The sequence below is a fragment of the Sphingopyxis sp. genome, assembly GCF_034380315.1.
In the GTDB taxonomy this organism is placed as follows: Bacteria; Pseudomonadota; Alphaproteobacteria; order Sphingomonadales; family Sphingomonadaceae; genus Sphingopyxis.
Genome location: NZ_JAXMPB010000001.1, coordinates 558,255 through 612,896 on the forward strand (window position 1 = coordinate 558,255; position 54,642 = coordinate 612,896).

The following is a 54,642-nucleotide window of genomic DNA, read 5'->3' on the forward strand; positions in this document are numbered from 1 at the left end:
ATTGACGTCGACGAACACCACCGCGGCGGTTTCGGCGTGGCGTTCGAACCGCGCCAGCCGCTGGTGGATTGCCGTCAGGAAGTAACGGCGGTTGAACAGCGGGGTCAGCGTATCGCGCTCCGACACGCGCTCCAGCTCGGCGACCGCGATCTTCAGCACGCGATTTTCGCGGCGCAAAGCGTCGCGCTCGCGCCGCATCTCGCGCAGTTGGTCTTCGATGGAGTCGACGGGCATGATACCGATCTGATCGACCGCGATCCTTGCCCCCCCTACACTATCCATTCCCAGTCCCCGTGCATTCTGAACTGGCCGCCGACTGAAAGCCAACGTCCGAATTAACCGAAGACATTAGCCAGCACTTGATACCAATCGGTAAACGCCCGCCCAATCATTCGCGCGGCGTTGCCCACGCCTTCCCGACTCGCTAGGGGGAGTGCCGTGGCGATGAATCGCCGGAACAGGAGAATAGGGACGATGGAGGGCAGCGCACCGCGCGTCGGGGTTATCATGGGAAGCCAGTCGGACTGGACCACCATGTCGCACGCCGTCCATATCCTGGAAGAGCTGGGCATCGCGCACGAGGTGCGTATCGTGTCCGCCCACCGCACCCCCGACCGGCTGGTATCCTATGCCAAGGAAGCCGCTGGGCGCGGGCTTCAGGCGATCATCGCCGGGGCCGGCGGCGCCGCGCATCTGCCCGGCATGGTCGCATCGATGACGCGCGTTCCGGTCCTCGGCGTGCCCGTCCAGTCCGCGGCCCTTTCGGGTGTCGACAGCCTCTATTCGATTGTCCAGATGCCCGGCGGCATTCCCGTCGCCACCTTTGCCATCGGCAAGGCGGGGGCGACCAATGCCGCGCTCTTCGCCGCCGCGCTGCTCGCCAACAATGATCCCGATCTGGCAGCAAAGCTCGATGCATGGCGCGCCGCGCAGACCGAGGGCGTTGCCCCCATCCCGGTTCGCGAGGGCTGACCGCTTGTTGCCGCCGGGTTCGACGATCGGCATTTTGGGCGGCGGCCAGCTTGGCCGCATGCTTGGCCTCGCCGCCGCCAATCTGGGGTACAAGGTGCATATCTATGCCCCCGATGCCGAAAGCGTCGCGGCAGAGGTGACGGCGCACCACACCCAGGCGGCGTGGGACGACGAACCCCGGCTCGCGGGCTTCGCCTCGGCGTGCGACGTCGTGACCTTCGAATTCGAAAATGTCCCCGTCGACACGGTGCGCTTCCTGTCGGGCCATGTCGCGGTCCGTCCGGGCGCCAAGGCGCTGGAAATCGCGCAGGACCGGCTGACCGAAAAGGATTTCGTCGCGGATCTCGGCGGCCGCCCGGCGCCCTATGCGGCGGCGCCCGACCGCACCGCGCTCGACACCGCGCTGGACCGGATCGGCACCCCCGCGATCCTCAAGACCGTGCGCATGGGTTATGACGGCAAGGGCCAGGCGCGGCTGAGCACGCCCGACGATGCCGACGACGCCTGGGACGGCATCGGGCGCCACGCCGCGGTGCTCGAAGGCTTTGTCGCGTTCGAGCATGAATTTTCGGTGATCCTGGTACGCGGCATCGATGGCGAAACCCGTTTCTGGGACAGCGCGGTCAACGTCCACGAAGGCGGAATCCTGGCCTCTTCCAGCCTGCCGCCGCCGCCGCTCGTCGCCGCGCAGCAGGACGAGGCACGCGCGATGATGGCGGCGATTGCCGATGCGCTCGACTATGTCGGCGTCCTGACCGGCGAATTTTTCGCCACCGAAGACGGGCCCGTGTTCAACGAAATGGCACCGCGCGTCCACAACAGCGGCCATTGGACGATCGAGGGCGCGGTCGCCAGCCAGTTCGAAAATCATATTCGCGCCGTTGCCGGGCTGCCGCTCGGCAGCACGCGCACCCTGGCGCTACCCGTCACCATGCGCAACCTGATCGGCGGCGCGATCGCCGACGTCCCGGCCCTGCTCGCGGACGAAAACGCCCATGTCCATCATTATGGCAAGACCGAGGTGCGCGACGGGCGCAAGCTCGGCCATGCCACCTGGGTCGGAGCTCCCCCTGCATGAATCGTCCGGACATCACGCTGATCCTCGCCCGCGCCGCCAATGGCATCATCGGCGCCGACGGCAAGATGCCCTGGCACATTCCCGCCGACCTCCGCCGCTTCAAACAGCTCACCATGGGGCGCCCGATGATCATGGGGCGCAAGACCTATGACAGCCTGCCGGCGGTGCTCGAGGGGCGCCGCCATATCGTCCTGACCCGCGATCCCGAATGGGAGGGCGAGGACGCCGAACCCGTCGCCAGCGTCGAAGAGGCGCTGCGCCTCGCCAATGCACCGCAGGCGATGGTGATCGGCGGCGGCGAAATCTATCGCCTGTTCCTGCCGCTCGCGACGCGCATCGAACTGACCGAAGTGGCGCTGGAACCCGCGGGCGATGCCAGCATCGCCTATCCCGACGCCTCCCAATGGCGCGAAACCGCGCGCGAGGATCATGCCGCGGCCGAGGGGCGCCCCGCCTACAGCTTCGTCACCTTCACAAGGAAAAGCTGATGCGCCGCTGGCTTCTGATCGTCCTGGCCCTGCTGATTATCCTGGCCGGCGCCTTTTTCATTTTTGCGCCCGGCTATATCGAACGCGGCACCAATCGCATCGACGGCAAGCCGCTGGCGACCGTCAGCGAACGCGCCCGCGCGCTGCACCAGACGCTGACGATCGTCGATCTGCACAGCGACACGCTGCTTTGGAAACGCGACATCCGCGATCGTGCGACACGCGGCCATATGGACCTGCCCCGGCTGGAGGAAGGCCATGTCGCGCTGCAAATCCTGTCCAGCGTCACCAAATCGCCCAAGGGACAGAATTACGACGCGAACAGCGACGACACCGACAATATCACCAGCCTCGTCATCGCCCAGCTCCAGCCGATGCGGACGTGGAACTCGCTGCTCGAACGCTCGCTGTGGCATGCCGAAAAGCTGCACCGCGCGGTCGCGGCCTCGCAAGGCGACCTGCGCGCCGTGACGGCCCCCGCCGACATCGCCGCGCTGCTCGCCGCGCGCCAGGACAAGGCTGCGCCCGTCGGCGCGATGCTCAGCATCGAAGGGCTGCAAAATCTCGAAGGCGACATCGCCAATCTCGACAAGCTCTACGCCGCGGGCTTTCTCATGGCGGGGCTCACCCATTTCTTCGACAATGATCTCGCGGGGTCGATGCACGGGCTCAAAAAGGGCGGGCTGACCCCCCTCGGACGCGACGTGGTGACGCGGATGGAGGCCAAGGGGATGATCGTCGATATCGCCCATTGCAGCCAGGCCTGCGTCGCCGACATATTGAAAATGGCGCGCCGTCCGGTCGTGTCGAGCCACGGCGGGGTCCAGGCGACGTGCAAGGTCAATCGCAATCTTTCGGACGAACAGATTCGCGGCGTCGCCGCGACCGGCGGTCTGGTCGGCATCGGATATTGGGACGCCGCCGTCTGCGACACCTCGCCCGCCAGCATCGCGAAGGCGATGAAGCATGTCCGCGACCTCGTCGGCATCCAGCACGTCGCGCTCGGCAGCGATTATGACGGCGCCACCACCGTCCGCTTCGATACGTCGAAGCTCGTTCAGATCACCCAGGCGCTGATCGACGCGGGCTTTTCCGACGACGAAATTCGCGCCGCGATGGGAGGCAATGCGATCCGCATCCTCAGCGCCGGGCTGGTGCCGCTGGCGCCGCCGCCGTCCGTTTCGGCCCCATGACGCGGCTCGACGGCCATCATCCTGTCGCCGAACCGCTGCGCGGCGGGGTGATCGCACTCGGCAATTTCGATGGCTTTCACGCCGGGCATCAGGCGGTCGTCGGGCGCGCGGTGCGCCATGCAAAGGATGAAGGCCGCCCGGCGATCGTCGCGACCTTCGACCCGCATCCGGTGCGTTTCTTCAAACCCGACGTTCCGCCCTTTCGCCTCACCACGCTCGACCAAAGGCAGGAACTGTTCGCCGCCGCAGGCGCCGACGCGATGCTCGTCCTGCCCTTCGATGCCGCGCTCGCCGGGACGAGCGCGGCGGATTTCATCACCGACCTGCTCCTCGGCCGTTTTGGCGCGGCGGGGGTCGTAACCGGCGCCGATTTCGTCTTTGGCAAGGGGCGCAGCGGCGATGTCGTCACCCTCGCCGATCATGCCCGCCGCCTCGGCTTCTTCACCGAAATGGTCGCGCCGGTCGATGACGCCGCAGAGGTGATTTCATCGAGCCGCATCCGCGAAGCGCTCCAGGCCGGCGACTGCGCGACCGCCGCGCGTCTGCTGACCCGTCCCTTCACGGTGCGCGGCATCGTCCAGCATGGCGACAAAAACGGCCGCCTGCTCGGCTTTCCCACCGCGAATATCGACATGGGCAGCTATTTGCGCCCGCGCTACGGCATTTATGCCGTTACCGGCCGCCTCGCCGATGGCCGCGTCCTCAAGGGCGCGGCGAACCTCGGCATCCGGCCCAGCTTCACGCCGCCCAAGGAATTGCTCGAACCGCATTTTTTCGATTTCGACGGCGATCTTTACGGTCAACAGATCGATGTTGAATTTCGTGCCTTTATTCGTGGCGAAGAAAAATTCGACGATATGGATGCCTTAATGACGCAGATCGCATTGGATTGCGACGCGGCGAAGGCGTTACTTTCCGCTCGCTAAGTCCCCGCGCGCCCCGCTGGCCCGCGACTGTCCCATTTCTACGCCGCAACGCTCCACCATGCCCGGAAAGGATTGGCTCGCGCCGAAAAAGGGGATAATCGCCAAGCAAGTTCAAGGTGATGGCCGCGGGGGAACGCATGACCGACAATAGCGACGACTGGGCCGCCGGGCTCGAAGGCCCGGCGAAAAAGCCGATGCGGCCGGCGACCCGCATCTTCCTCTGGGCGTTCGCCGCCTTCGTCGCCTGGGCCGTGCTCAGCAACGCAAGCTGGCTCGCGCCCTCACCCGAAGGCAAGCCCAGGCTGATCGCGCATCGCGGCGTCTATCATCTCTATGACAAGCGCGCCGCCTTCGGGCGCGACACCTGCACCGCACAGCACGCCCTGCCGCCAAGCCATGAGGTGTTTGAAAACACCCCCGAATCGATGCGCTGGGCGGTCGGGCTCGGCGCGAACATGGTCGAGGTAGATGTCGCACCGACGAAGGACGGCCGCATGGTCCTCTTCCACGACTGGACGGTCGATTGCCGCACCGACGGCACGGGCGAGACGCGCGACCTGACGCTGGCCGAGCTCAAGGCGCTCGACATCGGCCATGGCTATACCGCCGACGGCGGCCAGAGCTTTCCCTTGCGCGGCAAGGGGGTCGGCAAGATACCGACGGTCGAGGAAGGGCTGGCGGCGCTGCCCGTCCACCCGATCCTCTTCAACTTCAAATCGAAAAATCCGGCCGAGGCCGATCAGCTGTTCGCGATCCTGAAAGCCTCGGGCCGCGACAGCGCAAAGATCGGCGACGCCTTTTACGGGGGCGAACGGCCGGTAAAGCGGATGCGCGAATTGATGCCCAACAACTGGTCCTTCGACCTCCAGCGCGGCGCACGCGCGTGCAGCAAGGATTATATTACCTATGGCTGGACCGGCATCATTCCCGAAAGCTGCCGGAACGGCGTCCTTGCCATCCCGATCAACTATCAATGGGCCTTCTGGGGCTGGCCCGACCGGCTGATCCAACGAATGGACAGCGTCGGCGCGCGTATCATCGTCTTTGGCCCCCATGAAAGCGGCAAGTCGAACGAGGGGCTGACGACGCCGCAACAACTCGCGAAGGTGCCCGCGAGCTTCAACGGCTTTATCTGGGTCGAGGATATCCGCGAAGTCGGCCCCGCGCTCAGGCCGCGGCAGAGATAGATACTGGCCTATCCTTCATCGTCACCCCGGGACTTGATCCGGGGTCCAGCTTCTCGACGTTGCTGAGCTGGACCCCGGATCAAGTCCCGGGGTGACGAGGTGGGTATCATCCTGCTCCCAATTTCTTTGCTCCCACGCGAATCTGCGCTAAGCGCGCGGGCCATGACCGACAGCACCTCCGCGCCCGAAGCACGCGACTATCGCGACACCGTATTCCTGCCCAAGACCGACTTTCCGATGAAGGCCGGCCTGCCGCAGAAGGAACCGGCGATTCTGGCCAAATGGGTCGAGGGCAATCTGGAAGGGCAGATTCGCGAAGCGCGCCGCGGCCGCGACCAGTTCATCCTCCACGACGGCCCGCCCTATGCCAATGGCGACATGCACATCGGCCATGCGCTCAACCACATATTGAAGGACATGGTCGTCCGCACCCAGACGCTGAAGGGCAAGGACGCGCCCTATGTTCCCGGCTGGGACTGCCACGGCCTCCCCATCGAGTGGAAGGTCGAGGAGCAGTACCGCAAGAAAAAGCGCAACAAGGACGAGGTTCCGGTCGAGGAATTCCGCGCCGAATGCCGCGCCTATGCGCAGCATTGGGTCGACACCCAGCGCGAGCAGTTGAAGCGCCTCGGCATCGGCGGCGACTGGGACCATCCGTACCTGACGATGGATTATGAGGCCGAGGCCACCATCGTGCGCGAACTCCTGAAATTCGCCGCGAACGACATGCTCTATCGCGGCGCCAAGCCGGTGATGTGGTCGCCGGTCGAAAAGACCGCGCTCGCCGAGGCCGAGGTCGAATATGAGGATATCGTCTCGACCCAGATCGACGTGGCGTTCGAGATCACGGAGAGCCCGATCGCGGAACTGGTCGGCGCTTATGCGGTGATCTGGACCACGACGCCGTGGACGATCCCGGTCAACCAGGCTTTGGCCTATGGGCCGGAGGTTGAATACGACCTCTTCAAGCTGAACCTCGCCGAGGGCGAGAATGTTCGAGAGATGCGTGTACTCGTTGCCCGACCGCTTGTCGGTGCCTTCATGAGCCGCCTCACGGCCGATCTTAAGGCGAAGTTTGGCGACAAAGGCTATCCCGCTGGCTTCGACTTCAAGACCATCAAAGGCTCCGACCTCGCCGGCACAATCGCGCGTCACCCGATGCACGCGCTCGGCGGCTTCTTCGCGCGTCCGCGCCCCTTCCTCGCGGGCGAGTTCGTCACCACCGACAGCGGTACGGGCCTTGTCCATATGTCGCCCGACCATGGCGAGGATGATTTCGACCTGTGCAAGGCGAACGGGCTCGACCCCGTCTTCGCGGTCGAGGGCGACGGCAAATATCGCGCCGACTGGGGCTGGCTCGGCGGCCAGGGCAGCGTGATCAACCCCAAGTTCAACGCCCCCGACGGCCCGATCTGCACCGACCTGCGCGAAGCCGGCGGCCTGCTCGCCGCCAGCGCCGACTACAAGCACAGCTATCCGCACAGCTGGCGCTCGAAGGCGAAGGTCATCTATCGCTGCACCCCGCAATGGTTCGTGCCGATGGACAAGGTGATGACCCATATCGAGCCCAAGGCACCGCGCGAGCAGCGCTGGGAATCCGAAGGCGGCGCGATCAACCCGGCCGAAGAGGGCCTGTGCGACGCCCCGACCTTGCGGCAGGCGGCGATGCAGGCGATCGACGACACCCGCTTCGTCCCCGCGAAGGGCCGCAACCGCATCGGATCGATGGTCGAGGGGCGCCCCGACTGGGTGCTCAGCCGCCAGCGCGCGTGGGGCGTGCCGATCACGCTCTTCGTCGACCGCAAGAGCGGGCAATATCTCAACGACCCGCTGGTCAACGATCGCATCGTCGCGGCGGTGAAGGAAGGCGGCGTCGACGCATGGAGCGACGCGCGCGCGCAGGAATATCTGGGCGACGCCTATGACGCGGCGAACTACGAGCGCATCACCGACATTCTCGACGTCTGGTTCGATTCGGGCTGCACCCACGCCTTCGTGCTCGAAAGCGGCAAATGGCCGCACCTCGTCCGCCACGACGGTTCGACGCACAGCGCCGACCTGTACCTCGAAGGGTCAGACCAGCATCGCGGCTGGTTCCAGTCGTCGCTGCTCGAAAGCTGCGGCACCCGCGGACAGGCGCCGTACAAGGCGGTGCTGACCCACGGCTTCACCATGGACGCCAAGGGCTTCAAAATGTCGAAGTCGCTCGGCAACACGATCAGCCCGATCAAGGTCATGGAAACCAACGGCGCCGATATCATCCGCCTGTGGGCGCTGTCGGTCGATTTCACCGAAGACCACCGCATCGGCGACGAAATCCTGAAAGGGGTCGCCGACCAGTATCGCAAGCTGCGCAACACCTTCCGCTACCTGCTCGGCGCACTCGACGGGTTCAGCGAGGAGGAGCGCATCACCGACGTCGCGGCGATGCCCGAACTTGAACGCTATATGCTCGGCCTGCTCGCCGATCTCGACGCCCGGCTCGCCCGCGCGGTCGATGATTTCGACTTCAACGGCTACACCCGCGCCCTCGCCGATTTTGCGGGCGAGGATCTGTCGGCCTTTTACTTCGACATCCGCAAGGACCGGCTCTATTGCGACGTCAATCCGGCGACCGGCTATCAGACCGCCGAGCGCGCCGCCTATCGCACCGTCCTCGACACGCTGTTCCACGCCCTCGTCCGCTACGCCGCGCCGGTGCTGGTGTTCACGAGCGAGGAAGTGTGGGGCACCCGCTATCCCGACGCCGGCAGCGTCCATCTGCTCGAATGGCCCGAACTCGGCGCGCACACCGCGTCCGACGCGGCCCTTGCCGCGCGGTGGGACAAGGTTCGCGTCCAGCGCGAGACCGTGACCGAAGCGATCGAACCCTATCGCCGCGAAAAGACGATCCGCTCCAGCCTTGAGGCAGAGATCGCGATCGCCGATCCCGCGCTCGACCTCGCCGCGCTCGAGGAGGTGTTCATCGTGTCGGCCGTCCGCACCGGCGAAGCGCTCACCGTCACCCGGACCGAAAACCACAAATGCGGCCGCTGCTGGCGCCACTTGCCCGACGTGTCCGAAGACGGCGCTTTGTGCAATCGCTGCACCACTGTATTGGATGCGGCATGACCCAGTCCCGTTCCCCGCATCTGCGCCTTGGCCTGTTCATTGCCGCGATCGCCTTTCTCCTCGACCAGATCACCAAATGGATCGTGGTCGTGCCGCTGTCGCTCGAAACCAAGCCCTATGGCACCATCGAACTCATGTCGGTATTCAACCTGACCTGGGCCGAAAACTGCGGCATTTCGCTGTCGATGTTTGCCAATTGCAACGACACGACGCGCTGGACGCTGGTGGCGGTGACCGCCGTCGTCGCGGGCGCGGTCGCGGTGTGGATGACGCGCGAAAAGGCGCGCGGCGACGTGATCGCGCTGGCGCTGATTCTGGGCGGTGCGCTCGGCAATATCGTCGATCGCGTCCGTCACGGCTATGTCGTCGACTTTGCCGATCTGCACTTCGGGGATTTCCGCCCCTTCATGATCTTCAACGTCGCCGATGCATGCATCACGATCGGCGTGCTTTTGCTGGTTGCGCGCGCGCTGCTCTTGGGCGAAAAGGCGCCAGCGGCGGCCGACAAGCCTGCCAAAGAGTAACGGGGCGCATAGGAGAGTTTTTCAAGTGAAGTCGACCAAGATCATTCTCGCTGCCTCGATTGCCGTCACGACCCTGTCGGCCTGCGGCTCGAACAATTTGTTCAGCCGGGACCGTCCCGACGAATTCGCCGTGTCGCGCCAGGCACCGCTCGTCGTTCCGCCCGATTATTCGCTGACCCCGCCGGCGCCCGGATCGGCGCGCCCCGGCGGCGAATCGACCGCTGAACAGACGCTCCGCGCGCTCTTCGGCGGCCCGGCACCGCGCAGCGCGACCGAAAGCGCGGTCATCGGCAGCGCCGACGGCCAGCGCGCCGACCCTGGCATCCGCAGCAATGTCGGCAGCCCCGACACGCAGGTCGTCGACAAGGGCCTTGTCGTGCGCGACATCCTTGCCGCCCCCGAAGGCGACGGCCGCGACGCCAGCTCGGCGATTCCGGGCGCCTGAGCGCCGCTCGCAACCCAAGGCAAAAGGGCGGCCCGGCCGCCCTTTTTCTTGCGCGACCTTCGCTCAAGCGGGATCGTTCGCGACCGATCGGTCGAGGGCTTCCTGGATTCGCCTGCGCAGTTCCCGCGATTCAAGGTCGGCCTCTTTCAGCATCGCCTCGATCGCATCTCGCTTGCGCCAATAGCTTTCCCAGATATCGGCCGGCGCCAGCGCCTCGATATCAAGCGCCCGCAATCGCCCCAGCCCCTCGAACGCCTCCAGCTTGGCGATCCGCTCCTCCATGTCGACGCATCCCCGGCCGCGCGGGGATTTCTTGCTGCCCGAACGCAGAAAGTCCCGCCAATGCTTCGACCCCTTGGCGGAATTGCAATCGCTGCACGCCGGAACCCTGTTCCATGCGCTGTTGATATATCCCGATGGGCGCTTGTCCTTCACATAGGCGTAAAGATGGTCCCATGTGCCGCCGGGCGCGCCGCAATAGACGCACAAGCGCTGTTCGGTTCGCTGCCCGAAAAATGCGAGGACCGCGCGCTCTTCTTCGGGGTCCGGTCTGGAATCGGGCAGGATGCTCTGGACGAACGCGTTGGTTACCGAAGTTTCGCGGCTGCGAATCGTTCGTGTGCCGCCCCTGCCGCTCAAGCCCGCGCCCCGGCCTCCTCGACCCCGGCGCTGTTGTGGCGCAGCGCCTTCAGCACGCAATCGACGATCTGCGGCGCGTTGAGCCCCGCCGCATCATATTGCAGTTCGGGCTTGTCCTGATCCTGAAACACATCGGGCAGCCGCATCGTGCGCAGCTTCAACCCCGCGTCGATCAACCCCTCGTCGCTCGCCAGCGTCAGCACATGCGCGCCAAGGCCGCCGATCGCGCCCTCCTCGATCGTCACGCACACCTCGTGGCTGGCCAGGGTCTTGCGGATCAGCTCCTCGTCGAGCGGCTTGGCAAAGCGCAGGTCGATGACACTGGTGGACAGCCCGCGCGCCTCCAGCGTGTCGGCCGCCTTTTGCGCCTCGGCCAGCCGCGTGCCGAGCGAAAAGATCGCGACCGTCTTGCCCTGGCGCACGACTCGGCCCTTGCCGATCTCCAGCTTTTCGGGAACCGCGGGCAGCGGCACCCCGGTGCCATTGCCGCGCGGATAGCGAAAGGCGATCGGGCCGGCGTCATATTCGGCCGCCGTATAGGTCATATGGACCAGCTCGGCCTCGTCGGCGGCGGCCATCACCACCATATTGGGCAGGGTGGCAAGATAGGCGATGTCGAACGACCCGGCATGGGTCGATCCATCGGCGCCGACCAGCCCGGCGCGGTCGATCGCAAAGCGCACCGGCAGATTCTGGATCGCCACATCATGGACCACCTGGTCATAGGCGCGTTGCAGGAAGGTCGAATAAATCGCCGCAAAGGGCCGCATCCCCTGCGCCGCGAGCCCCGCTGCGAACGTCACTGCATGTTGTTCGGCGATGCCGACGTCGAACGTCCGCTGGGGATGCGCCTTGGCGAATTTGTCGACCCCGGTGCCCGACGGCATCGCGGCGGTGATCGCAACGATGCGCTTGTCGCTGTCGGCGAGCTTCGCGAGCGTTTCGCCGAACACATTCTGATACGCGGGCGGCCCCGGCGGGGCCTTGGCCTGTTCGCCGGTGATGACGTCGAATTTCTGGACGCCATGATATTTGTCGGCGGCCGCCTCGGCGGGGCCATAGCCCTTGCCCTTCTGCGTCACCGCATGGATCAGCACCGGGCCATGGTCGCTGTCGCGGACATTTTCGAGCACCGGGATCAGATGCTCCATATTGTGCCCGTCGATCGGCCCGACATAGTAAAAGCCAAGTTCCTCGAACAGGGTGCCGCCCATCGCCATGCCGCGCGCGAATTCGTCGGTCTTCTTCGCCGCCTTGTGCAGCGGCTGCGGCAGGCGGCGCGCGAAACGCCGCGCCACTTCGCGCAGTTCGAGGAAGGGGCGCGACGACACCAGCCGCGCCAGATAGGCGCTGAGGCCCCCGACCGGCGGCGCGATCGACATGTCATTGTCGTTCAATATGACGATCAGCCGGTTGCCCGCCTGCTTGGCGTTGTTCATCGCCTCATAGGCCATGCCCGCCGACATCGACCCGTCGCCGATCACCGCGATCGCGCGGCCGGGTTCGTCCTTCAGCTGGTTGGCGATGGCAAAGCCCAGCGCGGCGCTGATCGAGGTCGACGAATGGGCGGCGCCGAACGGATCATATTCGCTCTCGCTGCGCTTGGTGAAGCCCGACAGGCCGCCGCCGGTGCGCAGGGTGCGGATGCGGTCGCGGCGGCCGGTGATGATCTTGTGCGGATAGCATTGGTGGCCGACGTCCCACACCAGCTTGTCGCGCGGGGTGTCGAACACATAATGGATCGCGACGGTCAGCTCGACGACGCCCAGCCCGCTGCCCAGATGCCCGCCCGTGGTGCCGACCGCCGAAATCATCTCGGCACGCAGTTCGTCGGCGAACTGGCGGAGGTCTTCGGGCTTCAGCTTGCGGAGGTCGGCGGGGACATCCACCGTGTCGAGCAGCGGCGTATGCGGAACGTCGGTCATCGCGTCGTCATACTGGCTGGTGGGGGGCCTGTCGAACGAAAAGCAAAGCCGCGCGCCGCCTTACCCCGGGTTGCGGATATCCTCCACCAGCTCCCAACAATCGCGGGTGGGACGGAAAAGCAGATAGCCGCCCGGCCCGGTCGCGGCGATCAGCGTACCGGGGCCGTCGCCCTCGCCGGGCTCGAACCGACCGGGCAGCCAGTCGACGCGATAGCGGTTGTCGGAGGATCCGTTGAATTCGATCTGAACCGGAACCAGCTGGTCGGGGTCGCCGTCGGCGGCTTCGAAGCGGCGCATCGAATCGCGGGTGACATAGCTGAAATCGATCATCACGATCGGAAAGGCGTCGCGCTTTGCATAGGCGGCGGCCGATTCCACCTGCGACGATCCCGCCACGCCATGGCGTACCGAGGCAGCGCTATAGCGGGCGCGCACCGCGGCGCTGTTGGCGAAGGGCCACAGCAGCGACGGAAAATCGGCCGCCTGACAGGCCTGCTGCGCCATGTCGAGGAACATCTTGTCGCCCTCGTCCGTCGCCGCCCCGGCTCCCGCGTCCGCCGCGGCGACCGGCGCCACCGCGACCAGCAAAAGCGCCGCGGCCGTCCCGCACCATCCGTTCCGGCTGCCCGTCATTCGTCGCCTTCCTTTCCGTCGTCCCGCGTCGCGGCCGGCGCGTCCTTTGCCGCCGCCACCTGCGCATAGAGGCCGCGCACCATGATATCTGTGAGCACCAGCATAACGCCGATCATGCCGACCAGCAGCGCGACCGCCGCGACCGGAAACGGCCCCAGGCTATCGATCATCCCGCGCCGCATCGCCACCGCCAGCAGGGCCGCGGCGGCCATCAACGCATAGCCGGTCAGGCGTCCGGCACGGCTCATCGGGCGGAACGCGAACGGGCGAAAGCTTGGCGGCGACGGTGCATCGCCGACCGATGGACGCAAATGCCCCGCACCGCAAGCCGCCGCCATGAACCAGTACGCCGCAAAACGGGCTCAGCCAAAACCCGCGCCCCGCGCCTGCGCCTTCATCGCATCGATGAAGGCGCGCACGGCGGGCAGCGCGGCGCGCGACGCATCAAAGAGCAGGTGGACGGGAAGCGCGGGTGGCTGCTCATCGGGCAGCAAGGCGACCAGCCGCCCGGCATCGAGCGCGCCGGCCACCTGATAACTCAACATGTTGGCGATCCCCAGCCCCGCCTCCGCCGCCGCCAGCACGCCGTCGACGGTGTTGACGGTCAGCCGCGGCCGCCCCTCGATCCGCACGCGCGCCGACGCCAGCGCCCATTCGCGCGTCACGCGCGGCCCCATCGATCCGATCAGCTCGTGCCGGTCGAGGTCGGCGAAACCTTCGGGGGCGCCATGCCGCGCCAGATAGGCGGGGCTGGCGACCAGCATCTGGCGCACCGCGCCGATGCGGGCCGCCTTCAGGCTCGAATCGGACAGCGCGCCGATCCGCACCGCCACATCGATCCCCTCCTCGACGATGCGGACATTGCGGTCGACCAGCATCATCCGCACCGTCAGCGCCGCGTGCCGCGCCATCAGGTCGCGCACCACCGGCAGGACGTGCAACCGTCCGAACATCACCGGCGCGGTCAGGTACAGCTGGCCGCGCGGATCGGCCTCCACCCCGCGCGCCGCGCGCTCGGCCCCCGCCAGCTCGGCCAGGATGCGCCGCGCCTCGACCAGAAAGGCGGCGCCCGCGTCGGTCAGCGCGACCGCGCGCGTCGAACGGTGAAACAACCGCGTGCCCAGCCGCGCCTCCAGCGCCGCGATCCCGCGCGTGACCGCGGGCGGCGAACTGCCCAGCTTGCGCGCGGCGGCGGCGAACCCTCCTTCGCCCGCGACCGCGACGAACATCTCCAGCGTCAGCAACCGGTCCATAATTATTCCATATACTGGAATAGAAAATGACAAAAGCCGGTCATTATCTCCAATCGAGCAACAGCCTATCTCGGCCGGGCGAACGAAGGGCTTCCCTCTACCCGATCCGCCTTTCGTTCGCGCCCATCGAAAGGCCGCTCTCCATGGCTCGCAACTATTATCGCATCCTGTTCGGCGACACCGCACGCGCGATGCAGGCGCGCTTCGGATCGCGCGATCATTATGCGCGCGCCGAAGAGGCGGAGGGCGTCGATCCGCTGACCGAAAAGGAACTGGGATTCATCGCGGCGCGCGACAGTTTCTATATGGCCAGCGTCACCGCCGATGGCTGGCCCTATGTCCAGCATCGCGGCGGCCCGCCCGGCTTCCTGCGTCCGCTCGGCGGCAATCGCCTCGGCTTCGCCGACTATCGCGGCAACAAGCAATATGTCAGCGCGGGCAATCTTGCGGACAATGCCCGCGTCGCGCTGTTCCTGATGGACTATCCCGCGCGGCGGCGGCTGAAACTGATCGGCACCGCGACGTCAATCGAATGCGACGACGACCCCGCGCTGGTCACCGCGCTGATGCCCGATGGCTATAAGGCCGCGCCCGAGCGCGCCTTCGTCATCGACGTCGCCGGGCTCGACTGGAATTGTTCGCAGCACATCACCCCGCGCTTTACCGAAGTCGACATGATGGCGGCGATCCGGCCGATGGCGGCCGAACTCAACCAGCTTCGCGCCCGGCTGGGGGTTGAACCGCCACGCGCCCCCGATCCCGCCTCCACCCCCCGTTCAGGAGAATGACGATGATCCGCCTTCACGGCACCGCCCTGTCGGGCAATACGCACAAGGTCCGCCTGGCGCTGTCCTTCCTTGGCAAAAGCTGGGAAGAGATGCCGACCGACGCCGCGATGCGCGCCTCCGACGACTATCGCGCGCTGACCCCGATGGCGCAGATTCCGCTCTATATCGACGGCGATTTCATATTGCGCGACAGCCAGGCGATCCTTGCCCATCTCGCCGCGCGGCATCGCCCCGGCGACTGGGATGGCCGCGATGCGCGCGAACGCGGACAGATTGGCGTGTGGCTGTCGCACGCCGCGAATGAAATCCAGAACGGCCCTGCCTTCCTGCGCCTCGCGCGCAGGTTCGACGCGCCGGTCGACGAGGCGCACGCCCTTGCGATCACCACGCGGTTCATGCCGGTGATCGATGCGCATCTCGCCGACCGGCGCTGGCTTGTCGGCGACCGGCTGACCATCGCCGACCTGGCCGCCAGTCCCTATCTCGCGCTGCTCGGCGATGCGGGGCTCGACCCCGCCGACTGGCCGAACGTCGCCGCCTGGACGCGCCGTATCGCCGCGCTGCCCGGTTTTCCCGCAATGCCGGGGTGGGGCGCGGTGGCCTGACCGCGACCCATCGGGCACCGGACGGCAGGGTCAAAAGCGCCCGACGAGCTGCACGCCGTAAAGCCGCGGTTCGGCGGGGATGAAGGTCGGGATGCCGAACGCCCCGCCGGTGTTGCCCGCGTCGAGCAGATAATCCTCGTCGGTCGCGTTGCGGACAAAGCCCGCAATCTCGAAGCGCCCGTCGGCAAAGCTCACCCCGGCGCGCGCATGGACGAGCGTCACCGCAGCCTGGCTGATCAGCGGCCGGTTCGGCACTTCAAAGAAGATCTTGCTGCGATGGGTGATCGTCGGCGTCGCGAACAGGCGCATCCCGCCCCCCAGCGGCGCGTCGATCGTAAAGCCGCCTGCCGCCTGCCATTCGGGCTGAAGGCGGAAACGATCGCCGGCAAAGACGCCGTTCGCGGCCTTGTCGTCGATGCCCCCATCGATATAGCCGACATTGCCGAACAGCTTCAGCCACGGCGTTACCGCGACGCTCGCCTCGGCCTCGACGCCCAGATTGCTCGCGGTGCCCGCGCTCTGGGTGATCGTCGTGCCGTCGGACTGCGTCACCGACACCTGGAAATTGTCATATTTCTGGTAATAGACGCCCAGCGACCCGGCAAAACTGCCGCGCGCGACCTTCATTCCGACCTCATAGTTCCAGACATTTTCGGCGGCGATCCGCCCGACATTGGGGATCGGCCCGGTCGCGGTGCGGCGCGCGTTCAGATTGACGGTCGGCGACCGGCGCCCCTTCGACACGGTCGCAAAGGCGTTGATGCCGCCGCCCAGGCGGTACAGGATGTTGAAACGCGGCAGAAAGGCCTGAAAACTGTCCTCCGACCAGAATGTCTGGCCGCCGGTATCGACCTGGCCGGGGATCAGCGACGGACCGCCGGTCAGCACCGATCCCGGAACTTGGGCATAATAGCCCGACCGGCGCTTTTCGATCAGCGCGCGGACGCCCGCCGTCACCTCCAGCGCCGCGTTCGGCATCCACGTCCCGTCGGCGAACACCGAATAGCTCTGGTTCTTGCCGATGTTGCCGAAGGTGGAGGCATAGGGGATTGCCGTCGCCAGCCCGCCGGTCAACAGGCCCGTCGCCGCGGCTGCCGCGACGCTGCCGTCGGCGGCGATACAGGGCAGACCGGGGATCACCCCCGCGGCGCATTGCAGGAATATGCCTTCCTCGCTCGAAAAGGGCACCGCCTGCGACCCGTCCTCGATGAAGGCGTTCCACCCGAACGCCCCGCGAAACCGATCGCTCGCATAGGAAAAGCGCGTTTCGTGGTTATATTGCCACCCCTTGGCGTCCTCGGCGAATTCCAGATACCAGGCGGCACTGCCGTCGGCGTCGAAAACCTCCAGCGAATCGAAATCGCGATAGGCGTTGACCATCGTGATCGTCCAATCGTCGGCGACCTGCCAGTCGAGCGTCAGATTGGCGTCGTAAACGTCGCGGGTCAGCCCCAGCTTCGCCTTGCCCAGCACCGCTTCCGACAATGGCGATCCGCCCAGCGCGGCGTCGCCGAACGGGTTCGCGGGGCCCGATGCGGTCGGATGGGTGCCCGATATGAAGGGCGTGCCGCTGTTGCGCTGGCGGTCATAGGTCAGGATCAGGTCGGCGGTGAAGCGATCGGTCGGCGTCAGCCGCAGCGACCCGCGCACCCCAAGCTGGTCCTGATCGTACAGATCATCCTGCCCGGGGGCGAGGTTGCGGACATAACCGTCGCGCTTTTTCCATTCAAAGGCGACGCGCCCCGCCACCTTGTCCGACCCCAGGTTCAGGAAACCGCCCAGCACCGTCGCATCATAATTGCCATAGCTGGCGTTCACCTCGGCCGAAAAGCCGGGCCTGGGCCGCGCCGACACGATGCTGATCGCGCCGACCGCCGACGCGGTGCCGAACAGCGTCGCCTGCGGCCCCTTGATCACCTCGATCCGGTCGACATCATAGATCGCCTGATACGACCCGCGCGAACGCGAAATGTCGGCGCCATTGTAATAAAGCGTCACGCGCGGCGCCTGCTGCGCCGATCCGCTGTCAGAGGTAATGCCGCGAATCACGATGCCGGGGTTGTTCGCGCTCTGCTCCTGGATGTTGAGGCCGGGGACATAGTTCGACAGTTCGTCGAGGTCGTTCACCCCCAGCGCGCGCGTCGCCTCGCCACTGTTCGCCGAAATGGTGATCGGCACGTCGATCGCGCGCTGTTCGATCTTTTGCGCGGTGACGACGATGACGTCGCCCAGCGCGTCGTCGGCGACCGGCGCCGTATCGGCTTGTGCCAGGGCGGGGGTCGAGGTGGCGGCAAGCAACAGGACGGCAAGGGGACGCGAGGCAGGAAGCATGGACAAGGCCTTCATTCGATGGTCGAAGGCCGCCCTTTGACGCCGCCACAGGTCAACGCCATGACCGCGTCGCTGCAAAATGATGACATATATGCGGTTTTTATGTTGCAGCGGCGATGGCGACCACCGCGCCTTGCCCGCCCCGCGTGCCTCGGCCTATGGCCTCGGCGCCGCGAAATCATGCACGAACAGCCCCGGCGTCCGCGCATCGAACTGCCGCTGCATCACGCAGCTTTCGGCCTTTTTCTGCTTGCAATAAAGCTCCGCCGCGGCGCGGGCGCGCTTCGCGCTCGTCTCGACCGTCGCGGTGTCGTCGCCGCCGTTCATGCGATAGGTCTGGATAATGCCATTGCCGCTCAGCGCGGTGACATTGCATTCCTGCCGCGTCGCGTCGGCGCATGCCTTCAGCGCCGCGGCGGTGGCCGCATCGGCGGTCGCCGCGCCGCCCGCGACATACAGCTTGCCGTCATAGGCGTCGCTCGCCGTCACCCACGCCCCGGCGGCAAAGGCCTTGCGCACGCCCGCGCCGGGCCAGCGCCGGCGGGTGCCCGCGCCATATTTTCCGAATTGTTCGCAAGGCAGCAATTGCTTGGCCGAACAATCGGCCATCACCTTCTTGCGCGTCGCGCCGCCGTCGCCCAGCCATGCGCTATAGAAATAGCCCTGCCGGTCGCGCAGGATCGCCATCGACGAATTTTTCCATTCGCCGATCGAGGAACAGCCGCCGCCCATCGCCTCGTTGCACGCCTGCAACGCGACGCGCTCGGCGGTGTTGGGGCCGTCGTAACTGCCCTCGACCCAGACATCGGCGGCCTCGGCGTGCCAGGCGATCGAGGCGACCGTGTCGACATAGGTGACGGGCGCCCCCGCGCCGCCACCGTCGCGCACGCACAGCGGCACCGGCGCGATACCGTTGCCGCCCGGCGTCATGCCGATCATGCGTTCGCCGGGGCCCGGCCCCGAACAGGGATAGGCCTGCGCGGCGGCGGGCGAGGCACCCCACAGGCACCACGCCGCGGCGATCAACAGCATATATCCCATCCGGCCGATCGGCATTCCCAAAACCCCATGTTCGTTGAACCTCGATCGCCCATAGCCGATTATGCCGCGCCTGGCTGTGACCGTGATGACACCGCTACATCGCGGCGCCCGCGCGATACGTCGCACGCAGCGCGACCGGCCATCGGCGCCGATGGACAGCGCGGGCGCGACGCGCTACATCGGTCGCCATCCCCGGGGAGCCTGGCGCGCAATCGCAGGTTGAGAGCGGAATAGACCGCGACCCGTTGAACCTGATCCCGGTAATACGGGCGGAGGGAGGGTTGGCGTTCCGCGGCAAACGGGCTCCCATTCTCGCTTCGAAGCATTGGAGCGACTGCACATGGCCGACATCGATTCCCGCCTCGACAAAAATGCCGCCTCGCCGATCGGCGTCACCACCGGGCCGATCCGCGGCAGCCGCAAGATCCATGTCGCCTCGCCCACCGGCAGCGGCATCCGCGTCGCGATGCGCGAAATCATGCTCGAACCCTCGTCGGGCGAACCGCCGGTGCGCGTCTATGACACCTCGGGCCCCTACACCGACCCCAATGCGACGATCGACATTGCAAAGGGCCTGCCCGAACTGCGCAGCCCCTGGATCCGCGCCCGCGGCGACGTCGAGGAAGTGACGCAGCGCGAGGTTCGGCCCGAAGACAATGGCCAGCTCGGCCCCGACCGTTCGGGCGGCGTCCCTGCCTTCCCGAACGTCAAGAAGCAGGTGCTGCGCGCCAAGCCCGGCGCCAACGTCAGCCAGATGCACTATGCCCGCCGCGGCATCATCACGCCCGAGATGGAATATGTCGCGACCCGCGAAAATCTCGGCCGCGAACGGCTTGCCGAATATATCCGCGACGGACAGGATTGGGGCGCGTCGATCCCCGATTATGTCACCCCCGAATTCGTCCGCGAGGAAATCGCGCGCGGCCGCGCGATCATCCCCAACAACATCAACCACCCCGAATCCGAACCGATGGCGATCGGCCGCAACTTCCTCGTCAAGATCAACGCCAATATCGGCAACAGCGCGGTCGCATCCGACGTCGCGTCCGAAGTCGACAAGATGGTCTGGTCGATCCGCTGGGGCGCCGACACCGTCATGGACCTGTCGACCGGGCGCAACATCCACGACACCCGCGAATGGATCCTGCGCAACTCGCCCGTCCCGATCGGCACTGTCCCCATCTATCAGGCGCTCGAAAAGGTCGGCGGCATCGCCGAGGAACTGAGCTGGGAAATCTTCCGCGACACGCTGATCGAACAGGCCGAACAGGGCGTCGATTATTTCACCATCCATGCGGGCGTCCGCCTGCCCTACGTCCCCCTCGCCGCCAAGCGCGTCACCGGCATCGTGTCGCGCGGCGGCTCGATCATGGCGAAATGGTGCCTCGCGCATCACAAGGAAAGCTTCCTTTACGACCATTTCGACGAGATTACCGAGATTATGAAGGCCTATGACATCGCCTACAGCCTCGGCGACGGCCTACGCCCCGGCAGCATCGCCGACGCCAATGACGAGGCGCAGTTCGCCGAACTCTACACGCTGGGCGAACTCACCAAGCGCGCCTGGGAACAGGATGTCCAGGTGATGATCGAGGGGCCGGGCCACGTGCCCATGCACAAGATCAAGGAGAATATGGACAAGCAATTGGAAGCGTGCGGAGAGGCGCCCTTCTACACGCTCGGGCCGCTCACCACCGACATCGCGCCGGGCTATGACCATATCACCAGCGGCATCGGCGCCGCGATGATCGGCTGGTACGGCACCGCGATGCTTTGCTACGTCACGCCCAAGGAGCATCTTGGCCTGCCCGACCGCGACGATGTGAAGGTCGGCGTCGTCACCTACAAGCTCGCCGCCCACGCCGCCGACCTCGCCAAGGGCCACCCCGCCGCCAAGGTCCGCGACGATGCGCTGTCGAAAGCGCGCTTCGAATTCCGCTGGCGCGACCAGTTCAACCTCAGCCTCGACCCCGACACCGCCGAGCAGTACCACGACCAGACGCTCCCGGCGGAAGGCGCGAAATCGGCGCATTTCTGCAGCATGTGCGGCCCCAAATTCTGCTCGATGAAGATCAGCCAGGAAGTGCGCGAGTTCGCGAAGCTGCAAAATCAGGACAGCGCCGGCTTCATCGCCGCCGAAGAGGCCGAAAAGGGCATGGCGAAAATGAGCGAGGTTTATGAGGAAACCGGGCGCGAGCTGTATATGGGCGCGGGTGGCCGGGAGCATGATTGAGGGTTAGCCTAAAGCCACGGCAGCTTCATCCCACGAGCATTTTTACTTCGAAGTGGACCAAATTTGGGCTTGGCTCCTTGAAAGCCCGCCTCCTCGTTGGTAGGAACAAGGAGAGAACGGCCTAAACATTGGCAAGCTTCGGAGCGCCGGAACCATGAAATCAGTAGAACTCTTTGCAGGCGCCGGCGGCTTAGGAATTGGAGTGAGCGAGGCGGGCTTTAAGCCCGTCCAGATCGTCGAATGGGACAAGTGGTGTTGCGACACGATCGAAGAAAATCGCAATAAAAAGGTCCATGTCGTACGAGATTGGCCGAAGCCGACTCTGGGAGACATTCGCCCGATAGATTTCCGACATCTGGAAGGTTCCGTAGACTTAGTAACAGGGGGGCCTCCCTGCCAGCCCTTTTCTATGGGTGGAAAGCATCGCGCATTTGACGACAAAAGAGATATGTGGCCGCAGGCAGTACGCGTAGTGAGGGAGGTTCGACCGAAGGCGTTTATCTTCGAAAACGTTAAAGGTATGACCCGCGCGGCTTTCGCCACATACTTTTCCTATATTGAGCTACAACTCCATCATCCGGCAATCTTGCGGCTGGATGGAGAAGACTGGCGAGATCACTTTGGCCGGCTCCAACAGCATCATACTTCTGACAGCAAAGTTCCGCCAGAATACAAGGTGGTTGCTCAAGTCTTGAACTCTGCTGACTACGGAGTCCCTCAAAAGCGTGAGAGGGTATTTTTTGTCGGATTTCGGAGCGATCTGAAAATTGCTTGGAAGTTTCCTCGGCCTACCCACTCCGCTGACCGTCTACTTTGGGATAAGTATCGGACTGGGGAGTATTGGGACCGGCATCAGGTTTCATCGGCCAATCGACACCCGTCAGAAACTGAGCGCGCGCGCGCTGAACGTTTGCGTGAGCGGCCACTAGAAGAAGCTTGGCAGACTGTTCGCGACGCGTTGTCGAAATATGGCGAACCCACGGAAACGGGATCAGGTCAATTCTGCAATCATAAGCTCCAGCTTGGCGCTCGCGCCTACCCCGGCCATACCGGTAGTCCCTTGGATCAACCGGCCAAGACGTTAAAAGCCGGCGTGCATGGCGTTCCGGGAGGCGAAAATATGCTTGTTCGCCCCGATGGATCGGTGCGCTACTTTAGCGTCCGAGAAAGCGCTGCATTGCAGACGTTCCCTGACCAATACGAGTTGCGAGGCTCGTGGACAGAAGCGATGCGGCAACTCGGCAATGCCGTTCCAGTTAAGCTGGCGAAATCGATTGCTTCTGACGTTCGTCGGAATCTAGAAGGCGTGAATGGATGACAGTGACCCTCATCATTTCACGTTCGATCTCGATGCGGGCATTCGCGCGCAGCTGGTCGAACATTTAGAAACGACGCCGAAACTTGCTCTTGAGAAAGGCGTCGGGCCACTTGAAAGCGGCCTGTACGCCATATTTTTAGACGGCGATCTCGTTTACATCGGCAAAGCAACAAAGACCTTCACCAAGAGCGGTCGAACGCTGCGTGCAAGGCTGGGAGAACACGTCGGCAAACTTTCAGCCCGTACTGGGGGCGATCTTAGTCGCTTTCAGGTGACGTATGCCACATTCGATAGTGACTGGTGGGTCGTCGCTGGCGAAGTCGCACTAATTCGGCACCTTTCTCCACCATGGAACGACAGTGGATTTGGCAGCAAAACCCCGGGTGTCGGCAGACCCGGGACAAACAGAGTCAGCGATTTCGACAGGCTATTTCCTCCTCCGTCCGACGATGATTGAGCATCCGGGTTAGTCCGGTTCGACGGTTGGCACCCCCACCCATGCGCGCCCGGAACCCCCTCTACGTCATGGCCAAGCCGCCGCCGGAGGTGCAGGCGGCGACCGTCGCGCTGCCGCTTGGGCGATCCCGGGCGCGGCCCCGACCTCCTCCATGTCACGCTCATCTCGCTCTACGACCTGCATTATGCCCCGCCCGCGTGGCTGCCCGCGCCCCCCAATGTTTCTTGACGGCTTCGCCGCGGCGCCCTTCCCGCTCCGCTTGTTGCCGGTAGAGAACCGCAAGGCGGTGACCTTGCGTACGCGCGATCCGCTGGCCGAGGCGCGGGCGTTCCAGAAGGCGCTGGTAAACCATCTGCTCGCCGCAAAGGCGCCGATCATGGACGGCAGAGTCTGACGTTTCAGAGGCCCCGAACCGCACATCCCAAAAAACGTCAGGCGCCAACTATCGCGGCGACCGGCTGAATGCCCAAAAGATGCCGCCGATCGGCTGGACGGTGGACGAGATCATCCTGACCGCAAGCATCGTCGGCAAGACCACCCATGTCGAACATGGCCGCTGGCGGCTGTGCGGCGGGGGTGGGGGTTGAGCGATAGCGGACGTGGAAGGGCTCTTCCTTCTTTCGTCGCCCCGGACTTGATCCGGGGTCCCGCTTAGCGACGGTGGAAAGCTGGACCCCGGATCAAGTCCGGGGTGACGATGAGGAGTGGGGTCGCCCCACCAATTTCCGCACCATCGCGCGCACCTCGGCGGGCGTGTCGCCGCTGACCACCTCGACATAGCCGATCCCCGCACGACGCAGCGCCTCGCGTTTCACCGCGTCGCGCGCGGCGGTGTTGTCGCTTTTGTGATGCCCCTTGCCCTGCATCTCGACCGCATGGAGCGGGCGGCAGTCGGCATCGATGATCAGCAAATCGACGCGCTTCGAATTGACCGCCAGGAACGCCGCCTCGTCGGGGCTCGCCAATATCTCGCCCAGCGACACCTGCCCCATCGCGCGCCAGCCGGGGCTTTCCTCGGCCAGCGCCTTGTCGAGCACCGACAACAGCCGCCGTTCGCCCGCGTTGAGCAGCGGGCGCGCCTGAAACTCCGCCTCCATCACCGCGCGCAATTGTTCGGCGGCGGTCGCCACCGGGCTCGGCGATCTCGCCGCCGCCGGGTCCGCGCGGAACCGGGGGTCGGGGCGAACGCTGGCGCCCCACTTCCCGCCCCCGCTCTTGCGCCGCTGCCAACGGCGGCGACGCTCGGCCTTGTTCAGATTCTCTCCGACCCGCTCGGCGGCCACCCCGCAAACCGCGCCGATGGCGAGGACCAGGGCGAGCAGCAACGGCTTGTCGATCAGGGCCTGAATTTCGGGCGGCATGGTGGCATCATAGAACAGGCAAGGCGGCAAAATTGCAAGAAGACTGGCGCCGCCCGATCCTATTTCGCACCGCACCCCACCAAAACCCCTTTCCTACATTGCCCGGCCCTGCTTCATCCTGTTGGATGACCCAGCCCAAAGCCGATGCCCGCCCCGCGCCGCCCAGCCTGACCGCCGCGCTGTCCTCCTTCACCCCCGCGCAGCTTCAGCGACAGCGCAGCAGCGGCTGGACGCCCGATCGCCAGCGCAAGTTCATCGAGGCGCTCGCGTCTTGCGCCTGCGTGACCGAGGCGGCGGCGAGCGTCGGGCTGTCGGCGACCGCCGCCTATAATCTGCGCCGCCGTCCCGATGCCGCGGCGTTTCGCCACGCCTGGGATGCGGCGATCGATTTCGGGATGCGGCGGCTCGTCGATGCGGCGCTGGCGCGCGCGGTCCACGGCGTCGCGGTGCCGATCTTTTACAAGGGCGAACAGGTCGGCGAGCGGCGCGAATATCCCGAACATCTCGCCATGTTCCTGATGCGCGCGCATGACCCCGATCGTTTCGGGGCGCAGCCCGCCGCCACGCCGCGGCCTTTCGACGCCGCCGGCCAGCATCTGGCGCAGGCGATCGACCATATGGACGCGCAGGCAAAACCCGCGCGGTGCGCGCCGCCGCCGCGCCTGACCGCCCCCGGGGGCGAAAGCGCAAACGCAAGCGAAGGCGAAAAAGAGGATGAGAACGAGAGCGGCGACACCGCGCCAAAGCCTTGATCCGACAAGCGGAGCGGTGACAAGTTTGACAAGTTAGGCCCCGCCGCCCGCCACGCCACGCCGCCCCGCCGCCGGGGATTCAGCCCGCGCCGGCCGCCGGGGGGCACAGCGCGACCGTCCGCGACCGCTGGTCGATCAACAGCGCGAAATGCTGCAGCGCGTGGGCACCGACCAGCAGTTCGGGAAAGCGGTCCGACACCCGCACCTCGACATCGGACAGGCTGGCGGCGCCGATGCGGAACGGGCCCGCCATCGTCGTGCGGGTGGTCGTGACCACCGTGTTGGTCAGCCCGCCCTCGCTCGTCTCGCCCGCCGGGCCGCCGCCCGCGCGTTCGAACAGCGTCTGCGGCACGACGAAGGCGACATTGGCGCCGGTGTCCAGATTGCCCTCGGTGGCCAGCGCGCCGATGCGCACCGGCACGCGAAAGGCGCGGTCATAGGACAGGACGCCGTCGGCGCCCGCCGTCAGCCCGGCGGCGCGGGTAAAGCTGATCCGCTTCGCCGGATAATCGATGACCAACAGGCCGTCGGCGAAAAATTCGCGGCCGATGATGCCCGCGAATTTCGCTTCGTCGCGCATCCGGCTGCCGTAATCGCGGGTGATCACCTCCAGGTCGCGGCGCTCGAACCCACCGAGCGCGAGCGCGGCCAGGCGGGTCGTGTCGACCTTTGCGGTCGCCACCCCGTCCGATGTGTGCGCCGTCCCCGTCACCGGCAACGACAGCGCCGCGACCAGGCTGGCGTCGGCGCGGCCCATGCCGCTGGCCCCCGTGTCGACCGCAAAGGTGAAGGGCCCCTCGCCGTTGACCCGCGCCTCGACATAGATGCGCCCGTCGACGGTGCGGAAAGGCACGCTCAACAGCGCATCGGCGGGCGCGCTCGCGGTCAGCGCACAGACGCCGGGCACCGCCCGATCGCCGGCCCTGGCCTCGGTTTCGGCGGCGGCCGCATGCGCGGGCGCCCCGGCCAGCAATGCCCCAGCCGCCAACATCGCCCCCGCCGCCAGCATCGACTTCGCCGTCACCATCGCCTGCCCGCCCCTGTATCCGCCCATCCCGGCCTCCCGTTTGCCGAACTGAGTTATTGCATTAATACACCATGCCACCCTGGGTCAATCGGAACGCGCGGCCTCGCGCTTGCACCAGTCGCGGCGTCGGCGGCCGCCTCCTCCGATCGGCCCGCAAAGCTCCGACAACTGCGCATCGGCGAAGTCCCGCACGCCGACGAGGGGGAGGCCATCCACGACGCCTTCCGCGACCATGCACGCCGCATGGACGTCGTTCATGGCCGACGAGGAATGGGCGGCGATCAAGCCCGAAACCGGCGCACGCCTTCGCCGTTCCGCTTATGCGCTAGGCCGCAACCTCGGCCGTCGCGGCCCTTTCGATCGCCGGCCGCCAGCGCGGATCGACCGGCAGCAGGAACAGGTCCCGCAGCGCATCCTCGATGGCGTCGGCGCCCAGGTGCCGCTGCTCGCTCGTTCCGTCGGCATGGCGAACCGTCAGCCGGTTGCCGCGCAGCGCATAGCGCCGCTGCGGCGTGGTCCGCGCGGCCACCAACAGGTGACGAAAATGCGAGGCCGGATGGGTCGCGGTGTACCAGTTGCCGACGTCATAATCGATCGCGGGGGGAACGATATCGTCAAGGACGTACAGCGGCATCCATTCGCCCGCAATATCGGCACGCACCGACCATTGGGCGCCGCGCCGCGCGACGCGATAGCGCTCATGGGCGGTCGCCTGCGGGGCTTCGCTGTCCATGGCCAGCGGCGCAGGGGGCACCGCCGAGCCGAAACCGACGTCGACCAGCCACGGCCGCCCGTCGATCCGGACACGCAGCGCCATATGGGTCCGTGGTGACGGCGGTGCGCTTTCCGGCAGCATCCAGCGCACCCGGCCCAGCAGCCCCTCGGCATCGAAACCAATCGCCCGCAACACGCGCAGGAACAACCCATTTTGTTCGAAACAATAGCCACCGCGCCCGCGCGCGATCAGCTTGTCCTCGATCGCCTCCGCGCCGATGTCGACATGGCTGTCGACCAGCACATCGATCGCCTCAAACGGGATGGCCGCCAGATGCGCGGCATGAACGGCCCGCAGCACCGCCATGGTCGGGGCAACCGGCCCCGCATAGCCGGTCCTCGCGAAATAGCGTCCCAGAAACAGCGTTTCGGCGTCCGCGCCGTCGGTCGAAATAGGGGACAGGGGGCGATGCAACATGCACGAATACTCCAGCGCTGCGAATCAGGCGCCGCCCTTGTGCAACCTCAACCAGAGTTGAGATCAACCCCTCGGCGCGGGCGCCGTCACGCGATATGCAGCCGCTGCCGGATCCCGGCGCGTTGCCATGCCTTTTCATGAAGGAAAAAGGCGACCGCGTTGATACAGGGTTCGATGATCGCGATACCGCCGGCCAGGGCAAGCGATCCGGTCAGCGCGTAAGCAACGCTGAAACCGATCGTCAGATGCAGGATCAGATAGGTCAGGGTCTTGGCGATATCGGTCGGCATAAGGCATCTTTCGGGTTGGTCAGATGCACAAATTAAGAATCATTCGCAAACTCCGCCAACGCAGTTCTTCCATCGCTCTGATCGACGCAAGCGCAAAAGGGCGCGGCTTTTGCCCCGTTGCTGAAAAACCGACGGTGATTCGCGTCACTCGCCCGAACAATTTTCATAAAGCACTGAAAAAGGGCCGAAGAAATTACGAAAGGCGCTTCATTCGTACCAGCGCCGTGTCCAACGCCTGCAAAAATTGCGACCGGTCGGCTTTGGAAAAAGGCGGCGGGCCGCCGATCTGGTCGCCGCCCGCGCGCAGATCGGCCATGATCGCGCGGGTCGCGATCGCGGGGCCGATCGACGCGGCGGTAAAGGGTTTGCCATTGGGCGCGAGCACCACCGCCCCCGCCTTCAGCGCCCGGTCGGCCAGCAATATATCGGCGGTGATGACGATGCTCCGCGCATCGGCGGCTGCCGCGATCCAGTCGTCGGCGGCATCAAAGCCGTCCGACACCAATATCCGTTCGATCAGCGGATGATCGGGTATGCGCAACCGGCTGTTGCTGACAACCTTGACCGCAACCTCGAGCCGCCATGCGACGCGATAGATTTCGTCCTTCACCGGGCAGGCGTCGGCATCGACCAGAATGACGGGCAAGGCGCTCATCCAGCGAGCCCGTCCCACATCAGCTTCGCGCCGAGCAGCACCATCAGCAGATAGATGAGGATATAGAATCGCGCCCCGTCGATTCGTTTCAGCCACCGCACGGTCAGCAGCGTCGAACCGATCGCCAGCGGCATCAGCAACGCCGCGGCCACGACGACGTCATGGGGAAAGGCGCCCAGCGCGACATAGGCGGGCACTTTCATCCAGTTGACCGCCGCGAACAGCACCGAACTGGTGCCCACAAAAGTCAGATGCGGCAGCTTGCGGGGCGCCACCCACATCTGGAACGGCGGACCGCCGGCATGGGCGATCTGGCTGGTGAAGCCGGTGAGCGCGCCAAAGATGCTGCCGACCCACCCCGGCGACTGCGAGGCCGCGGGGATCCGGCCGCCGCGTTCGATCCACAAACGATACAGGCCAAAGGCCAGCGTGATCGCGCCCAGCGCGGCCATCAACCGCGCCTCGTCGACCCCGTCGGCATAGAAATATCCCGCCAGAATGCCGAGCGCCGCGCCGGGCAACATCCAGGCAATGATCCAGCGGTCCCATGTCGCGCGAAACGACCAGACGCTGATCACGTCCTGGACGATCAGGACCGGCAGCAACAGCGCGGCTGCGGTCGCGGGCGGCAGCACGAGCGCGGCGAGCGGTGTCGCAAGCGACCCTACCCCCGCAAGGCCGCCCTTGGCCATGCCGAGCAGGATGACCGCGACGATCAGGATCGCCAGCGTCGCCGGATCGGATAACAGGGTCATGCGTCCGATGGGCCGTCCGTCACCGGGATCGCGTCGGGCAACCGCCAGTCGATTGCACCGCGCCCCTGCGCGGCCAGGAAATCATTCGCCTGGCTGAACGGCCGCGATCCGAAAAAGCCGTTGTGCGCCGACAGCGGCGACGGGTGCGGCGCGCGCAGGATCAGGTGTGGACTTCCCGCGCCAAGGCCCGGGACATCGGCGGCCTTGCGCTGGGCGTGACTGCCCCACAGGATGAAAACCTTGGGCGCCGGGTCGGCGGCAACCGCGGCGACGGCGGCGTCGGTAAAGCGTTCCCAGCCGCGCCCCTTGTGCGATGCCGCTTGCCCCGCCTCGACGGTCAGCACATTGTTGAGCAGCAGAACCCCCTGTTCCGCCCAATGCCCGAGATAGCCGTGGCGTGCCGGAGGAATGCCAAGGTCAGCCAGCATTTCCTTATAGATATTGACCAGGCTGGGCGGCGTGCGCACCCCCGGCTGCACCGAAAAGCACAGCCCGTGCGCCTGCCCCGGTCCATGATAGGGATCCTGACCCAGAATGACGACACGCACCTCTTGCGGCGGCGTCGCGTCGAGCGCCGCGAACCAGTCGCGCGGGCGCGGATAGATCGCCTTGCCCTTCGCCCGCTCGTCGGCAAGAAACGCCTTCAGCGTGGCCATATAGGGCTGCTCGAACTCGCCGCCGATCGCCGCGAGCCAGTCGGGATGAAGCTTGACCTCGGTCATGGCGGCCCTTCGACCAGAGCCGGGGCGCCTTGTCCAGTCGCTATCGGGCGGCTAGGGCAATCGGCCGAAAGGATTGCGGATGACACAGGATATTGGCGGCGCGCTGGCACGGCTCGAGGCGGTGGTCCGCGACAGGCTGGCTGCCGGCGATGCCGGGGCTTCCTATGTCGCCAGCCTGGCCGCCCGGGGACGCGGCAAGATCGCGCAAAAGCTTGGCGAGGAAGCCGTCGAAACCGTCATCGCCGCGCTCAGCGAAGACGATGCGGCACTGACCGGCGAGGCCGCCGACCTGATCTTTCATCTGACCGTTCTGCTTGCCGACCGCGGCATCGCCTGGAACCAGGTCGGCGCCGAAATCGACCGTCGTCACGGCACCTCGGGCCACGCCGAAAAAGCCGCCCGGACCCAATAGGCCCAAGAGGAGAGTTCCCCCCATGCCGATCGACGCGACCCAACCCTATGACGACAGCAATATCTTCGCCCGGATCCTGCGCGGCGAATTGCCGTCGACCACGGTTTACGAGGACGACCACGCCCTCGCGTTCCACGACATCAATCCGCAGGCCCCCCTTCACATCCTGGTGATTCCCAAGGGCCCCTATGTCAGCTGGGACGATTTTTCCGAACGCGGAAGCGACATCGAAATCGCGGGCTTTGTCCGCGCGGTGGGCAAGGTCGCGCGCGACCATGGCCTTGTCGCCCCGGGCTATCGCCTGCTCGCCAATGTCGGCATCGACAGCCATCAGGAAGTCCCCCACCTGCACGTCCATATCTTCGCCGGAAAGCAGCTGGGGCCGATGCTCGCCCGCTAGGACCAGACGGCCTGTCAGTGATCGCCGTCACAGCCGTTTCGCATGACGGGTTTAAGCGTGCGCCATGTGCGCCGGTGGGTGGACACACGCCCCTGTTTCCAGCAGGATATTAAGGGGTCGAAGCGGGGAGATGACGCGATGATTGGGATGTGGCGCGGGCTCGGCGAGCGGTTGGCCGGAAAGATGCGGTTGGCGCTGATCATCCCGCTCGGTATCGCCATGGCCGCAACCGCAGCCGCGGACACCGTGCCGCAGGTGACGCTCGCCACCCCGGGCAGCAGCGGCACCGGCGATGGCACGATCACGCGCTTCACCCTGCGCTTTTCGGAGGATATGGTGCCGCTGGGCGACCCGCGTGCCAAGGCTCCCGCAACCAATGATTGCAAGCTTCCGGCTTCCGGCCGCTGGGTCGACACCCGGACCTGGGTGCTCGAATTCGAACGCCCGCTCCCCGGCGGCAAGCGGTGTCATGTCGAACTGCGCCCTGGTTTGACCACGGCGCGCGGGGTGAATCTTGTCGGCAACGACCGCTTCGCCATCGATACCGGCGGCCCGTCGGCGCGCTCGGTGCTGGTCGGCGGGACCTATGGCGACATCGAGGAGGATCAGATTTTCCTCGTCGCCACCAATGTCGCCGCCGACCGCGCTTCGGTCGGTCGCTTCGCCTATTGCGCGGTGGACGGGATCGGCGAGAAAATTCCGGTCGACATCTTGCCCCGCGAAACCGCGGTGCAATTATGGGACGGGCTCGGCAACAACAATTGGTCGCGCCAGTCCTTTGCCTATGATGCCGGACTGCCGCTGCGCCTGCCCGAAGCGGGAAGCGACCGCGAAGCGGTGCTCGACCGCGTCGTCCCGGTAAAATGCCGCCGGCCGCTGCCTCCGGGGCGCGAGGTGGCGCTCGTCTGGGATGCGCGCATCGCGCAAAAGGGCGTGCCGTCCCGAACCGCCGGCCGCGATCAGCGCTTCGACTATGATGTTCGCCCGGCTTTCACCGCAAAAATGGCGTGCAGCCGCACCAACCCACAGTCCGGATGCAATCCGGTCAAGGATGTGGTGCTGAGCTTTGCCTCGCCGGTCGCGCGCGATACGTTGCTCGCCGCGCGCCTCGACACGGCTGGCGGCAAACAGCTGAAGCCGGTCATCGACGATGACGACCGCAATGACGCCTACATCACCAAGGTCCGTTTCAAGGGGCCGCTTCCCCAGAATGTCGATGCGACGCTGGTGTTGCCGGTAAATGTCACCGACCAGAGCGGTCGTACGCTCGCCAATCAGTCGAATTTCCCGTTGAAATTCCACATCGACCGCGCGCCGCCACTGGTCAAATTCGCGGCCGAATTCGGGATATTGGAGGCTGGCGAAGGCGGCGTCCTGCCGGTAACGGTGCGCGGCGTCGAGGCATCGCTGGTCCAGGACAATCTGAAAATGCCCGCGACCGCGCTGAAGGTCGGCGACGACGATGCCGCGATCGCACGCTGGCTGAAGCGTGTCGAAAGGGCCGACGACAGCGATTTTCGCGAGGAACGCGATCGCACGGGCAAGGACGTCACCGTCAACTACACCGGAACCCGGTCGGTCTTCGCCGACGCGCCCGCAGGTGGCGAGCGGCGCCAGCTCCAGCTTGCGCCTCCGGCGGGCGGCAAGGAATTTGAGGTCGTCGGCATCCCCCTTCGCGACAAGGGTTTTCATGTCGTCGAAATCGCCAGCCCCGAACTCGGCGCGGCGCTGCTCGGGCGGCGGGCGACCCGCTATGTCGCAACCGCCGCGCTCGTCACCAACATGGCGGTGCATTTCAAATGGGGGCGCGAAAGCTCGCTTGCGTGGGTGACGTCGCTCGACACCGGACAGCCAGTGGCGGGCGCCGAGATTCGCGTCACCGACAGCTGCACCGGCCGTCTGCTCGCGCGCGGAACCGCGGACAAGGCCGGACGCCTGGCCTTTCCCTCGGGCCTGCCCCAGCCGGAAACCTATTCCGGCTGCGAAGAAAAGCCGAACCCGGCCAACAGCGAGGGTCATGCGCTGATGATCAGCGCCCGCGCCGGCGATGATTTCAGCTTCACCCTGACCGACTGGGGCCAGGGCATCCGCCCCTATGACTTCGATCTTCCCTATGGCTGGTCCGAACGCACCGACCTGCTTCACACCATATTCGACCGCGCGCTCGTCAAGGCAGGCGAGGCGGTGAACATGAAGCATATCCTGCGCCGTCCGGTCGGCACCGGATTCCGCACCCCCGACCCGATGGCGGGCAAGCTGCGCCTCGTCCATCGCGGCTCGGACACCGAATTTGAAATGCCCTTTGCGATTGACGCGAGCGGCAGCGGCGACACGGTCTGGAACGTCCCCGCCAGCGCGCCGATGGGCGATTATGATCTGGTGTTCGTGACCAAGGACAAGGACGGCGAAGACAAGACGATCTGGTCATCGCAGTCGGTGCGGGTCGATGAATATCGACTGCCGACGATGAAGGCGACCGTCACCGGACCCAAGGCCGCTCCGGTGCGGCCGACGCAGGTGCCGCTGTCGCTGTTCGTGGGCTATTTGTCGGGCGGCCCTGCCGCCAACCTGCCGGTCGAGCTGCGGACCAATTTCACCCAAAGCTGGTCGCCGCCTCAGGATTATCGTGACTGGGATTTTGACGGCCAGCCGGTCAAGGAAGGGATCGTCCAACTCGACGATGATGGCGACGAACCCGCCGCCGAATTGCCGCTCGCGCGCTCCGTCCCGCTGACGCTCGGCGCCAATGGCAGCGCCAGCACCGTTGTCACGGTCGATCAACCGATCACCCAGCCGACCGCAATGGCAGTCGAAATGGACTATGCCGACGCCAATGGCGAGACGCTGACGTCCAGCCGCCGAATCACCCTCTACCCCTCTGCCGTACGGCTGGGGATGAAAACCGACGGCTGGCTGATGCGCGACGACGATCTGCGGATGAACTTCATCGCGCTCGACCTCGACGGGCGGCCAATCCGCGGCCAGCGCGTCGCCGTTGCGCTTTACAGCCGCGAGATCATCACCGCGCGGCGACGCCTGATCGGCGGGTTCTACGCCTATGACAACCAGATGCGCACGGCGCGCCTCGGCACCACCTGTTCGGCCGTCACCGACAAGCTCGGACGGGCAAGCTGTGCGATGGCCCCCGGCGTCTCGGGCGAGGTCACGGTCGTTGCCACGACCGCCGACGCCGACGGGAACGAAGCGCGCGCGGTGCGCTCGGTTTGGCTGGCCGGCGACAATGACTGGTGGTTCGGCGGCGACAATGGCGACCGCATGGACGTGATCGCCGAACAACCGCGCTATGCGGCAGGCGACACCGCCTCCTTCCAGGTCCGCATGCCGTTCCGCGAGGCAACCGGCCTCGTCACCGTCGAACGCGAAGGGGTGTTGTCGAGCTTTGTCGTGCCGCTGAAGGGCACCGATCCGGTGGTGAAGGTCAAGCTTCCCGCCACCTATGCGCCCGACGTCTATGTTTCGGTGATGGCCGTGCGCGGTCGCGTGACCGGCAGCGAAAGCTGGTTCCGCAAGATGAAACGCGCCGTCGGCTTCCAGATCGAAAATAGCGAGGGCGCGCCTCCGACCGCACTCGTCGATCTTGCCAAGCCCGCCTATCGCATGGGCGTCGCACGGATCAAAGTGGGCTGGGAAGGCCACAAGCTCGCCGTGAAGATACGCTCCGACAAGGAAAAATACGCGGTCCGCGAAACCGCCAAGGTGGCGATCGAGGTCAAGACCCCGAACGGCAAGGCGCCCGCCAGCGCCGATGTCGCCTTTGCCGCGGTCGACGAGGCACTGCTCCAGCTTGCTCCCAATGACAGTTGGTCGCTGCTCGATGCGATGATGGGCGAACGCACGCTCGACGTGCTGACCTCGACCGCCCAGATGCAGGTCGTCGGCAAGCGCCACTATGGCCGCAAGGCGCTGGAACCCGGCGGCGGCGGCGGCGGCGACCTCAGCGGCCTGACGCGCGAGGATTTTCGTCCTGTCCTGCTGTGGAAGGGACGTGTCCCGCTCGACGCAAAGGGACGCGCGGTGGTCGACGTGCCGCTGTCCGACAATCTGTCGGCCTTCCGCTTCGTTGCCATCGCGACCGACGGTTCGCAATATTTCGGGACCGGCGAAACCACGGTTCGCACCGTGCAGGACCTTGGCGTCTTTGCAGGAATGCCCGACCTCGTTCGCACTGGTGACAGCTATGACGCGCGCTTCACGCTGCGCAACGGCACCGACCAGGCGATGGAGGTGACGGCAACCGCAACGCTGTCGCCCGCCGTCGCGACCGCGCCGCCGCTTACCGTCACCATTCCCGCCGGCGGAGCGGTTCCGGTCAGTTGGGCCATGACCGCGCCCGATCAGGCGGGGCCGATCGAATGGACGGTCGAGGCCGTCTCGAAAAATGGCGGACAGCGTGACCGGCTGGTCGTCGAACAGACGGTCGAACCGGCGGTGCCGCTCGAAACATGGGCCGCAACCCTGCTGCGTCTGGGCCCCGACACGTCGCTGCCGGTCGCCATTCCGGCGGGGGCGCTGCCCGGCGGTTATGTCGATGTCGCGTTGGCGGGCACGCTGGCCCCGCCACTCGCCGGCGTGCGCGACTATATGGCGATCTACCCCTATAGCTGTTTCGAACAGAAAAGCTCGCAGGCGATCGCCCTCGGCGATCTCGGCCGCTGGCAGGCACTGGCGGGCGCGATGCCCACCTATCTCGATAACGACGGCTTGCTGCGCTACTGGCCGAACGAGCGGCTCGACGGTTCGATCGAACTGACCGCCTATATCATGGCGATCACCGCGGCCAACGGCTTCGCCCTTCCCGAGGCGCCGAAGCAAAGGATGGTCAAGGCCTTGCAGGCCGTCGTCGATGGGCGGCTGACGCGGCGGGGCTATGGTCCCTATGATATCCGCCCGGTCCGCGTCGCGGCACTGGCGGCACTCGCCCGCAACAATGCATCGAGCGCCAGCCTGGTTGCGGCGATCGACATGACCCCCGCCGACATGGCGACCGGCACGCTCGCCGACTGGCTGGTGGCGATCGAACGCACGCCGGGGGTCCGCAATGCCCCGGCGCTGCGAACCGCCGCCGAGGCCGAACTGCGCAAGCGGATCGTCTATGAAGGCACCCGCCTCGATCTGGTCGACGATGGCAAGGCGCCATGGTGGATGATGGTCAGCGGCGACGAGATGGCGATCAAGACGCTTGAAGCAGTGCTCGGCCGCAAGGGATGGGAAGACGACGCCGGCAGGTTGATGGTCGGCATCGCCCAGCGGCAGCGCCGCGGCCACTGGGACACCACGCCCGCCAACGCCTGGGGCGCCGTGACGGTCCGCCGCTTCGCCGAACTATATCCCGCAAACGCGATTACCGGCGTCTCGCGGATCAGCCTGGCGGGCAGCAGCGCCCAGCAAAGCTGGCCGATGCCCGACAATAGCGCGCCGCTCCGCGTGCCGCTCGCCGCCGCGACCATGGCGATGAACCACCAGGGCAACGGGACGCCCTGGGCGACGGTCAGCGTCAAGGCGGCGGTGCCGCTCAAGGAACCGCTCAACGCAGGCTACCGCATCAAGCGGACGGTCAGCGTGATCAAGGCGGCGAACAAGGACCGGCTGACGCGCGGCGACGTCATCAAGGTGCGGATCGAGGTCGTCGCGGCGGCCGGCCGCACCTGGGTCGTGATCAATGACCCCATCGCCCCCGGGGCGACGATCGTCGGCAACCTGGGCGGCCAGTCCGAAATGCTCGCGGGTCAGGCGAGCGGTTCGGGCGCTCAGCCAAGCTATGTCGAGCGCGGCCGCGATGCCTGGCGCGGCTATTTCGGCTGGATGCCCGCGGGCACCCATGCCGTCGAATATGTCGTCCGTCTGAATGGCTCGGGCCGCTTCACCCTGCCCCCGACGCGGGTCGAGGCAATGTATTCGCCCGCAATCCGCGGTCAGTGGCCCAATATGCCGATGACGGTCGCGAATGTCGGATCGTAAGGCCTTGCCCCCTCCCCGTCGGGGGAGGGGGTAAGGGCATGACCAGCATCGCCCCAAAGCCCGGTCACGGATATCATCGGCCGCCCAATCGTCGCTGGTTCGATATGGTCGCCTGGGCGGCGCTTGCAGCGCTGATCCTCACGACCGCCGCGCATCTTCTCACCCGCCCGCCGGACATGCCGGGCTATACCGCCGTGCGCGCCGACTGGAAGCCCAGCGAGGCATGGCTCTATGATCGCGAGGGGCGGCTGCTCGACAGCGAACGGGTCGATTTCGAGCGCCGCCGCCTCGGCTGGGTGGCGTTGAAGGACATCAGCCCGGCGCTGCGCGACGCGGTCGTGCGGGCCGAGGACAAGCGCTTCTGGTCACATGGCGGGATCGACTGGCTTGCAATCGCCAGCGCCGTCCGGGCGCGCTGGACGGGCGACCGCTCGCGCGGCGCCTCGACGCTGCCCATGCAGCTTGCCGCCTATCTCGCACCCGATCTGGCGCAGCCCGGTCGCCGCAGCTGGCTTGCCAAGATCCGCCAGATGCGCGCGGCGGAAGCGCTGGCGGCAAGCTGGTCGCGCGGCGAAATGCTGGAAGCCTATTTCAACCTGGTGCCTTTGCGCGGCGAGGCCCAGGGTATCGGCGCGGGCGCACAAAGCCTGTTCGGCAAGCGTCCCGCGGAAATGAACCGCACCGATGCCGCGCTGTTCGCCGGATTGCTCCCCAATCCCTCCGCCGACGGCCGCACGCTGGGCACGCGCGCCTGCCGCATCGCGGCGGCAAAGGATTGTACCGCGATTCGCGCGGCGGTGGCGACATTGCTGTCGGGTGAGCATGCGGCGCGTTTCGACCCGGCCCTGGCGCCGCACCTTGCCGTGCGCCTGCTCGACAAGCCTGGAAAGCGCGTCACGACGACGATCGACCGTGCGGCACAAAGCGCCGCCATCATCGCATTGCGGCGCCAATTGTCAGGGCTTGGCGCCAACCGGGTGCGCGACGGCGCGGTGGTGGTGCTCGACAACCGAACCGGCGATGTGCTCGCCTATGTCGGCGGCGTCGGGCTGAAATCGACCGCCGCGGCGGTCGATGGCGCCAATGCCCGGCGGCAGGCGGGCTCGACGCTCAAGCCGCACCTTTATGCGCAGACCATTGAAAAGGGCTGGCTGACCGCCGCATCGATTCTCGACGACAGCCCCGTACAGCTTGACACGGCCTCGGGGCTTTATGTTCCCAAGAATTACGACCGCAGCTTCAAGGGGCCGGTCAGCGTTCGCCATGCCTTGGCGAGCTCGCTCAACGTGCCTGCGGTACGGGCGCTCGTCCTCGACGATGTCCAGTCGTTTCGCGACCGGTTGTGGGCGCTCGGCTATCACGGCCTTGTCGAAGACGGCGAATATTATGGCTTCAGCCTCGCGCTCGGGTCGGCCGAGGTCAGCCTGGTCGAACAGGCCAATGCCTTTCGTACCTTTGCCAACCATGGACGCTGGTCGCCGGTTCACTTCATTCCCGGCAAGCGAAGCGACGAAGCCGAAACGCGCCAGATATTCAGCCCGGCCGCCGCCTTCATCGTCGGCGACATATTGGCCGATGCCTCGGCTCGTGCCGACGCCTTCGGTTCGGACAGCGCGCTGCGCCTGCCCTTCTGGGCCGCCGCAAAGACCGGGACGTCAAAGGGGATGCGCGACAATTGGTGCGTCGGCTGGTCCGACCGCTTCACTGTCGCCGTATGGGTCGGCAACCTCGAGGGCGATTCGATGCGGGCGGTGTCGGGCACATCGGGCGCCGCGCCGGTGTGGCGGGACGTCATGATGGCGCTCCACAGCGGCCAGCCGGGGAAACCTCCGGCGGTGCCCGAAGGGGTCGAGGCCCGGCAGGTCCGCCTTCCCGGTACGCGCGAACCGCCGCGCCGCGAATATTTCGTGCGCGGCACCGCGCAGGCCGAAATGGCCGCCACGCCGCCCGTCGCCCGTCGCCCCCGCATCACCAGCCCGGTCAGCGGCAGTGTCTATGCGCTCGACCCCGATATTCCCATCGATCGCCAGCGGATTGCGGTCGTCGTCAGCGGCTCGGTCGCCGGTTACCGCCTGATCCTCGACCGCAAGCCATTGGGCGATGCCGATACCGGACAACAGATATTCCCCCGACCGGGCAGCCATTTGCTGTCACTGGTCGATCCCGGCGGCAGGACCATCGACCGCGTCCGCTTCACCGTAAGGTAAAGTTGCCGTCACATCTATGAAATTAAGTTGCGCTGACCAGCGGAGCGGCTAGTCTGCACCGCCAGGAGAGGGGCCCGCACCGGAGCCCCATAAGGGGAATGCTGCATGATATTTGGACGCGTCAAACCACTCGACGCAATCTTGGCCACGGCCGAGAAAAAGTCGCTGCACCGATCGCTCGGTGCGTTCCAGCTTACCATGCTGGGCATCGGCGCCATCATCGGGACGGGTATTTTCGTCCTTACGGCCGAAGCCGCGCAGAAAGCTGGCCCGGGGATGATGTGGAGCTTCGTGATCGCAGGCCTCGTCTGCGTCGTCGCTGCGCTCTGCTATTCCGAACTCGCCTCCATGGTACCGGTATCGGGTAGTGCCTATACCTACACCTATGCCGTCATGGGTGAATTGCTCGCCTGGACCGTCGGCTGGGCATTGATCCTCGAATATGCGGTCGCCGCCTCCGCCGTGTCGGTCGGCTGGTCCGGATACTTCGTGGGACTATTGCAAAATGCAGGGATAAACCTGCCAATGGAGTTGACTGTCGGCCCCTATGCGGGCGGCATTCTCAACCTTCCGGCGCTGGTGATCGCCCTGCTTGTGACCTGGCTGCTGATGATCGGCACGACCGAAAGCGCCCGCGTCAATGCGGTGCTGGTGGTAATCAAGGTGGCGGCGCTGACGCTGTTCATCGTGCTGACCCTGCCGATGATGAAGGGCCAGAATTTCGATCCCTTCATGCCGAACGGCTGGTTCGGCGAAATGGCCGGTCTGGGCGCCGTCGGCGCGGCCGCATCGATCTTCTTCGCCTATGTCGGCTTCGATGCCGTTTCGACGGCGGCCGAAGAAACCAAGAATCCCCAGCGCAACGTTCCGATCGGCCTGATCGCGTCGCTCGGCGTCTGCACCATCTTCTATCTGCTCGTTGCCGCGGGCGCGATCGGCACGATGGGCGCTCAGCCGGTTGCCGGTCCCGCCGGCGAAATCCTCGCGCCGGGTTCGTCGGCTCTGGCCGAACGCTGCGCCTCGCTGGCGGCGATGGGTCAGGAACCGCTGGTCTGCTCGCGCGAAGCGCTGGCACACGTCCTGCGTGAAATCGGCTATCCGGCGATCGGCAACGCCATCGGCATCGCCGCCTTCCTCGCGCTGCCTTCGGTCATCCTGATCATGCTGTTCGGCCAGACCCGCATCTTCTTCGTGATGGCCCGCGATGGTCTGCTCCCGGAAAAGCTCGCGACGATTCACCCGCGTTGGAAAACGCCGCACATCGTCACGATGATCACGGGCGCGGCGGTCGCTTTCTTTGCGGCCTTCCTGCCGGTCGGCAAGCTGGCTGACATTTCCAACTCGGGTACGTTGTTCGCCTTCTTCATGGTGGCGATCGCCGTGCTTATCCTGCGCGTGAAGGACCCCAGCCGTCACCGGCCGTTCCGTACGCCGCTGGTGTGGATTGTCGCGCCGCTGGCGATTATCGGCACGGTCGGTCTCTATCTGAACCTGCCGTACGACGCCAAGATGGTGCTGCCGGTCTGGGGCGGCATCGGCCTGGTGCTCTATTTCCTCTATGGATATCGCAAGAGCCATGTTGGCCGCGGCCTGATCGAGGTGCACGAAGATGACCCCGACGCTCCGCCGCCGCCGGTTCCGCCCGCGCCGTCGCTGAACTGACGGAGAATGGGAATAGCAATATAGGGAAAGGGGGCTTCGGCCCCCTTTCTTTTTTGCCCGTTCAGAAGGGCGCCTTCGGGGCTGTTCCCGGCCGGGTGAACAGCTTGCCGCGCTCCGCCCAGAACACCAGCGCCAGGCCCGCCACGGCGCACACGACGAAGGCATAGGCCAGCGGCAGCGTCGACCCGTCATATTGCTGGCCGATCAGGGCGCCGGCGCTGGCGGCGAGCAGGGTGCGCGCGAAACTTTGGTACGATGACGCGACCCCCGCCATGTGGCCGAAATCCTCCATGGCAATCGCCCCGAAATTGCTGCCGATGAACCCGATCAGCCCGACATTGACCATCATCAGCAGGGTAAAGACCGCCAAGGTTTCCTCGCCGCTATAGGCCGCGACGATCTGGGCCAGCGATGTCGCCATAAAGGCGAAGACCGCGCTCTGCGACACGCGCCGGGCACCGAAGCGCTCGACGATCCGGGCATTCGAGAAATTGGCGATCGCAATCCCCACCGCGACACAGGCGAAAACCAGCGGAAACAGATCGCGCGCGCCGAACACGTCGCCGATGATCTGCTCGCTGCTGTTGAGATAACCGTACAGCGCGCCCTGCATCACCCCGGCCGCGATCATATAGCCCGCGGCGCGGCGGTGCCGCGTTACCGTCGCCCAACCGGCGACCATCGTGCGCCAGTCGAGCGGCCGGATATCGGCGGGGTCGAGCGTTTCGGGAAGACGACGCAACCACAGCAGCATCACGCCCCCCATCACCGCCAGAACGATGAAGATCGCGCGCCATCCGGCCACCGCCTCGACCCCGGCCCCCAGCGTCGGCGCGATGATCGGGACGATCATGAAGACCAGAAAGATCAGCGACATGCGCTTTGCCATCGCATCGCCGACGAACAGGTCGCGGATAACCGCAACGACGATGACACCCAGCCCGGCCGATACCAGCCCGTGTCCGAACCGCAACGCCAGCATCATGGGAAAGCTGGTGGCCAGCCCGCAGCCGACCGAAAAGATGATATAGGCAAGCAGCGCGGGGACCAGAACGCCCTTGCGACCAAAGCGATCAGCAAGCGGACCGTAAAGAAGTGACCCCGCTCCGACGCCCAGCAAATAAGTCGAAATCACATATTGCCGGTCGTTGGCGACCGCCACGCCCAGCCCTTCGGCCATGGCAGGCAGCGCGGGCAGCATGGCGTCGATCGCCAGCGCATTCAGCGCCATGACCATCGCCATCATGATTACCATCTCACGCTCCCCGGGAAGGCGGGGACGCGATGCGGACTCGGTGGGCTTGTGCATTGCAACAGCATATGCGCCCATGCATCCCCTTTGGATAGCCCCTCGGGCACGCCGGGACGACGCAAAGCTATGCGGCGCAACGAAAAAGGCCGCCCCGCATTGTGCGGGACGGCCCTTGATTCGCGATCGAAGTGACGATCAGCCCTGGCGGGTACCCGTCATCGCCATCGAACCGAACGCGCCGGCCTTGATCGTGCCGGTCAGCGTGTCGCCGTCGACGGTCGCTTCGCATTCCAGCGTCATCGGCATCGGCACCTTCATGTTCATGGTCCAGGTCAGCTTGTTGCCGTCCACCTTGCCATTTTCGACATCAAGCGAGCCCATCGCACCGGCATTCTGGCCCGTGAAGCTGTCGCCATCGCTGTTCACGGTGAAAACCGACTTCTGGTCGCCCATCGGCGACTTCGTCACGCAATCATAGCTGCCATCGACTTGGGACATCGCAAACTCTCCTATTGAAACCAATGTTAATTAGACGGTGTCGCTGTTTCCACGGACAGGCCCAATCCGTCAAGCTGTGGTTTCACGACCGCCGCATCACCGACGACGACATAGACCAGATCGTCGACCGACAGCGCCTTGCGCGCCGCGGCATCGACGTCGGCGGTCGTCATCGCTTCATAGGTCGCCGGCAAGCTTTCATAATAGGTGTCCGGACGTCCGAACTTGACGATCGAGCGCAGCCCGCCCAGCACGTCGCCCGACGTTTCGAAACTGCCGGGCAACTCGCGCACGCTCCCGTTGACGGTGCGTTCCAGCTCTTCCGTCATCGTCCCCTTGGCCCCCAGATAGGCGCGCAGGTCGCTTTGCAGCTCCTTGATCGCATCGCCGGTGCGGTCGGCCTGAACCGGTGCGGAAACGCTCCAGGTCAGGCGATCCTTTTCACCCGAAATGCGGGTCCGCACGCCATAGGACCAGCCCTTGGTCTCGCGCAGGTTCATGTTGAACCGCGACAGGAAATCGCCCCCGAAAATATCATTCGCCGCGCGCAGCACTTCCAGCGAATCCGTGCCCTTCGCGTCGAGCACCTTGCCCGCCAGAATCACCGATTGCGGAGACTTGGGTCGATCGACCAGAATGATCCGCGGCTGCGGCTTGGGGATCGCGATCTCGAAATGCTTCGCGGGCTTCGCCGGGGCGGGCGCGGCCCATTTGCCGAATGCGGCGTCGAGTTGCTTCTTCACCTCGGCAAGCGTGGTGTCGCCAACGACGAAGATGCGGGCATTGTCGGGACGGATCCAGCTCGTGTGGAACGTCGACAGCTGGTCGCGCGTCGCCCCCGCAACGGCCTGGGCACTGCCCAACCCCGACGGCGGCATACCATATGGGTGATCGGCTCCGTAAAGCGCCGGGACCAGCACCCGCGTCGCGATCGCATTGGGATTGTTGAGCTCGGCCTTCAGGCGGTTGAGCTGCTGCGCGCGCACCCGCTCCAGTTCCTGCGCGTCAAAGGCGGGGTTGCGGATATAATCGGCAAGCAAGCGAAGCGACGGTGCCAGATTCGGCTTGAGCGCGAACAGGCTGAAAATCGTCTCATCGGCATTCGCCGCCCCGCTGATCTGCGCCCCCAGCCGTTCCTTTGCCTCGGCAAAGGCAATGGAATCCAGATTGGTGGTCCCTTCGTCCATCAAGCTCAGCATCAGCGACTGCGTACCCAGCGCATCGCGCGGATCGGCCGCATAGCCCGCGTCGAAGCTCACCGCGACATTCACCGTCGGCACGGCGGCACGGCGCGCAAAGACGACCTCGATACCATTTTTCAGCTTCGCCCGCTCGATGGTCGGAAAATCCAGCGCAGTCAGCCCGAAAACCGCCGGAAACTGGGAACGGTCGGCAATCGCAGTGGCGCCGACGCCGATCGAATCCGGACCGACATCGCCCAGCGCGGGGTTCCAGTAACGGTCGGGCGCGACCGCCTCGGCCACCTTCGCCGGCACCGCCGCGCCGCCGCGATTTTCGCCGCCTTCGGTCCGCTCGCCGGGGGTATAGGTCAGCGAAAAAGCAGGGCGCGACATCCATTTGCGCGCGGCTGCGGCAACCTGTTCGGGGGTCGCCTTGGCCATCCGGTCGAGTTCTACCTTATAATAGGCCGGGTCGTTCGAATAAAGCGCCCCTTCGGCCAGCGCCACCGCCTTGCCGCCAAAGCCGCCAACCGATTCAAGCCCGCCGATCACGCCGCCCAGATAGCTGGCCGCCGCCCGCTGCAACTCGTCGGCGGTGGGGCCGCTTTCTAGGAATTTGGCGATTTCCTCGTCCAGCCTTTTGGCCACATGCGCCGGGTCGACGCCTTCCTTGACGTCGGCCTGCACCAACAGGATTCCTGCGTCTTCGAAAGCACTGGCTCCAGCGCCGACGCTGACCGCAACGGGATCCTTGCGGACCAGCGCATTGTCGAGCCGCGACGACGACAGACCGCCGAGCACCGTCATCGCCATCTGCAGCGGCACCGCCTCGGCGTCGTTGAGCCCTGGAATGGACCACATGCGATAGATGCGGGTCGTCGGGATCAGATCCTTGACCTCTTTCGCCAACGGCGCGGGCAGGGTCGGCACCGACGCCGCCACCGGCTTTACCGTGGGGCCGCGCGCGATGTCGCCGAACCAGTGATCGACCTTTTCCTTCGCCGTCGCGACGTCAATATCACCCGCCAGCACCAGCACGGCATTGTTGGGCCCATAATTGTCGGCGAACCATTTTTTCACATCGTCGAGGCTCGCCGAGTTGAGGTCGGCCATCGAACCGATGGTGCTGTGATGATAGGGGTGCCCCTTGGGAAAGAGGTTTTCGAAAATCTCGTAACGCAGCAAGCCATAGGGGTTGTTGTCGCCCTGACGCTTTTCATTCTGCACCACGCCGCGCTGATTATCGAGCTTTTCCTGCGTTACCGCGCCGAGCAAATGCCCCATGCGGTCGCTTTCCAGGAACAGGGCGCGATCGAGGGCCCCGGTCGGCACGGTTTCGAAATAATTGGTGCGGTCGAGCGATGTGGTGCCGTTGAAATCGGTGGCGCCGACCTGCTGCAACGGTTCAAAGAAATCGCCGGGAGCGTTTTCAGAACCGTTGAACATCAGATGTTCGAACAGATGGGCGAAACCCGTCTTGCCCTTGGGCTCATGTTTCGATCCGACCCGGTACCAGACCGACACCGCGACGACCGGCGCCTTGCGATCTTCATGCACGATGACGCGCAGCCCATTGTCGAGCGTGAAGCTTTCAAACGGAATGTCGACCGCCTTCACCAGTTCGGCGACCGGCGCCGGGTCGGCGGCCTTGGCCTTGGCGAGGGCCGGTCCGGCCGCAACCAGCGAGGTGGACAGGGCAAGGGCGATAGCGAAGCGGTGGAAACGGGGCATAAAACCTCTCTGGTCGATCGTGGCCGGAACACCCGGCCCGGCGGACAAGGCGAAAATACTGTATGATCGGCTTAGGACAGCCGCCCCCGTCGATCAAGGACGATAGACACGCGGCCGGGTCGCCATCAGCGCGGCGGGATCGAACAGCACCGGCTTGAGCTGGTGGCGAACGAACAGCGGTGCCTGATCATTATAATGCGGGCTTTCCGGCCGCGTCGTGGCTGCACCGAACGGCTGAATCGATTCCGACCGCACCTGCCCGGCGCGGTCCCATGTCACGAACATGATGAAGCTGTCGCCGTGACGCACCTTCAAACGCCCATCGGGTTCGACATCCCACAAGGTCGAGGCCCGGATCGTGTCGTTGCCGCCATCGAGCGGAAGGTCGATACGGCTCGCACCTTCGCCATGCCGCAGGCGCAGCACGGTGCCGAGCTTGGGATCGAGCGTCGCAAAATGCTTCTGCAGATGCGCCACCGTCTCTTTCAGGACGGTCATGGCGTCGGGTGCCGGGCGGCGCTGGTAATGGCGTCCATTGGCCGGGCGCAGCACCATCAGCGCCAGTGCATCGCCATGCCCCTTGCCATCGAGGTTCCAGTCCCAACGGCGCAGCAGCTCCTGCGCCTGCTTCAGCGCCGGGTCGCTGCCCACGTCAAGCGCGAGCAGCCGGTCGATCCACGCCTTTGCATAGCCGGTCCGTGCATAGCTGGTGTCATATTTGATCGCCTTCAAGCGATCCGCGTCGATCGGGCCGGAGGCTTCGAACAGGTCGATCAGCCGCGCCGCGCGGTTGGTCATGTCGTCCTCGATCCCGAGCAGCGGCGAGAAGGCGGCGGCGTCAAGCTCGTCGCCCGGCCCCGCCGCCACCCAGGGGGCGTTGTTGGCGTTCATCACATAGCCCGAGCGCGGATTGACGAGCGCTGGAACGCGGTCGAAGGGCAGCGTCTTGGTCCATAGCGCCGCCGATGTGTCACCCGGCAAAACGCCGCGCCAATTATAGCCCGCGGGGCGGTCGGGGAACATGGCGTTATAGAACAGCCCGATATTGCCCTTGGCATCGGCATAGATGAAATTGGTCGCGGGCACGCCCTGCCCCGCCATTGCCGCGCGCCATTCGGCGAAATTCTTCGCCTTGTTCAGCCGATAATATTGGGTGGCCATATTCGCCTGATCATATCCGGCATAGCGGATCGCAAAGGCGCCCTTGTCATTCTTGATCACCGGCCCATGGACCGAGCGCCAGACGGTGCGCGGCACCGGCAGGACGAAGGGGCCATATTTGACCTTGAGCCACACCCGCTTTTTCTCGAGCGGCCGCCATGCGCCGTCGAGGCGATAGGCCTCGCCGCTTTCGTCGAGCACCAGCTTGTAAAGGTCGATCAGGTCGGGCCGGTTCACCGTGTTGGTCCAGCCGAGATATTTATTGTGACCAAGGAACGGATAGGGCGAGCCGGGGAAATTGGCGCCGGCAAAATCCCAGCCCTCTTCGCTGTGGACGACCAGTTCGTACCAGGCGACCCCGCCGGTCCAGGGCTGGTGCGAGTTGGACACCAGCCGCGTCGCGCCGTCGGGCGCGCGCGACGGCGCGACCGCCATCGCGTTCGATCCATTGTCGCCGGGATCGCGTCCCACGGGGGTCAGCGGCCGCGCGACCGGCTGGCCGCCGGCGTCGAGCGGTGGGCCGCCCTCGCGCGCAAAGGGCTTATCCTCGACCAGCTCGCCCAGCACCGAATCGAGCCCGAAGAAAAAGGGCGAGCGCAGCACGAATCCCGCGACGACATCTTCGCCCGTCACCGGGAACAATCCCGACAGGCGAACCTCGCCGGGATGCTTGTCGGCATAATGGTTGAGCCCGGCGGCATAGGCAGTGAACAGCGCCCGCACATCGGCGGGCAGGCGCGGCCAATCGCGTGCGCTCGTCGCGCGAATGTCGAGCAGCGCGGCGGCATAGTCGACCTTCGCGCCGTCGGCGCCCAGCATCGCCCCGGCACGCCCGCGGGTCATCGCCAGCACTTCCTGCAACGACGCGAAATCATCCTCGGCATGTGCATAGGCGACACCATAGGCGACGTCGGCGTCGGTCTTGCCGAAAATATGCGGGACGCCGAAAGCATCGCGCGCGATCCGCACATCGGCCGGCTTGAAGACCGGGGCCGTCGGCGTATCGGCTGCCAAAGGCTCCCAGAAAGCCAGCGCCGCCGTTCCAGCCGCCAACAGCAGGACAAGTCCCAGAAACGCCCGTCGCAACATATGCTTGCCTTCTCCTGCGGCCAAGGCGCCTGTCTGACCCCCATGACGCAGGAAGGCAAGCCGCTGTCGTTCGTCGATGCCCGTTTGCGCCTGGCGGCTGGCCCGCTATGCAGTCCCGAACCATTTCTGATCCGGGGACAATCTCTATGCGCACCAAAAGCCTGCTCCTTGCCGCCTGCCTGTCGATCGGCCTTGCTCCCACCGCAATGGCGCAGGGTGTCGTCGGGTCGGGCATCGCACCGGCGACGGTGTCGAACAGCGCGGAGCGCGCGATCGGTTTCGCCGACACCGCTCCGGCGGGCGGCGTCCTCGCCATCCTGATGACCGACGCGACGCTGCCGCCGCTCGACGGCATCGCCCTCGGCGGCGCCGAACGGCAGGCAATCGCCGCCGCCATCGCTTCTGCGGGGTTCGAGGGGAAGGCCGGCTCGACGCTGTCGCTGCGCGGGATCGGCGACCGTTCGCGCATCCTGCTGGTCGGAACCGGCGCCACGCCGACCTCGCTCGCCCTGGCCGAGGCGGGCGGCAAGGCGGCACAGGAACTTCGGACGGACGCCCATCCGGTGTCGATCGCGGGTGCTTTTGGTGATCGCAGCGCCGCCGACGTCGCCTTTGGCTTCGCCCTCGGCCAATATCGTTTCGACCGTTACAAGACCGTCGACCACAAGGCGCCGGCAACCGGGGCCGTCACGCTGGTGGGGGCCAATCCTGACGCCGCATCGGCGGCCTTTACCGGCCGCTGGAAACCCCTGGCCGACGGCGTACGCCTGTCGCGCGACCTCGCCAACGAACCGGCCAGCGTCATTTATCCGGAAAGCTTTGTCGCCCGCGTGCGCGAGGCATTCGGCAACACCCCCGGCGTCAGCATCGAGGTGCTGGACGAAGCCGCGATGCGCAAACTCGGCATGGGCAGCATCGTCGGCGTCGGCCAGGGCAGCCCGCGCGGATCGCGCATGATGCTGGTTCGCTATCGCGCCGCCGGCGCGCCCGCCCAGCCGCTCGCGCTGGTGGGCAAGGGCATCACCTTCGATTCGGGCGGCCTGTCGATCAAGCCCAGCTCAGGCATGGGGAATATGAAGGGCGACATGTCGGGCGCGGCAACCGTCATGGGTGCCGCCTTGTCGCTCGCCAAGTCGCGCGCGCCGGTCCATGTCGTTGCGGTCGCCGCCCTCGCGGAAAATATGCCCGACGGGAACGCGCAGCGCCCCGGCGACATCGTCCGGACGATGTCGGGCAAGACGATCGAAATGGTCAACAGCGACGCCGAGGGACGCCTCGTCCTCGCCGACGCCAATGAATATGTCGCAAAGGCCTATGCGCCGGGCGCCATCGTCAACATTGCGACGCTGACCGGCTCGATCGTCGGCGCATTGTCCGATCAATATGCCGGACTATTCGCGCGTGACGAAGCCCTGGCATCGCGGCTGCTCGCCGCCGGGACGCAAAGCGGCGAGGAATTGTGGCGCATGCCGCTCCACAAAAATTATGCCGAGCGGGTGAAATCCGACATCGCGGATATCCGCAACAGCGGCGGCGATGGCCCGGGTGCCAGCCTCGGCGCGCACTTCATCGGCTTCTTCGTCGATGACGCGATGCCCTGGGCCCATCTCGACATCGCCGGAATGAACCGCAGCGAGAAAAATTCGCCGCTGGCCCCCAAGGGGATGACGGGCTTCGGCGTACGCCTGCTCGACCAGCTCGCACGCAGCGGTTCCTGATCCGCGCGCCGGAATTGCGGGATGACCGGCACGCTCCCCGAACCCGACCTGCTGGTCCGGGTTCAGGCGTGCCGCGCCTGCACCGATCTGCCACTCGGCCCGCGCCCGATCCTGCAATGGTCGCCGCACGCACGCATTCTGATCGCCGGGCAAGCGCCGGGACGGATCACCCACGAACGCGGCCGCCCCTTTGACGACGCATCGGGCGAACGGCTGCGCGGCTGGCTGGGGCTGTCCCCCGACCGCTTCTATGACGACCGGCGCGTCGCGATCGTGCCGATGGCCTTTTGCTTCCCCGGCTCGGGAAAGGGGGGCGATGCACCGCCCCCGCCGATCTGCGCGGCGCTGTGGCGCGATGCCTTGCTCGCGCCGCTGTCGACGCTGCGGCTGATCATTGTCATCGGCCGCCACGCCGCCGACTGGCACCTCCCTGGACGCGGATCGCTGACCGCTCGCATTCGCGACGATGCGGCGCACGGAAGCCGGCATGTCCTCCTTCCCCACCCCAGTCCGCGCAACAATCGCTGGCTTGTCCGCAATCCCTGGTTCGAGGCCGAACGCCTTCCGAAACTGCGCCTGCACGTCGCCGATATCCTCGGGACGCCGGGCTGATGCGCCGGATGACCGATGCGATGGGCAACGCCTCTTGTGTTGCTCAAAAGCCACACTATCTCTGATGACGAGAAAGGGGCCAATCTATGAACCTCGAAAAATTTACCGACCGCGCCAAGGGCTTCTTGCAGGCCGCGCAAACCATCGCGATCCGCATGAACCATCAGCGGATCGCCCCCGAGCATGTCGCCAAGGCGTTGCTCGAGGACAAGGAAGGCATGGCCTCCGGCCTGATTGCGAAGAGCGGCGGCGATGCCGCGCGCGCAGCCGCCGGCATCGATGCCCTGCTCGCCAAACTGCCCGCCGTATCGGGGTCGGGCGCCCAGGCGACGCCGGGGCTCGACAATGATGCGGTGCGCCTGCTCGACCAGGCCGAACAGATCGCGACCAAGGCAGGCGACGGCTATGTCACCGTCGAGCGCCTGCTGCTCGCGATGGTGCTTGCCGCCAACACCCCGGTCGGCAAGGCTTTTGCCGACGCCGGCGTCAAGGCCGATGCGCTGAACGCCGTCATCAACGAACTGCGCCGCGGCCGTACCGCCGATACGGCGGGCGCCGAGGACAGTTTCGAAGCGCTCAAGAAATACGCCCGCGACCTCACCGAAGTCGCGCGCGAGGGCAAGCTCGACCCGGTCATCGGCCGCGACGAGGAAATCCGCCGCACCGTCCAGATTCTCGCGCGCCGGACCAAGAACAACCCGGTGCTGATCGGCGAACCCGGGGTCGGCAAGACCGCGATCGCCGAAGGGCTGGCGCTGCGCATCGCCAATGGCGACGTCCCCGACAGCCTGAAGGACCGCCGCCTGCTCGCGCTCGACATGGGCGCGCTGATCGCGGGCGCGAAATATCGCGGCGAATTCGAAGAGCGTCTCAAAGGTGTGCTCGACGAGGTCAAGGGCGCCGAGGGCGAGATCATCCTGTTCATCGACGAGATGCACACGCTGGTCGGCGCGGGCAAGTCCGACGGCGCGATGGATGCGTCGAACCTTTTGAAACCCGCACTCGCGCGCGGCGAACTCCATTGCATCGGCGCGACGACGCTCGACGAATATCGCAAATATGTCGAAAAGGATCCCGCGCTCCAGCGGCGCTTCCAGCCCGTCTTCGTCGGCGAACCGACGGTCGAGGATTCGATCTCGATCCTGCGCGGGCTGAAGGAAAAATATGAGCTGCACCACGGCGTGCGGATCACCGACGGCGCGATCGTCGCCGCCGCGACGCTGTCGAACCGCTATATCTCCGACCGCTTCCTCCCCGACAAGGCGATCGACCTGATGGACGAGGCGGCGAGCCGCATCCGTATGGAGGTCGAATCCAAGCCTGAGGAGATTGAAAATCTCGATCGCCGCATCATCCAGATGAAGATCGAGGAAGCGGCGCTCGGCAAGGAAAGCGACGCGGCATCGAAGGACCGGCTCGCGCATCTCCAGGCCGAACTTGCGAACCTTGAACAGCAGTCGGCCGAGCTCACCCAGAAATGGCAGGCCGAAAAGGACAAGATCCACGCCGAGGCGAAGATCAAGGAACAGCTCGACGCGGCGCGCAGCGCGCTCGAACAGGCGCAGCGCGCGGGCGACCTCGGACTCGCCGGCGAGCTCAGCTACGGCACCATCCCCGGCCTTGAAAAACAGCTCGAGGCGGCGCAGGCCGCGGCGGGCAATGCGATGCTGCGCGAGGAAGTCACCGCCGACGACATCGCCGCGGTGGTCAGCCGCTGGACCGGCATCCCGGTCGACCGGATGATGGAAGGCGAGCGCGAGAAGCTGCTCGGCATGGAAGCAACGCTCGGCCAGCGCGTGATCGGCCAGGACGAGGCGGTGCGCGCCGTCTCGACCGCGGTGCGCCGCGCGCGCGCCGGGCTGCAGGATCCCAATCGTCCTCTCGGCTCCTTCCTCTTCCTTGGCCCCACGGGGGTCGGCAAGACCGAGCTGACCAAGGCGTTGGCGCGTTTCCTGTTCGACGACGACAATGCGATGGTCCGCATCGACATGTCCGAATTCATGGAAAAGCACAGCGTCTCGCGGCTGATCGGCGCCCCGCCGGGCTATGTCGGTTATGAGGAAGGCGGCGTGCTCACCGAAGCGGTGCGCCGCCGCCCCTATCAGGTCGTGCTGTTCGACGAGGTTGAAAAGGCGCACGGCGACGTGTTCAACATCCTGTTGCAGGTGCTCGACGACGGGCGCCTCACCGACGGACAGGGACGCACGGTCGATTTCACCAACACGCTGATCATCCTGACCTCGAACCTCGGCAGCCAGGCGATCGCGGCGCTTCCCGACGACGCGCCGGTCGAACAGGCCGAACCGGCGGTGATGGACGTCGTCCGGGCGCATTTCCGGCCGGAGTTTCTGAACCGACTCGACGAGATCGTGCTGTTCCACCGCCTGGGGCAACAGCATATGGGCGGCATCGTCGATATCCAGGTCGCGCGGGTGCAGAAACTGCTCGACGACCGCAAGGTGACGCTCGACCTGACTGACGCCGCACGCGCCTGGCTGGGACGCGTCGGCTACGACCCCGTCTATGGTGCAAGGCCGCTGAAGCGCGCGGTACAGAAATATCTGCAAGACCCGCTCGCCGACCTGATCCTGAAAGGCGAGGTCAAGGACGGATCAACGGTCAAAGTTGACGAAGGCGATGGGGGGCTGCATCTCAGCCCTAGTTGACAGGGGTAGGTGTTTGATGGACCTATTGCTTTCCCGTCGCGCCTTGCTGGCGGCGATACCAGCGCTGGCCGTTTCGGGCTGCGCCAGCATATCTTCGGGCGGAGGCAACGGCCCACGCTTCTATGCCGATGGCCTCAGCTTCCTGCCCGACGATATGGAGGAAATTACCGCCTCGGGGCTAAAGGCGATGATCTGCGACGTATCGACCGTCGAAGAGGTGCGCGATCCTGACGGAACGCCGCGCTATCGCCGGACCTTCGCCGCGAACGACAAGGCGATCGACGAAGCCGCGGCGCGGATTGCGGCCACCCCCAGCGCCTTCGTCGCCAATCGCGGTGCGGACATCGACCCATCCCGCGGCTGCGCAATGTTCCTGCAGTTCCAGTCGGCGGAACCCATGGGCACCGATCTGGGACGGGTCGAGTATTTTCATCGCAAGGGCCTGCGCGTCCTGCAATTCACCCATCATAACAACACGCTATGGGCCGGTGGCTGCCTTGAACTGGCGCCAAGCGGGTTGACCGCGCTGGGCTATGAGGGGCTCGCCGAGCTCAACCGGCTCCATATCTTGCCCGACGTCGCCCATGGGTCGGAACGGACGATGCTTGACGCCGCTCAGGCCAGCACCTCGCCGATTGTCATGTCGCACGGCGCCTGCCGTGCACTGGTCGATCATCCGCGTTGCATCACCGACCGAGCGATCCGAGCGATCGCCGACCGCGGCGGTCTCGTCGGCATCTTCATGATGAGCTTCTGGCTGACGACCGATCCGACCCCGCACCCCGACCATTGGGTGGCGCATGTCCGCCATGTGATCAACAAGGGCGGGTTGGAAGCGGTCGGCATCGCCAATGATTTTCCGATGGCTGGCCAAGCCAATCTCGTCCGGCTCGGCAACGACAATCGCCGCGGCGTCGAAGAATATCTCGAATGGTGGCGCGCGATGCGCAGGCTCGGCCTGCCCGGCTTTGCAAAGGATCCGGAGCATGTGGTGATACCGGCCTTCAACCAGATCAACCGCATGGCGACCATTGAACAGACGCTGGAACGCGCCGGTTTTCCCGGGCGTCATATTGATCGCATCATGGGAGAGAATTGGAAGCAAATCTTGAGAAGCTATACATAATTGACTTCCACATTCGCAAACTTGCCAAGGGCAGAGAATCACTATATTTAGGAATTATAACATACAAGGGCATTGGAAAGAATATTACACTCAGGAGATATCTAATGAGCATCTTGCTATCTGCGTTCCTGGTCATGACGCCTCCTCCGTCCGATACGAACAATTCGGTTACAACGCAGAATAACGAAGATGTTCATTGCAAGTGGCAATGGACCCGGGGATCGAGAATCTCGAAACGGGTATGCGCAGCAACTGAGGAAGATCGGTTTCGGGCCGCTGAAATTCGCATGCAGATCAGCAGCATTTATCACCCCACATTGGGAAGAAACTGACGCGCGGTTCCGCTACAAACCGAATAGCAAGCGCCTATCACAGACAGGCCGCCACCGTCGTCCAATGCTCGCTTGACATCGCGGCGGCTTTGTAATTTTATAATTTGAATTCATGTAGGTGTCTTGAATATGATAACGTCCCTTGCCCTCATATTGGCGGCTTCCAGCGCTACCGGAACGGAGCAGAACGAAGGCGAAAAGCCGAAACTTATCTGCCGCTATGAGAAAGATTTGTCGAGCCGCATCGTACGCAAGAAGGTGTGCCTGACCCCTGAACAGCGACGCGCCCGCACCGAGGCAACCCGTGAGATGATGGGTGACTTGAACAAGCGCCACCGCCCCGGAAACTAAACCCTCTGCCATCCTTTGATGCACGCGCTTTCATCATGATTTGGTGAAAGCGCACGCTCGCCCGAGCACGTTCCAGGATGCTTCTGGGTGGTACTCTCATTCACTGACGAACACAGATTGCGACGACGAGCGGGCGACAGTCATCATCGCGCAGCTTCATTTCTGGCGGGCGCCCTGCGCCGCACCGCGCGATGCAGGGCAAGCGAAAGCCATCGTCAAGAACTGACGTGCTCCCCTTGACGTGCTCCCCTGATTGTTACCAGTCAGAGGTAGAGTCCGGCTCCTTCATGATGGTTGATTGATGGGATGGCAATGGTCCTGGGGGCATGCCCCCAGGACCATTGGCCGGCGATCTCGGCGGGGG

45 protein-coding genes and 1 riboswitch (1 of these 46 cut by a window edge) are annotated in these 54,642 nt (G+C 65.5%); of the genes, 25 read left to right on the plus strand and 20 right to left on the minus strand.

Annotation, left to right across the window (positions count from 1 at the left end; genetic code table 11):
• Positions 1-282, minus strand: partial view of a GGDEF domain-containing protein gene (locus U0S50_RS02835; RefSeq protein ID WP_322307218.1) — the beginning only. It extends 363 nt beyond the left edge of the window; the window shows 282 of its 645 coding nt (coding positions 1-282); its start codon is at positions 280-282; its stop codon lies beyond the left edge, outside the window.
• A 192-nt stretch (positions 283-474) separates the two neighbouring features.
• On the opposite strand from U0S50_RS02835, the gene purE reads away from it, so the two are divergent.
• From purE to U0S50_RS02880, 9 genes are all read left to right on the plus strand, one after another.
• Positions 475-972: a 5-(carboxyamino)imidazole ribonucleotide mutase gene (gene purE / locus U0S50_RS02840; RefSeq protein ID WP_322307219.1), complete on the plus strand. Its 498-nt coding sequence runs from the start codon at positions 475-477 to the stop codon at positions 970-972.
• Between the two features lie 4 nt (positions 973-976).
• On the plus strand, positions 977-2,050 hold the full coding sequence (locus U0S50_RS02845) for a 5-(carboxyamino)imidazole ribonucleotide synthase (RefSeq protein ID WP_322307220.1): 1,074 nt from the start codon (positions 977-979) through the stop codon (positions 2,048-2,050).
• Positions 2,047-2,538, plus strand: coding sequence for a dihydrofolate reductase (locus U0S50_RS02850; protein WP_322307221.1), 492 nt, complete (start codon positions 2,047-2,049; stop codon positions 2,536-2,538). The genes U0S50_RS02845 and U0S50_RS02850 overlap by 4 nt, the downstream gene beginning before the upstream one ends.
• On the plus strand, positions 2,538-3,731 hold the full coding sequence (locus U0S50_RS02855) for a dipeptidase (RefSeq protein WP_322307222.1): 1,194 nt from the start codon (positions 2,538-2,540) through the stop codon (positions 3,729-3,731). Before U0S50_RS02850 ends, U0S50_RS02855 begins: the two co-directional genes overlap by 1 nt.
• Positions 3,728-4,657 carry a bifunctional riboflavin kinase/FAD synthetase gene (locus U0S50_RS02860; protein ID WP_322307223.1) on the plus strand — a complete coding sequence of 310 codons (930 nt, stop codon included), beginning with the start codon at positions 3,728-3,730 and terminating at the stop codon, positions 4,655-4,657. Before U0S50_RS02855 ends, U0S50_RS02860 begins: the two co-directional genes overlap by 4 nt.
• A gap of 137 nt (positions 4,658-4,794) precedes the next feature.
• The gene (locus U0S50_RS02865; RefSeq protein ID WP_322307224.1) at positions 4,795-5,844 is read left to right on the plus strand and encodes a glycerophosphodiester phosphodiesterase family protein; all 1,050 of its coding nucleotides are present in this window, start codon (positions 4,795-4,797) and stop codon (positions 5,842-5,844) included.
• Between the two features lie 162 nt (positions 5,845-6,006).
• Complete coding sequence (gene ileS / locus U0S50_RS02870; protein WP_322307225.1) at positions 6,007-8,955, plus strand: isoleucine--tRNA ligase; 2,949 nt, start codon at positions 6,007-6,009, stop codon at positions 8,953-8,955.
• On the plus strand, positions 8,952-9,479 hold the full coding sequence (lspA, locus tag U0S50_RS02875; protein WP_322307226.1) for a signal peptidase II: 528 nt from the start codon (positions 8,952-8,954) through the stop codon (positions 9,477-9,479). The genes ileS and lspA overlap by 4 nt, the downstream gene beginning before the upstream one ends.
• A gap of 25 nt (positions 9,480-9,504) precedes the next feature.
• Positions 9,505-9,924: a DUF3035 domain-containing protein gene (locus tag U0S50_RS02880; protein WP_322307227.1), complete on the plus strand. Its 420-nt coding sequence runs from the start codon at positions 9,505-9,507 to the stop codon at positions 9,922-9,924.
• A gap of 63 nt (positions 9,925-9,987) precedes the next feature.
• Here the strand turns inward: U0S50_RS02880 and U0S50_RS02885 are convergent, their stop codons facing one another.
• The 5 genes from U0S50_RS02885 to U0S50_RS02905 are packed head-to-tail and all read right to left on the minus strand — an operon-like array spanning position 9,988 to position 14,374.
• On the minus strand, positions 9,988-10,563 hold the full coding sequence (locus U0S50_RS02885; protein WP_322307228.1) for an HNH endonuclease signature motif containing protein: 576 nt from the start codon (positions 10,561-10,563) through the stop codon (positions 9,988-9,990).
• A complete protein-coding gene (gene dxs, locus U0S50_RS02890) occupies positions 10,560-12,488 on the minus strand; it encodes a 1-deoxy-D-xylulose-5-phosphate synthase (protein WP_322307229.1) in 1,929 nt (642 codons plus the stop codon). Before dxs ends, U0S50_RS02885 begins: the two co-directional genes overlap by 4 nt.
• Before the next feature lie 60 nt (positions 12,489-12,548).
• A complete protein-coding gene (locus U0S50_RS02895) occupies positions 12,549-13,121 on the minus strand; it encodes a hypothetical protein (protein ID WP_322307230.1) in 573 nt (190 codons plus the stop codon).
• Positions 13,118-13,459: a hypothetical protein gene (locus U0S50_RS02900; RefSeq protein ID WP_322307231.1), complete on the minus strand. Its 342-nt coding sequence runs from the start codon at positions 13,457-13,459 to the stop codon at positions 13,118-13,120. The genes U0S50_RS02895 and U0S50_RS02900 overlap by 4 nt, the downstream gene beginning before the upstream one ends.
• A gap of 24 nt (positions 13,460-13,483) precedes the next feature.
• Positions 13,484-14,374, minus strand: a complete 891-nt coding sequence (locus U0S50_RS02905) for a LysR substrate-binding domain-containing protein (protein WP_322307232.1) — start codon at positions 14,372-14,374, stop codon at positions 13,484-13,486.
• 143 nt (positions 14,375-14,517) lie between these two features.
• On the opposite strand from U0S50_RS02905, the gene U0S50_RS02910 reads away from it, so the two are divergent.
• Positions 14,518-15,162 carry a pyridoxamine 5'-phosphate oxidase family protein gene (locus U0S50_RS02910; protein ID WP_322307233.1) on the plus strand — a complete coding sequence of 215 codons (645 nt, stop codon included), beginning with the start codon at positions 14,518-14,520 and terminating at the stop codon, positions 15,160-15,162.
• A 2-nt stretch (positions 15,163-15,164) separates the two neighbouring features.
• Entirely contained in the window at positions 15,165-15,767 is a 603-nt protein-coding gene (locus U0S50_RS02915; RefSeq protein WP_322307234.1) for a glutathione S-transferase family protein, read from the plus strand.
• 30 nt (positions 15,768-15,797) lie between these two features.
• On the opposite strand, the gene U0S50_RS02920 is transcribed toward U0S50_RS02915, so the two are convergent.
• Together U0S50_RS02920 and U0S50_RS02925 are read right to left on the minus strand one after the other, a co-directional pair.
• Positions 15,798-18,098, minus strand: a complete 2,301-nt coding sequence (locus U0S50_RS02920; protein WP_322307235.1) for a TonB-dependent receptor — start codon at positions 18,096-18,098, stop codon at positions 15,798-15,800.
• Between the two features lie 156 nt (positions 18,099-18,254).
• Entirely contained in the window at positions 18,255-19,154 is a 900-nt protein-coding gene (locus U0S50_RS02925) for a DUF4189 domain-containing protein (protein ID WP_322307236.1), read from the minus strand.
• 168 nt (positions 19,155-19,322) lie between these two features.
• Positions 19,323-19,434: riboswitch (TPP riboswitch) on the plus strand.
• Positions 19,435-19,479: 45 nt separating this feature from the next.
• On the opposite strand from U0S50_RS02925, the gene thiC reads away from it, so the two are divergent.
• The 3 genes from thiC to U0S50_RS02940 all read left to right on the plus strand — a co-directional run bounded on the left by thiC (position 19,480) and on the right by U0S50_RS02940 (position 23,147).
• Positions 19,480-21,372 (plus strand): phosphomethylpyrimidine synthase ThiC, encoded by a 1,893-nt coding sequence (thiC, locus tag U0S50_RS02930; RefSeq protein WP_322307237.1) that lies wholly within the window; start codon positions 19,480-19,482, stop codon positions 21,370-21,372.
• A gap of 154 nt (positions 21,373-21,526) precedes the next feature.
• Positions 21,527-22,690, plus strand: a complete 1,164-nt coding sequence (locus U0S50_RS02935) for a DNA cytosine methyltransferase (RefSeq protein ID WP_322307238.1) — start codon at positions 21,527-21,529, stop codon at positions 22,688-22,690.
• Positions 22,683-23,147: an Eco29kI family restriction endonuclease gene (locus tag U0S50_RS02940; protein ID WP_322307239.1), complete on the plus strand. Its 465-nt coding sequence runs from the start codon at positions 22,683-22,685 to the stop codon at positions 23,145-23,147. The genes U0S50_RS02935 and U0S50_RS02940 overlap by 8 nt, the downstream gene beginning before the upstream one ends.
• Positions 23,148-23,827: 680 nt before the next feature.
• Here the strand turns inward: U0S50_RS02940 and U0S50_RS02945 are convergent.
• Positions 23,828-24,508 carry a DUF2726 domain-containing protein gene (locus U0S50_RS02945; RefSeq protein ID WP_322307240.1) on the minus strand — a complete coding sequence of 227 codons (681 nt, stop codon included), beginning with the start codon at positions 24,506-24,508 and terminating at the stop codon, positions 23,828-23,830.
• Between the two features lie 125 nt (positions 24,509-24,633).
• Between U0S50_RS02945 and U0S50_RS02950 the strand changes: the two genes are divergently transcribed.
• Complete coding sequence (locus U0S50_RS02950) at positions 24,634-25,260, plus strand: hypothetical protein (protein WP_322307241.1); 627 nt, start codon at positions 24,634-24,636, stop codon at positions 25,258-25,260.
• 79 nt (positions 25,261-25,339) lie between these two features.
• On the opposite strand, the gene U0S50_RS02955 is transcribed toward U0S50_RS02950, so the two are convergent.
• The 7 genes from U0S50_RS02955 to ung form a co-directional block, all read right to left on the minus strand.
• Positions 25,340-26,314 (minus strand): aspartyl protease family protein, encoded by a 975-nt coding sequence (locus U0S50_RS02955; protein WP_322307242.1) that lies wholly within the window; start codon positions 26,312-26,314, stop codon positions 25,340-25,342.
• A 57-nt stretch (positions 26,315-26,371) separates the two neighbouring features.
• Positions 26,372-26,572, minus strand: a complete 201-nt coding sequence (locus tag U0S50_RS02960) for a hypothetical protein (RefSeq protein ID WP_322307243.1) — start codon at positions 26,570-26,572, stop codon at positions 26,372-26,374.
• Positions 26,573-26,612: 40 nt separating this feature from the next.
• Positions 26,613-27,479 (minus strand): arylamine N-acetyltransferase, encoded by an 867-nt coding sequence (locus U0S50_RS02965; protein WP_322307244.1) that lies wholly within the window; start codon positions 27,477-27,479, stop codon positions 26,613-26,615.
• Between the two features lie 86 nt (positions 27,480-27,565).
• Positions 27,566-27,769, minus strand: coding sequence for a DUF2061 domain-containing protein (locus tag U0S50_RS02970; RefSeq protein ID WP_322307245.1), 204 nt, complete (start codon positions 27,767-27,769; stop codon positions 27,566-27,568).
• Between the two features lie 193 nt (positions 27,770-27,962).
• On the minus strand, positions 27,963-28,424 hold the full coding sequence (locus U0S50_RS02975; protein WP_322307246.1) for a YaiI/YqxD family protein: 462 nt from the start codon (positions 28,422-28,424) through the stop codon (positions 27,963-27,965).
• Positions 28,421-29,179, minus strand: a complete 759-nt coding sequence (locus tag U0S50_RS02980; protein ID WP_322307247.1) for a sulfite exporter TauE/SafE family protein — start codon at positions 29,177-29,179, stop codon at positions 28,421-28,423. Before U0S50_RS02980 ends, U0S50_RS02975 begins: the two co-directional genes overlap by 4 nt.
• Positions 29,176-29,901 (minus strand): uracil-DNA glycosylase, encoded by a 726-nt coding sequence (gene ung, locus U0S50_RS02985; protein WP_322307248.1) that lies wholly within the window; start codon positions 29,899-29,901, stop codon positions 29,176-29,178. The genes U0S50_RS02980 and ung overlap by 4 nt, the downstream gene beginning before the upstream one ends.
• Positions 29,902-29,992: 91 nt before the next feature.
• Between ung and U0S50_RS02990 the strand changes: the two genes are divergently transcribed.
• The 5 genes from U0S50_RS02990 (at position 29,993) to U0S50_RS03010 (ending at position 40,561) form a co-directional block, all read left to right on the plus strand.
• A complete protein-coding gene (locus U0S50_RS02990) occupies positions 29,993-30,313 on the plus strand; it encodes a phosphoribosyl-ATP diphosphatase (protein ID WP_322307297.1) in 321 nt (106 codons plus the stop codon).
• 22 nt (positions 30,314-30,335) lie between these two features.
• Positions 30,336-30,713 carry a histidine triad nucleotide-binding protein gene (locus U0S50_RS02995; protein WP_322307249.1) on the plus strand — a complete coding sequence of 126 codons (378 nt, stop codon included), beginning with the start codon at positions 30,336-30,338 and terminating at the stop codon, positions 30,711-30,713.
• 138 nt (positions 30,714-30,851) lie between these two features.
• The gene (locus U0S50_RS03000) at positions 30,852-36,692 is read left to right on the plus strand and encodes an alpha-2-macroglobulin family protein (protein WP_322307250.1); all 5,841 of its coding nucleotides are present in this window, start codon (positions 30,852-30,854) and stop codon (positions 36,690-36,692) included.
• 104 nt (positions 36,693-36,796) lie between these two features.
• Positions 36,797-38,899, plus strand: a complete 2,103-nt coding sequence (gene pbpC / locus U0S50_RS03005) for a penicillin-binding protein 1C (protein WP_322307298.1) — start codon at positions 36,797-36,799, stop codon at positions 38,897-38,899.
• A gap of 105 nt (positions 38,900-39,004) precedes the next feature.
• Complete coding sequence (locus U0S50_RS03010; RefSeq protein WP_322307251.1) at positions 39,005-40,561, plus strand: amino acid permease; 1,557 nt, start codon at positions 39,005-39,007, stop codon at positions 40,559-40,561.
• A 61-nt stretch (positions 40,562-40,622) separates the two neighbouring features.
• Here the strand turns inward: U0S50_RS03010 and U0S50_RS03015 are convergent, their stop codons facing one another.
• The 4 genes from U0S50_RS03015 to U0S50_RS03030 all read right to left on the minus strand — a co-directional run bounded on the left by U0S50_RS03015 (position 40,623) and on the right by U0S50_RS03030 (position 47,473).
• Complete coding sequence (locus U0S50_RS03015; RefSeq protein WP_322307252.1) at positions 40,623-41,816, minus strand: multidrug effflux MFS transporter; 1,194 nt, start codon at positions 41,814-41,816, stop codon at positions 40,623-40,625.
• Between the two features lie 192 nt (positions 41,817-42,008).
• Positions 42,009-42,311, minus strand: coding sequence for a hypothetical protein (locus tag U0S50_RS03020; RefSeq protein WP_322307253.1), 303 nt, complete (start codon positions 42,309-42,311; stop codon positions 42,009-42,011).
• 26 nt (positions 42,312-42,337) lie between these two features.
• A complete protein-coding gene (locus tag U0S50_RS03025; RefSeq protein ID WP_322307254.1) occupies positions 42,338-45,223 on the minus strand; it encodes a pitrilysin family protein in 2,886 nt (961 codons plus the stop codon).
• Between the two features lie 93 nt (positions 45,224-45,316).
• Positions 45,317-47,473 (minus strand): acylase, encoded by a 2,157-nt coding sequence (locus U0S50_RS03030; protein ID WP_322307255.1) that lies wholly within the window; start codon positions 47,471-47,473, stop codon positions 45,317-45,319.
• Positions 47,474-47,619: 146 nt separating this feature from the next.
• On the opposite strand from U0S50_RS03030, the gene U0S50_RS03035 reads away from it, so the two are divergent.
• From U0S50_RS03035 to U0S50_RS03055, 5 genes are all read left to right on the plus strand, one after another.
• Positions 47,620-49,191 (plus strand): leucyl aminopeptidase, encoded by a 1,572-nt coding sequence (locus tag U0S50_RS03035; protein ID WP_322307256.1) that lies wholly within the window; start codon positions 47,620-47,622, stop codon positions 49,189-49,191.
• Positions 49,192-49,212: 21 nt separating this feature from the next.
• Entirely contained in the window at positions 49,213-49,803 is a 591-nt protein-coding gene (locus tag U0S50_RS03040) for a uracil-DNA glycosylase family protein (RefSeq protein ID WP_322307257.1), read from the plus strand.
• Positions 49,804-49,889: 86 nt separating this feature from the next.
• Complete coding sequence (gene clpB, locus U0S50_RS03045; protein ID WP_322307258.1) at positions 49,890-52,469, plus strand: ATP-dependent chaperone ClpB; 2,580 nt, start codon at positions 49,890-49,892, stop codon at positions 52,467-52,469.
• A 16-nt stretch (positions 52,470-52,485) separates the two neighbouring features.
• A complete protein-coding gene (locus tag U0S50_RS03050; RefSeq protein ID WP_322307259.1) occupies positions 52,486-53,595 on the plus strand; it encodes a membrane dipeptidase in 1,110 nt (369 codons plus the stop codon).
• Positions 53,596-54,056: 461 nt separating this feature from the next.
• Entirely contained in the window at positions 54,057-54,278 is a 222-nt protein-coding gene (locus U0S50_RS03055; protein ID WP_322307260.1) for a hypothetical protein, read from the plus strand.
• Positions 54,279-54,642: the final 364 nt, after the last annotated feature.

What these genes read in the sequence shown, in the direction of transcription:
- lspA (WP_322307226.1), top strand. Translation starts at nt 8,952, where the DNA reads ATGACCCAGTCCCGTTCCCCGCATCTGCGCCTTGGCCTGTTCATTGCC.
- U0S50_RS02995 (WP_322307249.1), top strand. Translation starts at nt 30,336, where the DNA reads ATGCCGATCGACGCGACCCAACCCTATGACGACAGCAATATCTTCGCC.
- purE (WP_322307219.1), top strand. Translation starts at nt 475, where the DNA reads ATGGAGGGCAGCGCACCGCGCGTCGGGGTTATCATGGGAAGCCAGTCG.
- U0S50_RS02850 (WP_322307221.1), top strand. Translation starts at nt 2,047, where the DNA reads ATGAATCGTCCGGACATCACGCTGATCCTCGCCCGCGCCGCCAATGGC.
- U0S50_RS02975 (WP_322307246.1), bottom strand. Translation starts at nt 28,424, where the DNA reads ATGAGCGCCTTGCCCGTCATTCTGGTCGATGCCGACGCCTGCCCGGTG.
- U0S50_RS02980 (WP_322307247.1), bottom strand. Translation starts at nt 29,179, where the DNA reads ATGACCCTGTTATCCGATCCGGCGACGCTGGCGATCCTGATCGTCGCG.
- U0S50_RS03010 (WP_322307251.1), top strand. Translation starts at nt 39,005, where the DNA reads ATGATATTTGGACGCGTCAAACCACTCGACGCAATCTTGGCCACGGCC.
- U0S50_RS02920 (WP_322307235.1), bottom strand. Translation starts at nt 18,098, where the DNA reads ATGCTTCCTGCCTCGCGTCCCCTTGCCGTCCTGTTGCTTGCCGCCACC.
- U0S50_RS02965 (WP_322307244.1), bottom strand. Translation starts at nt 27,479, where the DNA reads ATGTTGCATCGCCCCCTGTCCCCTATTTCGACCGACGGCGCGGACGCC.
- clpB (WP_322307258.1), top strand. Translation starts at nt 49,890, where the DNA reads ATGAACCTCGAAAAATTTACCGACCGCGCCAAGGGCTTCTTGCAGGCC.
- U0S50_RS03040 (WP_322307257.1), top strand. Translation starts at nt 49,213, where the DNA reads ATGACCGGCACGCTCCCCGAACCCGACCTGCTGGTCCGGGTTCAGGCG.
- dxs (WP_322307229.1), bottom strand. Translation starts at nt 12,488, where the DNA reads ATGACCGACGTTCCGCATACGCCGCTGCTCGACACGGTGGATGTCCCC.
- thiC (WP_322307237.1), top strand. Translation starts at nt 19,480, where the DNA reads ATGGCCGACATCGATTCCCGCCTCGACAAAAATGCCGCCTCGCCGATC.
- U0S50_RS02855 (WP_322307222.1), top strand. Translation starts at nt 2,538, where the DNA reads ATGCGCCGCTGGCTTCTGATCGTCCTGGCCCTGCTGATTATCCTGGCC.
- U0S50_RS03020 (WP_322307253.1), bottom strand. Translation starts at nt 42,311, where the DNA reads ATGTCCCAAGTCGATGGCAGCTATGATTGCGTGACGAAGTCGCCGATG.
- U0S50_RS03055 (WP_322307260.1), top strand. Translation starts at nt 54,057, where the DNA reads ATGATAACGTCCCTTGCCCTCATATTGGCGGCTTCCAGCGCTACCGGA.
- U0S50_RS03030 (WP_322307255.1), bottom strand. Translation starts at nt 47,473, where the DNA reads ATGTTGCGACGGGCGTTTCTGGGACTTGTCCTGCTGTTGGCGGCTGGA.
- U0S50_RS02860 (WP_322307223.1), top strand. Translation starts at nt 3,728, where the DNA reads ATGACGCGGCTCGACGGCCATCATCCTGTCGCCGAACCGCTGCGCGGC.
- U0S50_RS02910 (WP_322307233.1), top strand. Translation starts at nt 14,518, where the DNA reads ATGGCTCGCAACTATTATCGCATCCTGTTCGGCGACACCGCACGCGCG.
- U0S50_RS03015 (WP_322307252.1), bottom strand. Translation starts at nt 41,816, where the DNA reads ATGGTAATCATGATGGCGATGGTCATGGCGCTGAATGCGCTGGCGATC.
- ung (WP_322307248.1), bottom strand. Translation starts at nt 29,901, where the DNA reads ATGACCGAGGTCAAGCTTCATCCCGACTGGCTCGCGGCGATCGGCGGC.
- U0S50_RS02895 (WP_322307230.1), bottom strand. Translation starts at nt 13,121, where the DNA reads ATGACGGGCAGCCGGAACGGATGGTGCGGGACGGCCGCGGCGCTTTTG.
- U0S50_RS02915 (WP_322307234.1), top strand. Translation starts at nt 15,165, where the DNA reads ATGATCCGCCTTCACGGCACCGCCCTGTCGGGCAATACGCACAAGGTC.
- U0S50_RS02905 (WP_322307232.1), bottom strand. Translation starts at nt 14,374, where the DNA reads ATGGACCGGTTGCTGACGCTGGAGATGTTCGTCGCGGTCGCGGGCGAA.
- U0S50_RS03025 (WP_322307254.1), bottom strand. Translation starts at nt 45,223, where the DNA reads ATGCCCCGTTTCCACCGCTTCGCTATCGCCCTTGCCCTGTCCACCTCG.
- U0S50_RS02955 (WP_322307242.1), bottom strand. Translation starts at nt 26,314, where the DNA reads ATGGGCGGATACAGGGGCGGGCAGGCGATGGTGACGGCGAAGTCGATG.
- U0S50_RS02865 (WP_322307224.1), top strand. Translation starts at nt 4,795, where the DNA reads ATGACCGACAATAGCGACGACTGGGCCGCCGGGCTCGAAGGCCCGGCG.
- U0S50_RS02935 (WP_322307238.1), top strand. Translation starts at nt 21,527, where the DNA reads ATGAAATCAGTAGAACTCTTTGCAGGCGCCGGCGGCTTAGGAATTGGA.
- U0S50_RS02970 (WP_322307245.1), bottom strand. Translation starts at nt 27,769, where the DNA reads ATGCCGACCGATATCGCCAAGACCCTGACCTATCTGATCCTGCATCTG.
- U0S50_RS02940 (WP_322307239.1), top strand. Translation starts at nt 22,683, where the DNA reads ATGGATGACAGTGACCCTCATCATTTCACGTTCGATCTCGATGCGGGC.
- U0S50_RS03000 (WP_322307250.1), top strand. Translation starts at nt 30,852, where the DNA reads ATGATTGGGATGTGGCGCGGGCTCGGCGAGCGGTTGGCCGGAAAGATG.
- U0S50_RS02945 (WP_322307240.1), bottom strand. Translation starts at nt 24,508, where the DNA reads ATGCCGCCCGAAATTCAGGCCCTGATCGACAAGCCGTTGCTGCTCGCC.
- ileS (WP_322307225.1), top strand. Translation starts at nt 6,007, where the DNA reads ATGACCGACAGCACCTCCGCGCCCGAAGCACGCGACTATCGCGACACC.
- U0S50_RS02900 (WP_322307231.1), bottom strand. Translation starts at nt 13,459, where the DNA reads ATGGCGGCGGCTTGCGGTGCGGGGCATTTGCGTCCATCGGTCGGCGAT.
- U0S50_RS03050 (WP_322307259.1), top strand. Translation starts at nt 52,486, where the DNA reads ATGGACCTATTGCTTTCCCGTCGCGCCTTGCTGGCGGCGATACCAGCG.
- U0S50_RS03035 (WP_322307256.1), top strand. Translation starts at nt 47,620, where the DNA reads ATGCGCACCAAAAGCCTGCTCCTTGCCGCCTGCCTGTCGATCGGCCTT.
- pbpC (WP_322307298.1), top strand. Translation starts at nt 36,797, where the DNA reads ATGGTCGCCTGGGCGGCGCTTGCAGCGCTGATCCTCACGACCGCCGCG.
- U0S50_RS02925 (WP_322307236.1), bottom strand. Translation starts at nt 19,154, where the DNA reads ATGCCGATCGGCCGGATGGGATATATGCTGTTGATCGCCGCGGCGTGG.
- U0S50_RS02950 (WP_322307241.1), top strand. Translation starts at nt 24,634, where the DNA reads ATGACCCAGCCCAAAGCCGATGCCCGCCCCGCGCCGCCCAGCCTGACC.